Genomic DNA, 57671 nt, shown 5'->3' on the forward strand with positions numbered 1-57671 from the left:
CGCGACCGGAGATCGAGAACACGTCTTCCACCGGCATCAGGTACGCGCCGTCCACGGCACGCTCCGGCTCCGGAATCCAGGTGTCCATCGCCTCGACCAGCTTGTAGATCGCCGGGGCGCCTACTTCGCTCTCGTCACCTTCCAGCGCCTTCAGCGCGGAACCGGTGATGACCGGGGTGTCGTCACCCGGGAAATCGTACGAGGACAGCAGGTCGCGTACTTCCATCTCGACCAGCTCCAGCAGCTCCGGATCATCGACCATGTCGGCCTTGTTCAGGAACACCACGATGTACGGAACACCGACCTGACGCGCCAGCAGGATGTGCTCGCGGGTCTGCGGCATCGGGCCATCGGCCGCCGAAACCACCAGGATCGCGCCATCCATCTGCGCCGCACCCGTGATCATGTTCTTCACGTAGTCCGCGTGACCGGGGCAATCGACGTGCGCATAGTGACGAAGGTCGGATTCGTACTCGACGTGCGCGGTCGCAATCGTAATACCGCGCGCCTTCTCTTCCGGCGCGTTGTCGATCTGGTCAAATGCACGGGCTTCACTACCGTACTTCTTGCCCAGCACCGCCGTCATCGCCGCCGTCAGCGTCGTTTTCCCATGGTCCACATGACCAATCGTACCCACATTCACATGCGGCTTCTTACGCTCGAACTTTTCCTTGGACATCTCTCGCTTCCCCGGATCGTGACGCTAAAACTCAACAGCGACGCAGGTTGTACGCTGACATTAATATGGAGCTCATGACCGGATTCGAACCGGTGACCTCTTCCTTACCAAGGAAGTGCTCTACCGACTGAGCTACATGAGCCGAACTACCGCCAGGGCCTCGCCCGACATCGTGCGGGCCAAATCTGGAGCGGGTGATGGGGATCGAACCCACATCATCAGCTTGGAAGGCTGAGGTTCTACCATTGAACTACACCCGCAGAACCCTGGCTTGCCGCACCACCGTCCGCTTCTGGCCGCTGGCTTGAAAAACCCGATGGTGGAGGGAGGAGGATTCGAACCTCCGAAGGCTGAGCCAGCAGATTTACAGTCTGCCCCCGTTGACCGCTTGGGTATCCCTCCTCGATCAAGCCGCGTATTCTGAACCAGCGCGAAGCACAGCGTCAAGCACCCGCTGAATTACCCCTCAAGGGGGCGAACCACAGCCTTGTCATTTGCAGGGTTGATTCCTATGATCGGAGCTCAGCAAGGGGCTCTCGGCTGCCTGGCAGCGCGTTTCCCTTCCGCCGCGGACGCACGTAGAGTGTGGCCCATCACTAGGTTTGTATACGCAGAGGCCCATGGCGAATACCACTACGGCACCGCGGCTACCCGGGCTGGCGAAGCGCCTGGTCGAGGCCGGCCTGATCGCGGAGGACATCGCCTCCCAGCTGGTCGAGGAAGCCCAGTCCCAGCAGACGCCGCTGATGACCCTGCTTGCCAGCAAGGGCCAGGTGGCGGAAGTCCGCCTGGTCGAGGCCGCCGCCGAGGAGTTCGGGCTCCCGGTATTCGACCTGGGGAGCTTCGATGCGGAACTGCTGCCCAAGGATCACCTCAACGAGAAGCTGATCCAGAAGCACCATGCCCTGCCACTGATGGCACGCGGCAATCGCCTCTACATCGGCGTCTCCGACCCGACCAACCTCGGCGCCACCGACGAGTTCAAGTTCGCCACCGGCATGCCCGTCGAGGCCGTCCTAGTCGAGCCACACAAGCTCGACCGCCTGATCGACACGGCACTGAGTGCCGCCTCGTCGCTGATGGACGACCTTGGCGACGACGGCCTCGACGGGCTGGCCATCGAATCCGGCGGGGAGGATGACAAGGATTCCTCCGACACCGCCGAGGGCGCGGATGACGCCCCGGTGGTGCGTTTCGTCAACAAGGTCCTGATGGACGCCATCAATCGCAAGGCGTCGGATATCCACCTCGAGCCCTTCGAGAAGGACTTCCGCGTGCGCTTCCGCATTGACGGGGTGCTGCACGAGGTCGCTCACCCACCCAATGCCCTTGCGCCGCGCATCACTGCGCGCGTCAAGGTGATGTCGCGCATGGACATCGCCGAACGCCGCGTGCCGCAGGACGGGCGCATCAAGCTTAAACTGTCACGTACACGCGCGATCGATTTTCGTGTCTCGTCCCTGCCGACGCTTTACGGCGAGAAGATCGTGATGCGTATCCTCGATCCCAGCAGCGCGGCGATGGGCATCGACCAGCTGGGGTACGAGGAACATCAGAAGGAAGCCTACCTCAAGGCGCTCAGCCGCCCGTACGGCATGATCCTGGTCACCGGCCCCACCGGGTCGGGGAAGACCGTGTCGCTGTACACCGGGCTCGGCATCCTGAACACCGCCGACCGCAACATCTCCACTGCGGAAGACCCGTCGGAAATCAACATGCCCGGGGTCAACCAGGTCAACATCAACCCGAAGGTGGGTCTGACCTTTGCCAGCGCGCTGCGCGCGTTCCTGCGCCAGGACCCGGACGTGATCATGGTCGGGGAAATCCGCGACCTGGAAACCGCCGAGATCTCCATCAAGGCGGCCCAGACCGGTCACCTTGTGCTTTCCACGCTGCATACCAACGACGCCCCGCAGACGCTCACCCGTCTAGCCAACATGGGCGTCCCACCGTATAACATCGCCTCCTCGATCCTGCTGATCATTGCCCAGCGGCTGGCGCGGCGGTTGTGCCCGAACTGCAAGGAACCGGAAAAGCTCCCGGAAGAGGCGCTGCGCAAGGAAGGCTTTACCGACGCCGACATCCAGACCGGTGTGGTCTCCTATCGCGCGGTGGGCTGCGACCAATGCACCAACGGCTACAAGGGCCGGCTGGGGATCTACCAGGTCATGCCCATCAGCGACGACATGCAGCGCGGCATCCTGGAGGGCTACAACTCCATGCAGCTCGCAGAACAAGCAGAAAAGGAAGGCATCGAGGACCTGCGACGCGCCGGCCTCGTGAAAGTAATGGCGGGGCTGACCAGCCTCGAGGAAGTCAATCGCGTGACCAAGGACTAGTGCCGCAACCGGCACGGGTCACCAGCTACAGGGGGACAGGGGGATGGCCGACTCCGGGACGATCTACACCTGGGAAGGACTGAACAAGAACGGCGCCCGGATCAAGGGCGAGACTCCGGCCGACAACGAGGCCACGGCCCGTGCCGAGCTGCGCAAGAACGGCATCAACGTCATCAAGATCCGCAAGAAGCCAAAGTCGCTTCTCTCCGGTGGAAAAAAGAAGGTCGTCCCCGCGGACATCGCCTACTTCCTGCGCCAGATGACCACGATGCTGGAGTCCGGCGTGCCCCTGGTGCAGGCCTTCGAGATCGTCGGCCGCGGGAACGAGAAGCCCGCGATGCGCGATCTGGTCCTGAAACTGAAGGCAGACGTCGAGGGCGGCGAGACGTTTGCCCAGGCCCTGTCCAAGCACCCGAGACATTTCGACGACCTGGTCACTAATCTGGTCGAGGCCGGCGAGCAGGCGGGAACACTCGAGACCCTGCTGGACAAGGTCGCCACCTACAAGGAAAAGACCGAGGCCCTGAAGGGCAAGATCAAGAAGGCCCTGTTCTATCCGGCCGCAGTGGTTGTGGTCGCCATCGTGGTGACCGCGATCCTGCTGATCTACGTGGTCCCGCAGTTCGAGGCCCTGTTTACCGGGTTCGGTGCCGACCTCCCGGTATTCACCCGCATGGTGGTGGACCTCTCGGAGTTCACCCAGAGCTGGTGGTGGGCCATCCTCGGGGTCATGGTCGCCATCGGGTTCGTCTTCGTTCAGGCCCGGCGGCGGCTGCCACGCTTCGCCCGTTTCCTCGACATTATGGTCCTCAAGGCCCCGGCTTTCGGCCCGATCCTGCGCAAGGCCGCCATCGCCCGCTTTGCGCGAACGCTGTCGACCATGTTCTCCGCCGGGGTCCCGCTGGTGGATGCCCTGACCTCGGTCTCCGGCGCCACCGGCAACGCCGTCTACCGAGAAGCCACCCTGCGCATGCGCGACGAGACGGAGGCCGGCGGCCAATTGCAGTGGTCCATGCGCAATACCGCCGTGTTCCCCAACATGGTGGTGCAGATGGTCGCGATTGGCGAGGAATCCGGCTCACTGGATTCAATGCTGTCGAAAGTCGCGGATTTCTACGAGGAAGAGGTCGACAACGCCGTGGACAGCCTGTCCAGCCTGCTGGAACCGCTGATCATGGTGGTCCTCGGCGTGCTGGTCGGCGGCCTGGTCATCGCCATGTACCTGCCCATCTTCCAGATGGGTCAGGTGATCTAGGGGATGCTGGCAGAGATCGGAGCCCAACTGGGCGGCTGGGCACTGCCGATTGCCGGGGTGTTCGGGCTGCTGATCGGCAGCTTCCTGAACGTGGTGATCGCGCGCCTCCCGGTGATGCTGGAACGCGAGTGGGAGACCGAGGCGCGCGCGATCCTCGAGCACGCGCCGAACGACGAGCGCGAGCGCTTTGACCTGATCCGCCCGCGCTCGCGCTGCCCGCAATGCCAGCGCCCGATCCGGGCGCTGGAAAACGTGCCCATTCTCAGCTTCCTGTTCCTGCGCGGTCGCTGCCCCGGGTGTGGCACCCGCATCAGTTGGCAGTATCCCGCAGTGGAGGCACTCACCGCGCTGCTCTTCGTGGTAACGGTCTGGCACCTGGGGCCCGGTAGCGCCGGGCTACTGGCGCTGGTCTTCACGGCCGTACTGATCGCCGCCTCCGGGATCGATGCCCGGACGACGCTACTCCCCGATCAGCTCACCCTGCCGCTTTTGTGGCTCGGGCTGCTGGTCAACATCCCCGGTACCTTCACCGACCTGCAGTCCGCCGTGATCGGTGCTGCGGCCGGTTACCTGACCTTGTGGCTGATCTTCCACGGCTTCCGCCTGCTCACCGGCAAGGAGGGCATGGGCTTCGGTGACTTCAAACTGCTGGCGGCGCTGGGCGCGTGGCTCGGCTGGCAGGCGCTGCCGGTCATCCTGCTTCTGGCCTCACTGGTCGGCGCGGTGGTCGGGATCGCGCTGATCCTGCTGCGCGGGCGCGACCGCAACATCCCGATCCCGTTCGGACCCTATCTCGCCGCTGCCGGGTGGCTCGCCTTGATCTGGGGCGACGAACTGCTGGCCCTCTATTTCCCGCAAGGGTTTTAGGCGAACGTCATGCTGCGGGTCGGACTCACCGGGGGGATCGGCTGCGGCAAGAGTCGCGTTGCAGGGCTCTTCGCCAGCCTCGGGGCACCGGTACTGGATGCCGACACCCTGAACCGCGAACTCCAGACGCCGGGACACGATCTCTACGCGGCCATCGTGGACCGCTTTGGCCCCGGCATACTCGATGCCCGCGGCCACCTGGACCGCGGCGCCTTGCGCAGCCGGATCTTTGCCGACCCGGCCGAACGCCAGGCCCTGGAGGCACTGGTTCACCCGGCGGTGGAGGCCGCTATCGAACAACGCCTCGCCGCGCTACCAGAGACCACACCCTATGCCGTGATCGTGGTACCCCTGCTGTTCGAGGCCGGGTGGGAGGCGCGTTTCGATCACGTCGTCGTGGTCCATTGCGAGCCCGGCGAACAGATCGCACGCGTAGCCCAGCGGGATGGCCGCAGCAGCGCCGAGGTAGAGGCCATCCTCGAGGTCCAGATGAACCCCGCCGAGCGCCGCCGACGCGGGGACAGCGAGATCCTCAATACCGAACAGACGTCGGATGCCGAACTGGCGAACCAGGTAGCAGAACGCGACACTGCCCTGCGCGAGCTGGCCACCACCATCCGCTCGCGGGTGGAAAACCGCCCCCCGAATAGCTGATACTGCGGAAGTTCCTGGACCAGCATGCGCCTCCAGTCCTCCTGCCCAACGGGTCCGTCGTGAGCCAATCCCTGACCTTTGAACAACCGCTGCATGAACGTGTACGCCTCCTGCTGCGGCTGGAGGCCCTGAACGCACGCTTCGGGGATGCACTGGAGTCCGGGCGGGCCTTCGATCATCACGAGGCCCTGGTCTCGCTGGTGGACATCTATGCCTTGGTCACCCGGGTAGACATCAAGCGCGAGCTGATGGGCGAGATCGAGCGCCAGACGGTCAACCTGACCCGACTGGCCAACCAGCCGGGCATCGATGCCGATCGCTTTCGCGAGACCATGGATGCACAGAAGCGGTTGCACGACGCCCTGGAGGAACAGGCCGGCGCGCTCGATCACCGCGTGCGCGGCAGCGAGTTTTTCTCCAGCGTGCGCCAGCGCATGGCCCTGCCCGGCGGGGCCTTCGACTTCGACCTGCCGATCTACCACTACTGGCTGGCCCAGCCGAATCAGGCGCGTACCGAGCTTCTTCTGGAATGGTTCCAACCGCTGAACACCGTGGCCGAGGCAACCGCCCAGGTGCTGCGCTACATGCGCCACTCGGGCAACGCGGAGCCGGTGACGGCCGAGGACGGGTACTTCGAGCGCAATCTCGATACCGCCCACGCGTGGCAACTGATCCGGGTAACGGTAGACCCCGCGCTGGGGGTCTACCCGGAAATCAGCGGCGGGCGCCAGCGCTTTACTGTGCGCTTCTTCGCCCCCGGCGATTTCCGCGAACGCCCCGTACCGGCCCATGTCGACGTTCCGTTCCGGCTCTGCTGCTGCGCGATCTGAGGCAGGGCCCTGGGCGCCTGGAAGGCCCGGATTCAGTCCAGCAAGCCCCGAATGGCCGCAATACCCTGCGCACCGGCCGCCCGCGCCCGGGGCAGGCTGACGACAGACATCCCGCCGAGCGCATAGACCGGCAGCGCCGCACCCCGCACCCAGTCCGCGAAACGCCCCCAGCCCAGCGCCTCGGCACCGGGGTGCGTTGCGGTCGCCTGCACCGGCCCCAGCACCACGAAATCCAGCCCCAGGGCCGCCGCCCGCTCGAGACCGGCACGGTCGTGAACCGAGGCGGCCACCCAGCCACCGGACGCCGGACGCGCATCCAGCTCGCGCCAACGCCGCTCGGGCAGATGCAACCCCACCCGCGGAAAATCCGCCAGCCAATCCGGTGGCGCATTCGCCAGGACCGGGATGCCCAGGGCATCGGCGGGCCCTGTGATCGCCGCGAGAAAGTCGCAATAATCGACCCGGCCCAAGTCCTGCGCACGCACCTGAACCATGTCAGCCTGGCCCGCACGCAGGGCCTGGGTTACTTGGCCGGCGATGGCAGCGGCCTGCGCGGCGTCGTCCGGTGACGGTGTGATCAGATAACGCTCGGGCAGGCGCAAGACGTTGAGCATCGGGCGATTCGCCGCCGGGAAATCCGCGGGGTCCAGGTCCAGCGGGGCACGCCACTCCATAGGCTGGGCCTCGCGGCCACGGGGCGCACCCGACCAGGCCGTCACGCGGAACACATGCAGACGAACCGCGCACTCCCCATAGTCGTGTTCGACCGTCAGACACTGAACCGCCGAATCGACGGCGACGCCAAGCTCCTCGTCGAGTTCACGCTGCAGAGCCACCGTGGGGGATTCGCCGCTCTCGACCTTGCCCCCGGGAAACTCCCACAGCCCGGCCAGGTGTTGCGCGTCCCTGCGACGCGTAACCAGCACGCGACCCTGGTTGTCGCGGATCAGTCCGATCGCGACCTCGACCGGAGGGGAAGACGCCGGCTCAGGACCGGTATTCGGCATTGATGCGCACGTACTCGTGGGAGAAGTCGCAGGTGTACTTGCGCGTCCGCGCGTCACCCCGGCCCAGGTCGATCCTGATGTGGATCTCCTCGGCGTCGAAGGCACGCTGGCCGTCGGCCTCGGCGTATTCCGGGGCACGCCCGCCGTCGCGGACAATCTCGACGTCATTCACACGGATCGCCACGCGCTCGATCTCCAGATCCGGCACCCCGGCGCGCCCCACGGCCGCGAGGATGCGGCCCCAATTGGGATCGGAGGCGAACAGCGCAGTCTTGACCAGCGGGGACAGCGCGACGGTCTCGGCGACCTGCGCCGCCTCCTCACGCGACCGCGCACCCACCACCTCGACGGTCACGAACTTGGTGGCGCCCTCGCCATCCCGGACGATCGCCTGGGCCAGCTCCAGGCAGACCGCGTCCAGAGCCGCGGCAAAGGCGACCCGGTCCTCCGCTGTGACGAGCCCCGCCCCACTCGCGCCACTGGCCATCACCACCACGGCGTCGTTTGTGGAAGTATCCCCGTCCACGGTGATCGCGTTGAAGCTGTCGCGATTGGCCTCGCGCAGCAGACCGTCCAGCGCCTGCGCCTCGATGGCAAGGTCGGTCCCGATAAACGCCAGCATGGTCGCCATATCGGGGTGGATCATCCCCGAACCCTTGGCGATACCGGTCAGGGTCACCTCGCCCTGCGACAGTGCGACCCGACGGCTGACACCCTTGAGCACGGTGTCAGTGGTCATGATCGCGCGTCCCGCCTGCATCCAGGCATTGGGCGCCAGGCCCGCGTGCAGCACGGGCAGCGCCGCGATGATGCGTTCCACCGGCAGCGGCTCGCCAATCACCCCGGTGGAAAAGGGCAGGACTGCCTCCGCCGGGTCGCCCGTAACCGCGGCCAGGGCCTCGCAGCAGGTGCGCGCGGCGGCGAGCCCGGGCGCGCCGGTCCCGGCATTGGCATTACCGGCATTGATCAGCAGCCAGCGTGCCCCGCCCGCCGCCTGGTGCTCCGCGGCAACCACGACCGGCGCGGCGCGAAAGGCATTGTTGGTATAAAGCGCCGCAACGGTCGCGTCGGGGCCGGCATCGATCAACACCAGATCGTCGCGCCCGGGATAGCGAATCCCTGCCGCGACCGCGGCCACGCGAATCCCCGGTACCGGTTGCAGCGCCTCCGGGGCGTTCAATCCTACGGCCATGGGCTCAGTGTCTCCCTACAGCTTGCCGTGGCAATGCTTGAACTTCTTGCCCGAACCACACCAGCAGGGCTCGTTGCGGCCCAGCTTGGGCTCGTCGCGTCGGTAGGGGGCCTCGCCGCTCGCAACCGGTTCGCGCGGCTCGGCGTCACCTTCGGCTCCAGCCTTCAGGGGGCTGTCGGGGTTCTGGTGCTGGAACTGCAGATCATCCTCGGCGGGGGCCGCCTTCTTCGGCTGCAATGCCTCGACCTCCTCCGGTGAGCGCAATTGCATGCGCAGCAGGAACTTCACCACGTCGTGCTTGATGCGTTCCAGCAGGGACTGGAACATCGCGAAGGCTTCCTTCTTGTACTCCTGCTTCGGGTTGCGCTGGGCGTAGCCACGCAACCCAATACCCTGGCGCAGGTAGTCCATCGCCGCCAGGTGTTCCTTCCACTGGCTGTCCAGGACCTGCAGCATCACGTCGCGCTGCAGGCGGTTCATGGTCTCGTCACCCAGCTGCTCGCGCTTCCGGGTCAGCAGCGCGCGGGCATGCCCGATGATCCGCTCGCGCAACGGCTCCTCGTGCAGGTCGTCCTCGTCGTCCAGCCACTGCTGGACCGGAAGGTCGAGCCCGAACTCGCCGTTCAGGGCCTGCTGCAGGCCCTGGATGTCCCATTCGTCCTCGATCGATCCCGGCGGCATGTACGGGTTGATCAGGGCATTGACCACATCCTCCACCAAGGTGTCGATGGTTTCGCTGATGTCCTCGGTGGTCAGCAATTCGGCACGCTGGTCGTAGATCACCCGGCGCTGGTCATTGGCGACGTCGTCGTATTCCAGCAGCTGCTTGCGGATATCGAAGTTGTGCGCCTCGACCTTGCGCTGCGCGTTCTCGATGGCGCGCGAGACCCAGGCGTTCTCGATCGCCTCGCCCTCCTTCATGCCCAGGCGCTGCATCAGGCTGCGCACACGCTCGGATGCAAACACCCGCATCAGGTTGTCTTCCAGCGACAGGAAGAAGCGGCTGGAGCCTGCGTCACCCTGGCGGCCGGAGCGCCCGCGCAACTGGTTGTCGATCCGTCGCGACTCATGGCGTTCGGAGCCAATGATGTGCAGACCACCGGCCTCGATCACCGCGTCATGACGGGCCTGCCAGTCGGCCCGGATTGCCTCCTGCTGGGCGCTGTCGTCCGGGTCGACTTCGGCCAGTTCGGCATCCAGCGCCCCCCCCAGCACGATATCGGTACCACGGCCGGCCATGTTGGTTGCCAGCGTCACCGCCTTCGGGCGACCCGCCTGGGCGATGATCGCGGCCTCGCGCTCGTGCTGCTTGGCGTTCAGCACCTCGAACGAGATCCCGGTCTTCTTCAGCGCTTCAGCCAGCCGCTCGGAACTCTCCACCGAGGCCGTCCCCACCAGGACCGGTTGACCGCGATCCACGCACCACTGGATCTCCTTGATGATGGCGGTGTACTTCTCCTCCTGGGTCAGGAAGACCAGGTCCTGCATGTCGTCGCGCACCAGCGGCTTGTTGCCGGGGATCACGACCACTTCCAGACCATAGATGGTCTGGAACTCGTAGGCCTCGGTATCGGCCGTACCGGTCATGCCTGCGAGCTTCTCGTACAGGCGGAAATAGTTCTGGAAGGTGATCGACGCCAGCGTCTGGTTCTCGCGCTGGATCGGAACCCCTTCCTTGGCCTCGATCGCCTGGTGCAGTCCCTCCGACCAGCGCCGGCCACCCATGATGCGGCCGGTAAACTCGTCGATGATCTGGACCTTGTTGTCGCGCACCAGGTAGTCGACATCGCGGTGGAACAGCGCGTGGGCACGCAGGGCCGCATTCAGGTGATGCAGTACCGCGATGCTCGCAGAGTCGTACAGGGTCTGGTACTCCTCCAGCAAGCCGGCCTGGCGCAGGAGTTCCTCGGCCTTCTCGTGACCCTCCTCGCTGAGGAAGACCTGCTTGGCCTTCTCGTCGACGAAGTAGTCACCCTCGCTCTCTTCGTCTTCCTGACGGGTCAGCTGGGCCGGGATGGTGTTCAGCCGCTCGTAGAGCTCGGAGCTGTCGCCGCTGGGGCCGGAGATGATCAGCGGGGTCCGCGCCTCGTCGATGAGGATGGAGTCGACCTCGTCGACCACCGCAAAGTTGAGTGCGCGCTGCACGCGCTGATCGGCCGAGAAGGCCATGTTGTCGCGCAGATAGTCGAAGCCGAACTCGTTGTTCGTGCCATAGGTAATATCGGCGGCATAGGCCTCGCGCCGGGTCGCCGGACGCATCTGATCGAACCCGCCTTCTTCTGCGTGGTACTCCGGGTCAAAGAGATAGGAGGCGGAATCCACCCCCAGACCGCCGGAGCTATTCACCACGCCGACCGTCAGACCCAGTGCGTCGTACAGCCGCCCCATCCAGGCCGCATCGCGGCGGGCCAGGTAGTCGTTCACCGTCACCACATGCACGCCGTCGCCGGTCAATGCATTGAGATAGGCGGGCAGGGTCGCGACCAGGGTCTTGCCCTCACCCGTGCGCATCTCGGCGATGCGACCGTCGTTGAGAACCATACCGCCGATCAACTGGACGTCGAAGTGGCGCAGCCCCAGGACCTGGGCACTCATCGCGCGACAGACCGCGAAGGCCTCCGGCAGGAGCTTCTCCAGATTCTCGCCCTCGCCCAGGCGGCGCTGGAATTCCTGTGTCTTGTGACGCAGCTCGTCCTGCGACAACGCCTCGGTGGAGTCGGCCAGGGCATTGATGCGCTCGACCGCGCGGGTGTAGCGCTTGAGGATGCGATCGTTGCGACTACCGAAAATCTTCTGTACGAGCTGCTTGACCATGGGGATCCGAAAGGGTTGGCTGAAACCCGGCTAGGATAAACGATCCGTCAGGGAAACGCTGTGGCCAAGAGACGCGCAGCCGGTCATGCCCCTGCGGGGCCGAGAAGGACCGCGGAGGGTCAGTCCCGATCCTGGAGAAAATGATAGGGATTCAGGGCCTGGCCGGCGTCGACCACCTCGTAGTGCAGGTGGGTATCGGTCGCGCGACCGGTGCGCCCCATCTTCGCGATCACCTCGCCAGCCTCCACGCGCTGCCCGGGCTCGACTAGGATTTCCGCGTTGTGTGCGTAGCGCGTATTCAAGCCGCCGCCGTGCGCGATCTCGACGAGCTTGCCGTAGCTGCTCCGGCGGCCCGCGAATACGACCAGACCACCGCCCGCGGCGCGGATGTCCGAGCCTGGCCGCCCGGCAAAATCCATCCCCGAGTGGAAGCGGCGGTTCCCGGTGAACGGGTCTTCGCGATAACCAAACGCCGAGCTAATCCAGGCGTCATCCTCCACCGGGCGAAACTGCGGGGACAGCGCCTCGCGAGCCGCCTCCTGGCGTAGCTCGGAACCTACCGTCTCTACGGCGGCGCTGCGACGACCCAGAAGGTGTTCCAGCGCCAGCAAGCGGTCATGGATCTCCAGCGGAGAACCCGGTCCGTCCAGCAGCGGGCCGCCCTGGCCGCCAACTTCCGGCTCCAGTGCGGCCACGTCCAGCCCTAGGGAGTCGCCAACCGAGCGGAGGCGCAGATCCACCCGCGTCAGCTGGCGTTCCAGCGCGACCACACGGTCAACCAGGTAGTTCAAACCTTCACGTGCTGCCTCGCGTTCGGCCGTCTCCACCACGATCGGATCCAGCGTGTTTGCGACCGGGATCCTGACCACCTCGCGCTGGCTTTGCCCCGCCAGGTAGGCGGTCACAACCGCCGCCACCACCAGCAGCGCGAGCAGGGTGCCCGCCAGCGCCACGCCCCACAACGGAAGACGTGCACAAAGACCATCCGGACGTAGTACGATCAGCTGCATGCGATTCCTCTCACTCCTTCCGCCGCGGACTGCCGGAGTCCCTCGATGACGCCGCAGCGGATTACCCGCTTCATCGCCCGCGACTTTTCCGCGCACTCCAGCCGCGACCGCGGCGTGGAACGCGCCCTCGAGGGACTGGTCGGCAACGCCCTTCAGGCTGGCCGACTGGCGTTCACCCTGCGCGAGGACACCCTGGTCGCAATCTGCGCGAACCGCGGGCTGGCCACCGAACTGCGCTTCCAGCAGCGCGAACTGCTCAAGACCTTGCGTGCCGCGGGCTTCGAGGGTATCGAACAGATACGTATCCGGCTGACCAACACCCCACGCCCCCCCCAGCCCACCACGCGACTGGAGCGCCGCGAGATCCCGGATGCGGCCCGCCGCATCCTGGCCGATACCGCCAGCAGCATCCAGGACCCCGGGCTGGCCGGCGCCCTCGAACGCCTCGCCCGGGCGGCCAGGCCGTCACCGAAGCCCGACTGACCTACCCTCACCCTGGAACATGTGTTCCAGGGTGAGGTCAGCCCGCTGGAGTCGGTGCCAGCTGACCGAAGGAGATCGGCAGGCGTTCGCTCGGGTCCTCGAAGGTCACCTTCTCCCAGGCGGTCTCGTCGGCCAGGAGCTGACGGATCAGCTGGTTGTTCAGCGCATGCCCGGACTTGTGGCCAGTGAACGCACCGATCAGGCTGTGACCGAGCAGGTACAGGTCCCCGACGACGTCGAGGATCTTGTGCTTGACCAGTTCGTTGTCGTAACGCAGCCCGTTTTCGTTGAGGATCTTGTAGTCATCGAGGACCACGGCGTTGTCCAGGCTGCCGCCCAGCGCCAGCTGATTCGCCCGCAGGGCCTCGATGTCGCGCATGAACCCGAAGGTCCGGGCACGCGAGACCTCCTTCACAAAGGAGGTGGACGAGAAGTCCAGCTCTGCGCGCTGGCTTCCGTCGGTAAACATCGGGTGTTCGAAATCGATACAGAAACCGACCTTGAACCCCTCGTAAGGATCAAAGCGCACCCACTTGTCGTCCTCGCGGACTTCCACGCTGCGCTTGACCCGAATGAATTCCTTGGGCGCGTCCTGCTCCTTCAGCCCGGCGGACTGCAGCAGAAACACGAAGGGACCGGCACTGCCGTCCATGATGGGCACCTCGGCGGCGCTCACATCGACATGCAGGTTGTCGATTCCCAATCCGGCAATGGCCGAGAGCAAATGCTCCACGGTCGAAACCCGGACGTCTCCATTGACCAGCGTGGTGGACAGCCGCGTGTCGCCGACATTGTCGGCACAGGCGCGAATCTCCACGGACGGATCAAGATCGCAGCGATGGAACACAATCCCGGTATTCACCGGAGCCGGACGCAGGGTCAGCACCACCTTTTCTCCGGTATGCAGTCCCACTCCGGTCGCCCGAATGCTGTTCTTGAGCGTTCTTTGCCTGATCAACGAATTGAGCCTCTCTCTTCCAGGAGAGCGCATAAGGGGAGCCCGGGCCCTCCCGGGCTCCTCATGCACACAACGATTACCGCATTATTGCAGGATTCCGCTCGCCCTGCATGTACAGCCGTTCTCAGTCGGCTTGTTTACGCAGGAAGGCCGGAATATCCAGCACATCAATGCCTTGCTGCTGATTGTAGTCGACCGCAAGGTTGTCACCGCCGCGCCGCTTGACGGTCGGCTGGTCGAGGTCGACTTCGACATCGGAGCCGACGGCCCTCTTCGGCTGGGCATCGACCACTCGCACCTGCGGCCGTTCGGACTGCGTCGCTGGCGCGCCAAGCCCCGTGGCCACCAGGGTCACCCGCAGCTCGTCGGTCATCTCGGGGTCGATGACCGTCCCGACCACGACATTGGCATCTTCCGAGGCCAGGGCCTTCACCGCCTCGCCGACTTCCTCGAACTCGCCGATCCCGACATCCATGCCACCGGTCACGTTCACCAGGATGCCGCGGGCACCGGAGATATCGATGTCCTCCAGCAAGGGGCTGGCGATCGCCGCTTCGGCGGCCTCGCGCGCACGATCCTCGCCGGTGCCGGTGCCGGTGCCCATCATCGCCATGCCCATCTCGCGCATCACGTTGCGCACGTCGGCAAAGTCGACGTTGATCAGACCCGGACGGGTGATCAGCTCGGCGATGCCCTGCACCGCGCCGAACAGCACGTCGTTGGCAGCCTTGAAGGCATCCAGCAACGTGGTGTTCTTGCCCAGCACCGTCAGCAGCTTCTCGTTGGGGATGGTAATCAGGGAATCGACCTGTTCGGTCAGCGCCTTGATCCCGGACATCGCGACCTGCATGCGGCGCTTGCCCTCGAACGGGAACGGCTTGGTGACCACTGCGACCGTCAGGATGTTCATCTCCTTGGCGATCTGCGCCACCACCGGGGCGGCACCGGTACCCGTACCACCGCCCATGCCGGCGGTGATGAAGACCATGTCGGCGCCCTGCAACAGATCCTGGATGCGTTCACGGTCCTCCAGTGCAGCCTCGCGACCGACCGACGGATCCGCCCCGGCCCCCAGGCCCTTGGTGATGTCGCCGCCCAGTTGCAGCAGCGTCTTGGAATCCAGGCTCTTCAGAGCCTGGGCATCGGTGTTGGCACAGATGAAATCGACGCCTTCCAGCTGCGAGTTGACCATGTGCTGCACGGCGTTGCCGCCGCCGCCCCCAACGCCGACGACCTTGATCGTCGCGTTCTGGCTATAGGTGTCCATCAGTTCGAACGTCATGATTGCGTCCTCTCGTTGCGTGTGTAGTACATAAACTTCTGTTTACCTGCGTCATGGCCGGAGAGCGGTCCGGCCTCCTAAAATTCCGGGGCCCCGATCATCAGAACTGTCCGGAAAACCAGCGCTTCATGCGCGCCCATACGCCCTGGAACCCGCTGCTCACGGGCCGGGCCTCCTGCTCCGCGCGCGACTCGCGGGCGTAGAGCAACAGCCCCACCCCCGTCGCGTGGATCGGATTCTTCACAACATCCAGGAGCCCGGTGACGCGTTGCGGCACCCCCAGGCGTACGGGCATGTGAAAGACCTCTTCGGCGAGGTCCACCACACCTTCCATTCGGGACGAGCCACCGGTGAGCACCACTCCGGCGGCAATCATTTCTTCGGTGCCGCTGCGGCGCAGTTCCGCTTGCACCAGCTGCAACAATTCCTCGTAGCGAGGCTCGACCACGGAGGCGAGCGTCTGGCGCGACAACCTGCGTGCGGCACGATCGCCGACACCGGGCACCTCGATGCTCTCGCTCGGATCGGCCAGCGAGCGCAGCGCGCAGGCGTACTTGATCTTGAGTTCTTCGGCGTACTGGGTCGGGGTGCGTAGCGCGACCGCGATGTCGTTGGTGACCTGATCGCCGGCGATCGGGATGACTGCGGTGTGCATGATCGCGCCGTGGGCAAACACCGCGATGTCCGTGGTGCCACCGCCGACGTCCACCAGACACACGCCCAGGTCCTTCTCGTCCTCGCTCAGGACCGAGTAACTGGAGGCGAGCTGCTCGAGGATGATGTCGTCCACCCGCAGTCCGCAGCGCTCCACGCACTTGACGATGTTCTGCGCGGCGGAGACCGCCCCGGTCACCAGGTGCACCTTGGCCTCCAGCCGCACCCCGGACATCCCGATCGGCTCGCGGATGCCCTCCTGCTCGTCGATGATGTATTCCTGCGGCAGCACGTGGAGGATGCGCTGGTCGGCCGGGATGGCGATGGCGCGCGCGGCGTCGATCACCCGGTCCACGTCGCCAGCGACCACCTCGCCGTCCTTGATCGCGACCACCCCGGTGGAGTTGTAGCTCTTGATGTGCGAGCCGGCGATCCCGGTATACACCGAGTGGATCTCGCAACCGGCCATCAGCTCGGCCTCCTCCACCGCGCGCTGGATCGACTGGACGGTGGACTCGATGTTCACGACCACGCCCTTCTTCAACCCGCGCGAGGGCGAGGAACCGATGCCGATGATCTCGATCTCGCCTTCCTCGGTCAGCTCCCCGACCACCGCCTCGATCTTCGAGGTGCCGACGTCCAGGCCGACGATCAGACCGGGTTCCGACTTCTTTGCCATCATCTTTCTGCGTCCTGTCGTTCGTGTCATCGGGCGTTCCCCGCACCGTCTTCCGCCGCATCCGCCCAGGCCACGGCCAGCCCGTGGGGGTAACGCAGGTCGATCCGTTCCACCGGGGCCTCGCGATAGTCGCGAATCGCCGGGGCCGCGCGGACCAGTTGCCCCAGTCGTGCCAGATCGGCATCGCGCCCCATCAGCACGCGTACGCCGTCCGCCAGGTGGATGGTCCAGTCGTGGCGTTCGCCCTCTTCGAGACCGGCGACCTCCAGCCCGGCATCGGCCAGGCGTGCGGAGACCTCCAGGTAGCGATGCATCAGCACCACCTGCCGCCCGTCGGTCCCGGCGAGTGCCGGCAGGCCCTCCCAGTCATCCAGCGCCACCGGGCCAAACAGGCGCCCGTGGCGATCGACCAGATGGTCCTCGCCCCACTGCGCCACCGGCACCGGCTCGTGAATCTCCACCACCAGGGTGTCCGGCCACTGACGCCGCAGGCGCACCGCGTCCACCCACGGCTGGCCCTCAAGCGCAACGCGCAGGCGCTCGAGCTCGACACCGATGAAGCCCGGCGCATGGGTCCGGACCATCTCGTGCACCGCGGCGACATCCGCATGCTGCGGATTGCCGGTCACCTCGACATGCTCGATCGGCAACCAGGCATCCGGGTCGAACTGCAACCAGGCCAGCGCGCCCAGCACCAGCACCGCGGCCAGCCCCATGCCCGACATCAGGCGCAGCCCCGGGCCGGCCATCCGGCGCAACGGCGACGGTCCCCGCGCCTGCGGGCGGCGCGCGGGTCGCGTTGTGCGGCGTGCGTTCAACGCAGTCCTCCACACTCAAAACTGGAATCGAGGATGCGCAGGCACAGCTCGTCGAAGTCGATGCCCGCCTGCGCGGCAGCCTTGGGCACCAGCGAGTGGTCGGTCATGCCCGGGATCGTGTTCACCTCGATCAGGAAGTTCTCGCCATGTTCGTCCTGCAGGATGTCCACTCGTCCCCAGCCGCAACCCTCCAGCGTCGCGAAGGCGGCGATGGCCATGGACTGCAACTCCAGCAACGCGCTGGAATCCAGCGGCGGCGGGCAGATGTAGCCGGTATCGTCGGCCTCGTACTTGGCGTGGTAATCGTAGAAACCGCCCGGGGTGCGGATCTCCACCACCGGCAACGGCTCGTTGCCGAGGATCGCGACGGTGTACTCGCGTCCGCTGATCCACTGCTCCGCGAACACCTGCCCCGGCTGCAGCCGCGCGGCCTCGAAGGCGGCCGGCAGATCGGCCACCCGATCCACCCGTGTGATCCCCAGGCTGGAGCCGCCGCGCGCGGGCTTCACGATCAATGGCAGGCCCAGTGCATCGGCCACCGCGTCGGGGTCGAACCCCGGCGTGAGCAGACGATAGGGGGCGCTCGGCAGATTGCTCCCCGCCCACAGCCGCTTGCAGGCCAGCTTGTCCATGCCCAATGCGGAACCGAGCACGCCGGTCCCGGTGTAAGGCATGCCCGCCATGTCCAGACAGCCCTGCAGGGTCCCGTCCTCGCCGCACTCCCCGTGGAGCACGATGAAGACCCGGTCGAAGTTCTCCAGGGCCAGGCAGCGCGCCGTCTCGCGGGTCAGGTCCAGGGGATGGGCATCGACACCCTGGCGCTGCAGTGCCGCCAGCACCGCCTGACCACTGTGCAGCGAGACTTCGCGCTCGCCAGACCAGCCACCCATCAGGACCGCGACACGGCCATAATCTTGTGCACTTCGCTTGCTCATGCCGTTCCCTCGCTTGCCTCGTGCGTAGCCCCTGGCCGACCCAGGACCCGGACCTCGGGCTCCAGGTGCACCCCGAACTGCCGCTGCACCTCGTCCTGGGCATGACGCAGCAACCATTCGATATCGGCGGCGCGCGCGCTGCCGTCGTGGGTGATGAAATTCGCGTGCTTGGGGGAGATCTCCGCCGCCCCGTGGCGCAGTCCCTTCAGACCGGCGGCCTCGACCAGGCGCGCGGCGTGATCGCCCTCCGGGTTGCGGAACACCGACCCGCAGGATGGCAACCCCAACGGCTGCTTCGCGGATCGTTCGCGCAGCAACTCGCGGATGCGCCGGGTCCCGACGTCAGGGTCACCCGCGGCCAGCTGCAACACGCAGCCGGTGAACCACTCCGCCTCGGGGCCGTGGACACTGCGGTAGCCGATCGTGTAGTCCGCGGGGGTGCGGGTATGCAGTTCGCCGCGCGCATCCACCGTGGAGACCGCCTCCACCAGGGGCCAGATCTCGCCACCCCAGGCGCCGGCGTTCATCCGCAGCGCGCCGCCCACAGTCCCGGGGATGCCGGCCAGGAACTCGGCCCCGACCAGCCCCTCGCGGGCCCCGAAACGCGCGGCCTGGGCGCAGGCCAGCCCGGCCCCAAGCAGCAGGCGATCGCCGTCCAGGCGCCGGCGTTCGTTCAGCACTCCGGAAAGATGCACGACCAGGCCGTCCAGCCCGCCGTCACGAATCAGGACGTTGCTGCCCAGGCCGAGGAAGGTCACGGGCATCTGCGGCGCGTGGGTCGCGTGATCGCGCAGGGCAGCGACCAGGTCGTCAAGGTCCGCCGGCTGGAACAGCCAGTCGGCCGGGCCGCCTGCGCGCCAGGAGGTCAGCCCGGCCAGCGGAACCTGCGCCTGCAACCGGCCACGCGTGGCCTGCGCGAACGGAGTCATCGACGAGTCCACAGCGCGGGCGGCCATCATGATTCCTCCTCGCCGGCGGTCCCCAGCTGCTGCGGGAGCAGCCCGGCCAGACGGCCAATATCGCCGGCACCCTGGGCGAGCACGACATCGTCCGGCCGCAGCATCCCCGCGAGCACACCGATCACATCCTCTGCGCGCTCGACAAACACCGGCTCCACCCGCCCGCGCAGACGAATGGCGCGCGCCAGGCTGCGGCCATCGGCGCTGGGGATCGGGTCCTCCCCGGCGGCATACACCTCGAGCAGGATCAGGACGTCGGTCTCGGACAGGGCCTCGGCGAAGTCCTCGAACAGATCACGCGTGCGGGTATAACGATGCGGCTGGAAGATGGTGATCCGGCGGCGGCCCGGCCAGGCATCGCGCGCGGCCGCCTGAGTGGCAGCAATCTCGCGCGGGTGATGGCCATAGTCGTCGACCAGGGTCAGGGCCCCCTGTGCGGTCCGCAGCTCCTGCACCTGGAAGCGCCGCCCAATACCCTGGAAGCGCGCCAGCGCGGCCTGGATCGCCTCGGGGGCGACCTCCAGCTCGTGCGCGACAGCCGCCGCCGCCAGGGCATTGAGCACGTTGTGGCGCCCGGGCAGGTTCAGCGTCACCGGGAACGCAGCCTGACCGGGCAACGCGAGGTCGAAGTACATGCGCACGCCTTCCTGGCGCACATTCAGGGCGCGCACGTCGGCGTCCTGTTCGATGCCGTAGGTCAGGCGCGGGCGCTCCAGTTCCGGGTACAGATCACGCACCTGCGGGTCGTCGGCGCACAGCACGGCAATGCCGTAGAACGGCAGGTGGTGGAGGAATTCCAGGAAGGTCGCCCGCAGCTGGCCAAAGTCGTTGCCATAGGTCCCCAGGTGATCGGCATCGATATTGGTCACGATGCTGATCATCGGCTGCAGATGCAGGAAGGACGCGTCACTCTCGTCGGCCTCGGCCACCAGATAGTCCCCGGCGCCGAGATTCGAGTGGCTCGCCGTGCTGTTCAGGCGTCCGCCAATCACAAACGTCGGGTCCATCCCGGCCTCCGCCAGCACACTGGCGACCAGGCTGGTGGTCGTGGTCTTGCCATGGGTCCCGGCGACCGCGATGCCATAGCGAAAGCGCATCAGTTCGGCCAGCATCTCGGCGCGGCGCACGATCGGGATGCCGCGCCGACGCGCCTCCTGGACCTCGGGGTTGCTCGGATTGATCGCACTGGAAACCACCAGCACGTCGGCATCGGCCACGTTCGATTCGGTATGGGCCGCCACCACCGGGATACCCATGCCCTTCAGGCGTTCGACCATCGCCGACTGCCCGAGATCGGATCCGGAGACCTGATATCCCAGTTGATGCAGGACCTCGGCGATCCCGCTCATGCCGGACCCCCCGATCCCCACACAATGGATCCGGCGGATACGACGCATCGCATGGCGTGGCAGGCGCGGGGCATTCATGACGATCCCTCCCGGCGGGCGCCCGCCATTTCCATGCAGGCATCGGCCAGGCGCCGTGCGGTGTCGGGGCGGGCCTGTGCGCGGGCCAGCAAGGCACGCGCACGCAGGGCCTCGCGGTCCAGCGGGGCGACCAGCTCGTAGACCCGCTGAGCGTCCAGCTCGGCATCCGCGACCCGCCAGGCGGCACCGGATTGCACCAGGGCCTCGGCATTCGCGGTCTGATGATCGTCCACCGCATGTGGATAGGGCACGAAGATCGCCGGCACGCCGGCCGCGGCCACCTCGGCCACGGTGAGCGCCCCGGCGCGGCAGATCACCAGGTCCGCCCAGGCATAGGCCGCGGCCATGTCTTCGATAAAGGCGCTGATCTCCGCCTCCAGACCTGCCTCCGCATAGGCGGCCTGGGCCTCGTCGAGGGTGCGCTCGCCCGCCTGGTGACGGATGTTCAGCGGCTGCTCCACGGCCACGCGCGCCAGTCCCGCGGGCAGCGTGCGATTGAGCGAACGGGCGCCCAGGCTGCCGCCCAGGACGAGGAGGTTCAGGGCGCCCTCGCGCTCGTCGAAACGCGCCTCCGGCGCCGGAAGTTCCGCAATCGCGGCGCGCACCGGGTTGCCCACCACCGTGACCGCCACCCGCTCGGGGAAGCTGTGCTCGAAGCCGGCGTAGACCCGGTCCGCCACCTTCGCCAGCCAGCGATTGGTGAGACCGGCCACGGCGTTCTGTTCGTGGATTGCCAGCGGCCGGCCCATGGCGGCCGCCATTAGTCCCCCGGGGCCGGCGGCAAACCCACCAAAGCCAATCACGGCGTCCGGGCGCAGACGCGTCATCAGACCCAGGGCGGCCCACAGCGAAATGCCGAGCCGCCAGGGTGCGAGTGCCAGCCCGACCAGGCCCTTGCCGCGGATGCCGGCGATTGGAAGCGTATGCAGTTCGATCCCGGCCGCCGGCACCAGCCGCGATTCCACGCCGCGGGCCGTGCCCAGCCAGCGCACCTCGGCACCGCGTTCCCGCAGCAGGGTGGCCACTGCCAGGCCCGGGAACACATGGCCCCCGGTGCCGCCGGCCATAATCAGGATGCGCGGGGCCCTCATGCGGCACCCCCACGCCGGCGGCGCGCCGGGGGTGCGGCGCGCGGGGCCGGCACCTGGGCCTCGCGGTACACGCGCATCACCAGGCCGATAGCCGCCAGCGAGACGATCAGCGAACTGCCGCCGTAACTGAGAAACGGCAGGGTCAGGCCCTTGGTCGGAAGCAGCCCCATGTTCACCGCGAGGTTCAGGAACGCCTGCAGGCCCATCCAGATGGCCACGCCAAAGGCCAGATGCGAGCCGAAGGCATGCCCTGCGCGCTCGGCGTACAAACCGATCTGGATGCAGCGCCAGACCAGGACTCCGAACAGCGCGATGAGGGCCACCACACCGACGAAGCCGAACTCCTCGGCAAACACCGCGAACAGGAAGTCGTTGTGCGCCTCGGGCAGGTAAAAGAGCTTCTGCACACTGTTGCCGAGCCCGGCCCCGAACCAGCCGCCGGAGCCGATCGCGATCAGCGACTGGGTCAGCTGGAAACCGGTGGCAAACGGATCCTGCCAGGGATCGAGGAACGCCGTCAGGCGCGCCACGCGGTATGGCGCCGCGACCGCGACGACCGCCATCCCCGCCGCGATGGTGCCCGCCAGCGCGGCGAACTGCCAAAGCTTCGCACCGGCCAGGAACAGCATGCCCATGCCAATCGCCAGCATGATCGCGGCGCCGCCGAAGTCCGGCTGCAGCAACAGCAGGATGGTGCCCACCCCAAGCACGATCAGCGGGCGGATAAAACCGAGGAAGTGCAGGCGGAGCGTCGAATAGTGACGCACGATGTAACCGGCGAGGTACATCACCACCAGCAGCTTCACCAGCTCGGCGACCTGCAGGTTGAACATCCCCAGCGGGATCCAGCGGGTCGCGCCGTTGACCGTGCGCCCGACACCCGGGATCAGCACTGCGATCAGCAACGCCATCACCAGGATCAGCAGCCACGGCCCGGAACGTTCCCAGCGCGCCAGCGGGACCACCCAGAGGAAGGTCGCCACCGCAAGCCCGATGGCGGCGAAAATGACCTGGCGCTGGAAAAAGTGCCAGGTGTTGCCGAAATAACGTTCGCCCAGCCCCATGGAGGCGGACGCGACCATCACCAGGCCGATCCCCAGCAGGATCGCCGCGACGGCGAGCAGGGGCAGGTCCACATGGTCGCGCAGGCCGGCGACGAGGCCGCGATCCGGGAGTCCGAGGCGGGTGCTGGAGATACTCATGCTGCCAGCTCCCGCACCGCGTGCGCGAAGTCGTCGCCGCGCGCCTGATAATTCGGGTACATGTCCAGGCTGGCGCAACCGGGCGACAGCAGGACGGTATCCCCGGGTTCCGCCCAGGCAGCGGCCTGCGCAACCGCGGCGGCCATATCGTCCACGCGCTGGACCGGGACCACGGAGGCCAGGGCCCGGGCGATCGTTGGCGCGTCCTCGCCGAGCAGCACCACACCACGGACCTTGCCCGGGACGTAATCGGCCAGCGGCGTAAAGTCCTGACCCTTGCCCTGCCCGCCCGCGATCAGCACCAGCGGCCCGGGCGTACCGCGCAGGGCCGCCAGGGTCGCGCCGACATTGGTGCCCTTGGAGTCATTGATGTAGGCGACACCGCCCACTTCGGCAATCCACTGCGAGCGATGCGGCAGACCGGCGAACTCGGCCAGGGCCGCCATGGCGCGTGCGCGCGGCTCGCCCGCCTCCAGCCACGGCCAGACCAGGGCAAGCGCGGCCAGGGCGTTGGCCCAGTTGTGCTGTCCACGCAGACGCAGATGGCCGGTCGAGAGAAGGACCTGGTCACCGCGCACCAGGTCCGGAGCATCCGCGCTGGACGGGCGCACCCCGAAATCGTCCGGGCCGGCCGGCGCATCGAGACCGAAGGAGATCACCTTCAGACCCGGCGGCAGGGTGATCTCGCGCAGCCAGGCGTCCTCGCGGTTCAACACACCGCGCTCGGCGCGATCCAGGATGCGGGCCTTGGCACGCACATACGCATCCAGATCGGCGTAGCGATCCAGGTGATCAGGCGAGATATTCAGGATGGCGGCGGCCGCTGGCGCCAACATGTCGCTGCGCTCCAGCTGGAAACTGGACAGCTCCAGCACGTACAGGTCCGGGGCCTGCTCCAGCAGGTCCAGCGCCGGGGTGCCGTAGTTACCACCCACCGCCACCCGCAGGCCGGCGGCGCGCAGCAACTCGCCGACCAGCGCGGTCACCGTGCTCTTTCCGTTGGAGCCGGTAATCGCGATGACTGGGGCGCCCGCCTGCTCGGCGAACAGGTCGATGTCTCCGGTCAGGCGGGCACCGGCGGCACGCGCCCGTTGCAGGACCGGGTGCTCCAGTGCGACCCCGGGCGAGACGATGATGCGGGCAAAGCCCGCGACGTCCAGTCGATCCAGCGGCCCGACCCAGGCATCGGCCAGCCAGGCCTTGGCACCCTCGGTCTCCAGCGCGGCCGGCGCCACGCGGGTATCGGTGATCGCGAACGGCTCTCCCTGCGCACGCAGGAAGCGGGCAACCGACACGCCGGTCGCCCCGAGGCCCACGATCAGGTTGTTGTCGCCGGTTCGCGTCATGGGATCAGCGCACCTTCAGGGTCGCAAGACCGACAAGGACGAACACCACGGTCAGGATCCAGAAACGCACGATCACGCGCGGCTCCGGCCAGCCCTTGAGTTCGAAGTGATGGTGCAGCGGCGCCATGCGGAAGATTCGCCGCCCAGTGAGCTTGAAAGAGGCGACCTGGAGCATCACCGAAAGCGTCTCCAATACGAAAATGCCCCCCATGATCAGCAACACGATCTCCTGACGGGTGATGATCGCCAGCATGCCCAGGGCCGCGCCCAGCGCGAGCGCCCCGACGTCGCCCATGAAGACCTGCGCCGGGTAGGTGTTGAACCACAGGAATCCCAGCCCGGCGCCGACCAGGGCGGAGGTAAAGATCACCACCTCGCCCACGCCGGGTACCGCCGGAATACCGAGATAGTCGGCGAATACCGCATGGCCCGCCGCGTAGGCGAACACGCCCAGGGCGCCGGCCACCAGCACCGCCGGCATGATCGCCAGGCCATCCAGCCCATCGGTCAGGTTCACGGCATTGGAGGACCCCACGACCACCAGCCAGACCAGCGGGATGAACAGCCAGCCCAGGCTGAACTGGATGTCCTTGAACACCGGCAGGTAGAAGGTCGTCTCCACCGGCCCCTGCGCGGTGTACATAATCACCCCCGCGGCGACCAGGGCGAACAGCGTCTGCCACAGGAGCTTGGCGCGCGCCGAGAGGCCCTTGCTGTTGCCGTAGCGCAGCTTCAGGTAGTCATCCCAGCCACCCACGGCGCCGAACGCCAGGGTGGTCAGCAGCACGAGCCAGACGAAGCGGTTGGTCAGATCGCTCCACAGCAGGGTCGCCGCCGCCACTGCCACCAGAATCAGGGCACCACCCATGGTCGGCGTGCCGGCCTTGGTCAGGTGCGACTCGGGACCGTCATCGCGGATCTGCTGGCCGACATTGCCGACCGTCAGGCGGCGGATCATCGCCGGCCCGATCAACAGCGCGATCGCCAATGCGGTAACCACCCCGAGGATGGCGCGAACGGTCAGGTACTGAAAGACCGTGAAGCCGGAATAGAACTGGCTCAGGTATTCAGTCAGCGCGAACAGCATTCGCCACCTCCGGCGCTGACGAGGCCAGGTCCAGCCCCTCGATGATCTGTTCCATGTGCTGGCTGCGCGAGCCCTTTACCAGGACCGTGGTGCCCTCCCCCAGGAGGTCCTCCAGGCGCGAGCGCAGCGCGGCGTGGTCGGCAAACCACTCGCCGCCGTCGCCAAAGCCCTCGGCGCTGTCGCGCGCGGCATCGCCCAGCGCCAGGCAGTGTTCGATACCCACCGCGCGGGCCAGGTGCCCGGTTTCCCGGTGCAACGCCGGCGTGGCGGCGCCCAGTTCACCCATGGCACCCAGCACCAGGATGCGCCGACCGGGCATCGCCGCCAGCACCTCGAGCCCGGCCCGCAGCGAGTCCGGATTGGCGTTGTAGCTGTCGTCCCAAATCCGCGCGCCGCTGACGTGCCACAGCTCCTGCAGACGGCCGCGCACCGGCTTCCAGCGGGTGAGCCCGTCGACGATTCGGTCAATCCCGATACCGACCGCGTTCGCCGCGGCCGCGGCCGCCACGGCATTGGCTGCGACGTGGCGACCGGGGCCGGCCAGGCGCAGATCGCGGACGGCGCCGAGGATGGACAGACGCAGCCGGTCCGGGGCCTGCCACATGCCTTCCACCTCGCCGCCACCCTCCAGCGAGAAGCGCTGGCAGTGGTGATGCTCGTTCAGCGACAGCCAGTAGTCGGCAAACGGATCATCCAGATTGATGACCGCGGTGCCGCCCTGGGCCGGGAGACCGGAGTAGATCTCGGCCTTGGCATGGGCGACGCCCTCCAGGCTGCCGAAGCCCTCGAGATGGGCCCGACCGGCATTGGTGATCATGGCGACCTGCGGTTCGACCCAGCGCGCCATGCGCCCGATCTCACCGGCATGATTGGCGCCCAGTTCGATGACCGCGTAGTCGACTTCACAGGGCATCGCCAGCAATGTCAGCGGCGCGCCGATCTCGTTATTCAGGTTGCCCGCGGTGGCATGCACCGACCCAACCCCCTCAAGGATGCAGCGGAGCATCTCCTTGGTCGTGGTCTTGCCATTGGAGCCGGTCAGGGCAATCACCCGCGCGCGGCTCTGGCGCCGCCAATGGCGGCCCAGGCGGCCCAAGGCCTCGCGGGTATCGGCCACGATGATCTGCGGCTGTGGCACATCGAGCGCCCGCTCCACCAGCAGCACGGCCGCCGGCAGGTCGGCACCGACCTGTGCGTGGGCATCGAAATTCGGCCCCTTCAACGCGATGAACAGCGCTCCCGGGCACGGCTCGCGAGTGTCCGTAAACACGCCCTCGAAGGCCGTGTCGGGGGCCCCTTGCAGGCGCCCATGGACCGCCTCGGCCAGTTCCTGGCTGGTCATTCGAATCATTGTCCCTCCCCCCTGATCGCGCGGTCCTGGCCACGCCTGTCCTGCGGGTGCCGGCACGCCCGGGCCTGCACCTGTTCGCGGTCGCTGAACGGATAGCGCTGACCGCGGATCTCCTGGGTCGTCTCGTGACCCTTACCGGCCACCAGCACCACATCCCCGGCAACGGCCTCGGCCAGCGCACTGGCAATCGCTGTTGCGCGATCGCCAATCTCGTGGCATTCGGCGGAATCGGCGCAGCCGGCAAGGATCTCGGCGCGGATCTCGGCCGGGTCTTCTCCGCGCGGGTTGTCATCAGTCACGAAGATCACGTCGGCCTCCCGGCAGGCCACCTGGCCCATTGCCGGGCGCTTGCCGCGATCGCGGTCGCCGCCGCAGCCGAACACCACGCTCAGGCGCCCGCGTACATGGGGTCGAAGCGCCTGCAATGCAGCCTCCAGGGCCTGGGTGGTATGTGCGTAATCGACCACCGCCAAGGCCCCGTTAGCGAGCGGGAAGCGCTCCATGCGGCCGGGCACGCCGGGGAGTTCGGCGACTGCCGCGATCGCCTCCTCGCGCTCTACCCCGAGGCCCTGCAGGGTGGCGAGGGTCGCCAGCAGATTGCCGACCTGAAACAGGCCGAACAGGGTGGAACGAACCGGATAGGCCCGGCCATCGGCCTCGAGGGTGAAACGCAGCCCTTCGGCAGTGGCCTCCACGTCTCGGGCGCGCAGATCGGCGGGTGCGCCCAGGGCACTGTAGGTCAGGGCCTGAACGCCCGCCGGCAGATGCTCCACAACCTGGCGTCCAAAGGCATCATCGATATTCAGGACCGCCGTTTGCAGGCCAGGCCAGACAAACAGCCGCGCCTTGGCTGCCGCATACGCCTCCTGACTACCGTGGAAATCGAGGTGATCGGAGCTCAGTCGGGTGAGCACCCCGACGCTGATCGGGGCTCCGGCGAGGCGCCCTTGTGCCAAACCGTGCGAGGAGGCCTCCAGCGCCACGGCACCACAACCGGCCGCGGCCAGCTCGGCCAGGTGGCGATGCAGGTCCAGTACGCCCGGGGTCGTGTGTCCGGTATCCACCAAGTGGCCCGGTCGCCCGACGCCGAGCGTGCCGATCAGACCGGTGGGCCGACCCAGGGTCTCCAGGGCCAACGCGATCAGGTGCGTGACCGAGGTCTTGCCGTCAGTACCGGTCACCGCCACCAGCGGGGCCGCCTCCGGCCAGCTACCGAACAATCCGCGCGCCATCTGCGGCAGCCGTTCCCGCAGGCCCGGCACATGGAGCATCGGCACAGCAGGGAATGTTTCCGGGGTTCCGGCCTCGTCCCACAGGATCACGCCGGCACCCCGTGCCACGGCATCGGCAGCATACGCCAGCCCATGGCCGTGCGTGCCGGCCAGGGCCACAAAGGCGGTGCCGGGCGCGACCCGGCGGCTATCCTGAACCAGGTCGGCGACCGGCAAGTCCGCCAGGTCGGGGCGCCGGAGATCGGCCGGCAACAAATCGCCCAGCACCGGTCCGGCCCCGCCTCGGGTATCACGGGCGGCCATCATGGCGTCCCCTCGTGATCCGCGGCCAGGCGCATGGGGACCTCCGGCATCGCGTCCGGGCGCACGTTGAACATGCGCAGGGCCGAACCGACGACATTACGGAACACCGGCGCCGCGACCGCCCCACCGTAGTAGACGCCGGCATCCGGCTCGTCGATCACCACGGCCATGACAAAACGCGGATCGGAGGCCGGGGCCAGGCCGACGAAACTCGAAAAATAGCGGTCCTCGGTATAACCGCCCGGACCGCTCTTGCGGCTGGTACCAGTCTTGCCGGCCACGCGATAACCGTCGATCGCCGCCTGGCGCGCGGTGCCCTCGGTACCGATCACATGTTCCATCATTGCCAGCACCTGGCGGGCAGTACGCGGAGTCATCACCTGCGCCGACTCGCGCAGATCGTCGGCGGTGCGCACCAGACGCACCGGCACCCGCTCGCCGTCATTGGCAAAGGCGGTGTAGGAGGCCGCCATCTGCAACGGCGACAGCGACAGCCCGTAGCCATAACCGAGCGTGGCCTGTTCGACCTCGCGCCAGGTGGTGAAATCGCGCAGACGCCCCGTGGCCTCGCCCGGGAAATGGGTACCCAGCGCCTGCCCGAAGCCCGCCTGATGCAGGGTCTTCCAGAAACGATCCGCGGGGGTATCCAAAGCCAGCTGTGTGGCCCCGACATTGCTCGAACGGGCGATCAGGGTGGTGAGGTCGATCGTCCCGTAGTCGCGCAGGTCGCGCACGGTCAGGCGCCCCACCCGCATGGTGCCCGGGCCGGTCTCCAGGGTGGCGTTGACGTCCACCACCCCGGCATCCAGGGCGGCCGCCACGGTGAACGGCTTCATCACCGAACCGGGCTCCAGGGTATCGGTGATGGCCCGGTTGCGGGCGCGATCGGAACGGATAGCACCGCGATTGTTCGGGTTGAATCCGGGCTGATTGACCAGCGCCAGGATCTCGCCGCTGCGGGCGTCCAGAAGGACAGCGGAGCCGCCACGGGCATTGTGTTCGGCGACCGCGGTCTTCAGTTCGCGGTACGCCAGATATTGCAGGCGCTGATCCAAGGTCAGGGCCAGGGTGTTGCCGTCACGCGCGGGGCGGATACTGGCGACATCACGGATGCTGCGGCCATAACGGTCGCGCAGCACCCGCTTGGCGCCCGGATGACCGGACAACCACTGGTCAAAGGCCAGTTCCACGCCCTCCTGGCCCTGATCGTCGATATTGGTATAGCCCAGCACATGCGAGGTGGCCTCGCCATGCGGGTAATAACGCCGGAATTCGCGGGTCAGGCCGACGCCCTGGATGCGCAGGGCCGCTACGCGCTCGGCCTGATCCGGCAACATTTGGCGGCGCAGGTAGATGAATTCGCGCGAGGCACGCGCCTCGATACGCTCCGCCAGCCAGTCCGGCTCCACCTCCAACGCCGCGGCCAAATCCGGCCAGCGCTCGCGCTGGCCCATCAAGTCCTGCGGGTTGGCCCAGGCGGTCTGCACCGGGGCCGAAATGGCCAGGGGTTCGCCGTGACGGTCGGTAATCATGCCGCGGTTCGCGGACTCGGTCAGGGTGCGCACCTGGCGCTGCTCGCCCTGCTTGGTCAGGAAGTCGCGCTCCAGGACCTGCAGATCGACGGCGCGCAACAGCAACGCGGCGCTCGCGACGGCGAACACGGCGATCACGACCTTCAGACGGCCACCACTGATCTGCCGCTTCAGCGCGCCCACGAGCTACCCCCGATCACCACGATGCGATCCGAATCGGGCTGAATCATGTCGAGACGCTCGCGCGCCTGCTCCTCGACCCGGCCCTGGGTCGCCCAGGTCGATTGCTCGATCTGCAACTGCGTCCACTCGAGATTCAGGACATCGCGCTGGCTCAATGCCTGCTGCTGGTCGATAAAGGCCTGGCGCGACTCATGCTTGGCCGCCACCACCCCAACCGCCGAGGCAAACACCCCGGTTGCCAGCGCCACCGCCAGGAGCCCGCGCGCAACCATCAGAGTCGCTCCCCGACACGCAGCACGGCCGAGCGCGAACGCGGATTGATGCGCTGCTCCTCGCGATCGGCATGGATCGGCTTGCCGACCGGGCGCAGCTTGCGCTCCGGCTCCTCCGGCATCACCGGAAGGCCGCGCGGCAGGCGCACGCTGGACACCGGCTTGCGCAGGGCCTGCTTTACCAGTCGGTCTTCCAGTGAATGGAAGCTGATCACCACCAGCCGCGCACCAGGCGGGAGCACATCGGGGATCGTCGCCAGCCACTGCTCCAGCTCGGACAGCTCCGCGTTCACGAAGATGCGCAGCGCCTGGAAGGTTCGAGTGGCCGGGTGCTTTCCGGGCTCGCGTTTCGGGACCGCCCGGCGAACGATTTCGGCCAGTTCGCCGGTGCGGCTAAGGGGTGCCTCGGTGCGTGCAGCCACAATGGCCCGGGCAATGCGCCGCGAGTGGCGCTCCTCGCCGTATTGATAGATCACATTCGCGATCTCGGTCTCGTCGGCCCGCGCCAGCCACTCCGCCGCGCTCTCGCCGCTGTTCGGATCCATGCGCATGTCCAGCGGGCCGTCGTGCTGAAAACTGAATCCGCGCTCGGGCGTATCCAGCTGGGGCGAGGACACGCCCAGGTCCAGAAAGACGCCGTCCGGACCCCGGTCCGGCGAACGCCGTTCCAGCGTGGCGGCCATGGTCGAGAACGGCGCGGCCTCGAAGGCAAAACGCGGATCATCGGCAAACGAGGCGGCCGCCGTGGCGGCCTCCGGATCGCGATCCATGGCCAGCAGCCGGCCGTCCGGGCCCAGGCGATCCAGGATCGCCCGGCTGTGTCCACCGCGGCCGAAGGTGCCATCGACGTAAAAGCCGTCAGCGCGCACGGCCAGGCCCTCCAGCACCGCGTCGCGCAGCACCGGGATGTGGGAGACGGCTTCCATGTCCGTCACAACGCGATGGACTCGAGCGCTTCATCATCCACGTCACCCCCCAGCACCTGGGCGCAGGTCTCCTCCCAGGCGGCCTCGCCCCAGATCTCGAACTTCTTGCCCTGGCCCAGCAGCACCACCCGCTTTTCCAGGCCGGCGTACTGACGCAGGGGCGGGGGCAGCAACAGGCGGCCGCTGCCGTCCAGCTCGCACTCGGTGGCATGGCCCACCAGCAGGCGCTGCAGATTGCGCACCTTGGGATTCATGTTGGGGCGGGACATCAGGTTCTGCTCAATGCGCTCCCACTCGGGGAACGGGTACAAGAGCAGGCAGCGGGAGGGATCAACCGTGATCACCAGCTGACTGTTGCAGCTCGCAGCGAGGTCGTCGCGATACCGCGCCGGCATGGCCAGGCGGCCCTTCGCATCCAGATTGAGCTGGCTAACGCCTCGAAACATCGCTGATAACGGTGGTTACCCACCTTTCCCCACTTTGACCCACTTTCCGACACTATAGGTACGGGCATCCTCCAGAGTCAAGAAAATCGACCCCGAAAAACGAAAAATAAGCGTTGAATCACAGAGACTTAGCGCACCCACCCCGAGGCGGACGAAAGAGCGGGGAGAAGGGTATTAAAAGCCTCGCGTTGAGGCTCAAACTTAATGCATCACCTTACAAGTTTGCCGCACACACAGCCGTGCACGCGCAGACCGGGGCGGCCGCGGGGGCTTGATCGTGGGAAAAAGTGGGAGCCGGCCGTAAGCCGGGTTCTGTCGAGGACAGTCATTCATCTGGGACGTCCGTCACCGGACGCCTCGAGCAGCCTACCCGGGTGCGATGCGGGCCACACCATGCACCCCTATTTGGCCTTGCTCCGGACGGGGTTTACCCTGCCACGAACTGTTACCAGTCGCGCGGTGCGCTCTTACCGCACCATTTCACCCTTACCTGTACCCGGCGAACCGGACCATCGGCGGTATATTTTCTGCGGCACTTTCCGTCGGCTCGCGCCGCCCAGGCGTTACCTGGCGTCCTGCCCTATGGAGCCCGGACTTTCCTCCACATCCGAGGATGCAGCGACTGCCTGGCCGACTCCCGCGCTCCTTGTACGCCGCCGCGTGCGCGAACGCAAGCCTTTTCAACGGCCTGCCCCAAGGGCCTCCGTCCACAACGAAGCACACCAAGACACGAAGGACGTCAAGAGCAGCCCACAGGAAGAGGGGACGATCGGAAGGCAATCAATTCAACGAACGACAGGGTTATCGCCACGATGCCGGAACGCAGCCAGCCATCCCCGCCAACAATGATTATTTCCGTTCTTCCAAACCTTCCTGCCGATGGCTTCTGACCTTGACCCGCTGCGTGTCTGCGCACGCTTCATTGCGGACCCAAACCAGTCCTATTCTCCGGCGTCCTTGAGGGCGAGGGCGCGGGCGTAGACGCGGTTGCGCGGCAGGTCGGTGGCATCGGAGAGCAGGCGGGCCGCACGCTTGAGAGGGAGTTCATGCAGCAGTGCCGCGAGCAGGCGCTCGTGCTCGTCGGACAGGGGCATGTCGGCCTCGCCCCCCGTGTCGGGCGCGGGCGCCGGGCCCAGGATCAGCACGAACTCACCGCGGGTGCGGTTGCTGTCGGCATCCAGCCAGGCCGGCAGTTCGCCGGCGGGGCCGCGATAGTGTTCCTCGAACTGCTTGGTCAACTCCCGCGCCAGGAAGACCTCCCGCCCCGGTGCCAGCTGCGCCAGGTTGGCGGCGGCCGCGCGAACACGATGCGACGATTCGAACAGGATGGTAGTGACCGGCTGGACCAGCAATGCCTCCAGCCGCCGCTGGCGCGCCCCGGCGGCATGCGGCAGGAAGCCCTCGAAGCAGAAGCGGTCGGACGGCAGCCCGGCAACCGCCAGCGCCGCCAGAGGCGCACTGGGACCCGGTACGGCGCGCACATCCAACCCGGCCTCGCGCGCCGCCCTCACCAGCCGAAACCCCGGGTCCGACACCAGCGGCGTGCCGGCATCGGAAATCAGCGCGACGGAGTCCCCCGCCCTCAGCGCCTCCAGCAGCGAGGGAATACGCTCCGCCTCGTTATGCTCGTGCAGGCTGACCAGCGGCGTGTGCACGCCCAGATGGGCCAGCAGTCCGGCGCTGTGTCGCGTATCCTCCGCCGCAATGCGCTGCACCCGACCGAGGAGCTCGCCCGCCCGCGGGCTCATATCTCCAAGATTACCAATCGGGGTAGCCACCACCCACAACGTGCCCCAGTTCGTTGACACGGCCTGATGCGCTTTCAATACTGACTCCTCATTCGCTGACGAACCGCTATCGTGACCCGAATCCCCGAACGCGCCGGGCATACCCGGCCCCTGTCCCGTCTTGCCCTGTTGCTGCTGGCCACGGCCATCGTGGCGGGCTGTGCCACGCCGCGCCCGGATCCGGAGCCGACCCCGGACGCCGAGGTGCGGCCGGACCTGGCCGAACTGCCTCCCGAGGTGCGCGCCAGCCTGCTGCTGAGCGAGGCCCGCTCGCGGCCGGAGCCCGACCTGGTGCGCCGCGCCATCGAGGCCGTGCTAGCGCTCGATCCCGCGACGCCGGACCAGCTGGACCGGGCCGAAGCCCTGTGGGCCGAGCTTCCCGACGCCGCGCGTGACACCCAGGAAGCCCGCCTTCTAGGGGCGCGACTCGCAGCAGCGCAACGGGATTGGGAGCTCGCCCGCGAACGACTGGGTGCAGACGACCCGGACGACCCCACGCGATCCCCGGAGGTCTATCGCCAGGGGCTTGCCCTGCACGCCCGGATGCTGGAACAGGAGAGCCAATGGTATCAGGCCCTGGACACCCGGCTGCGCCTGGACCGCCTGCTGATCATGGAGCCCGACACACACGCCGAGAATCAGCAGCGCATATGGGGGCTGCTCGCAGCCCTGCGCCCGGCCCAGCGCGACCGGATCGTGGGCAACCACCCGCCGGATGGGGATGCCTGGGTCAGCCTGTTCCGACTGCTGCGCGCCGCCGATACCGAGGAACAGGCGCACCTGGCCGCCGGATTGTGGCGCGAGCGCCATCCCGCGCATCCGGCCAACAGCCTGCTACCGGAACTCGTCGCCAGCCACCCGCTGGTCGCGGACGCGCCTGGGGACACCCTGGTGCTGCTGCCACTGTCGGGCGACCTGGCCGCACTGGGCAACGCCATACTCGACGGAATCACCCGCGCCTACTACGCGGAGGGTGGCGGCAACGGCCGGCTGATCGTGCGCGACACGCGCGGCGAGCCGGACGGCGCGGCCGCCCTGTACCGGCGTGGCGTGGACTCCGGCGTCGCGCGCATCATCGGTCCGCTGCGGCGTGAGTCGGTAAGCCAGGTGGCCGCTAGCGATCAGACCCTCCCGACCATCCTGCTGAACCGCACGGAAGTCTCGACCCCCAGCGAACTCACAACGCTGGCCTTGAATCCGGAAGAGGATGCCCGTGCGGTGGCCGACCGGGCGGCCCGCGCCGGCTGGCATCACCCGCTGGTGCTCCTGCCGGAAGGGGCCTTCGGCGATCGCGTGGCAAGTGCCTTCCGGGCGGCATTGGCCGACGAAGACCGGCGCCCGCGAGACGTCATTCGCATCCAGCCCAGCGCCGGGGAGCTGAACGCCACCATTGGCAATGCACTCGGCATCCAGCAGAGCGAGGCGCGCATTCGCGATGTGGCACGCCGGACCGGGCTGGAACTGGAAGGCGACCCTCAGGTGCGCGCGGATGTGGACCACATCTTCATTGCCGGCACGGCGCCGCAAGTTCGGCGCATCGTGCCGCATCTCCATTTCCACCGGGCCAGCCAGCTCCCGATGATGGCCACGCCCCATGTCTATTCCGGACGCCCGGATGCCAATCGCGACGCCGATCTCAACGGGATCGTGTTCCCCGATACCCCCCGGCTGTTCGACCGGGTGAGCCCACTGGCGGACGACGAACAAGCACGCGACGAGGCACTCCCCCGGTTTGTCGCCCTGGGCATGGACGCGATGCGCCTGAGCCTGCGCCAGGACGGGATTCGCAACGCCCCCCATCATCAGCTAACCGGCGGCGCTGGCACCTGGAGCCTAAACCCCTTCAACCACGAGTGGGTGAGAGAACCGGCCTGGGCGCGCTTCGAGGGCGGCGAGCCCCGACGCATCGACGTACACCCCGGAGAATCCTGAGTGTTTCGCCCGGGTGCCTCGGGGCAGGCCGCCGAGAAGCGAGCCGCGGACTACCTGGAGGCACACGGGCTGCAGATCCGTGCGCGTAACGTCCGCCGCCCTTACGGCGAGCTCGACCTGGTCGCACTCGAGGACGATACCCTGGTGCTGGTGGAAGTACGCAAGCGCAGCCATCCGGGCTTTGGGGGCGGCGCAGAGAGCATCGACCGGCGCAAGCGTGAACGCCTGTTGCGGGTGGCCGAGGCGTATCTGCAGGAAAGCGCCTGGAACGGCCCGGTCCGCTTTGATGTGATGACCCTGGATGGCCAGGACCGGATCGAATGGCTGCAAGACGCCATCCAGGCATCCACCCCGTGAGCGCCCACCGATGACCCCTCTGGCTCGCGAACTGGAACAGCTCCTGGCGCCCGGCGATCGTCTGCTCGATCCCGCGGACTGCTGGACCTACGGTGCCGACAACTCGAAGCTGCATGCGGTGCCCGACGCCGTCGCCTTCCCACGGGACGCCGATATGGTGCGCGAGCTGGTGCGCCTTTGCCGGCGCCTGGGCGTGGCCCTGACCAGCCGCGGACGCGGCACCGGCACCACCGGTGCCGCGGTCCCGGACCATGGCGGGCTGGTGGTGTCATTCGAGCACATGAACCGCATCCTGGAGGTTGATCCGGACAATCGCTGGCTGATCGCGGAGCCGGGCGCCACCAACGGCGAGATCCAGCAGGCGGCAGGCGCCACGGGCTTCTTCTGGCCGCCGGACCCCACCAGTAGCGCCTATTGCACGCTCGGTGGCAATCTCGCCTATAACTCCGCCGGCCCGCACGCGGTCAAATACGGCACCCCGCGTGACAACACCCTGGGCCTGTCCGGCGTGGCCGGAACCGGCGAGGCATTCCGCACCGGCGTCCATACCACCAAGGGGGTGGTGGGCTACGACCTCACCCGTCTGCTGATCGGATCCGAAGGGACCCTGGCCGTGCTCACCGAGGCCACGTTGCGCCTGACACCCAAGCCGGAAGCGACCCGCCTGATCCAGGCGGTCTACCGCGATGTCGACGCCGCGGCCCGGGCCGTATCCCGGCTGATGGCGCGCGCCGAGGTCCCGTCGGCGCTGGAGTTCATGGACCATTCCGCGATCACGATGATCCGCGCCTACGCGCCGGATTGCCCCCTGCCCGCCGCTGCCGGCGCGATCCTGATGATCGAGACCGATGGCACCGAAGCCGGCATCGAGGCCACCACCGCCGGCATCCGGCGCGCGGCCGAGGGCGAAGGCTGCGTGCAGACCCTCAGCGCCGACACCCCGGAAGAGGCCCAGGCGCTCTGGGCCGTGCGCAAGGCCCTGTCACCCGCGTTACGCACGGTGGCGCCGAAAAAGATCAACGAAGACGTGGTCGTGCCGGTCTCGCGCATTCCCGACCTGATTGCCGGGCTCGACCGGCTGGCCGCGGAACACGCCATCAAGATCGTGAACTTCGGCCATGCCGGCAACGGCAACATTCATGTAAACCTGCTGGTGAACCCGGATGACCCGGCGGAACTCGCGGCGGCGGAGCGTTGCCTGGACGGCGTCTTCACCCTGGTGTTGTCGCTGGGCGGGACGCTCTCGGGCGAACACGGCATCGGGCTGGTGAAGCGACCGTATATCAGCCGGGAACTGGACCCGGTGGCACTGGGACTGATGGCCGGCATCAAGCGAACGTTCGACCCGGACAACATCCTGAACCCGGGCAAGGCGCCCGGCGGACCCGCCTAGCCAGGTACCGGGCAAGGGAATCCCCTCCCCAGCAGGGCCCGGAAAAGAAAAGGGCCCCGGAAGGGGCCCTACTTCACGACCTTCAGTGCCGGACCCTTGCGCTTCGGGGCCGGCGAATCCTCCCCGCCCCCGTCATCACCAGAGCCGTCCGGAGGCGTGCCCGGACCGTCGTCGTCGGGGCCGGGCCCCGGCTCGCTGCCGAACATCATCCCCTGACCGTTCTCGCGCGCGTAGACCGCGAGCACGGCTTGCATCGGCACAAAGACATCCATCGGGCTGCCCGCGAACCGGGCCGAGAAGGCCACCGCCTCGTCACCGATGTTCAGGGCCTGCACTGCGGTCGGACCGACGTTGAGCGTGATCTTGCCCTGGTCGACGAACGCCTCCGGAACGATCACCCCTTCGACTGTGGCGTCGACCAGGAGATGCGGCGTGAAGCCGTTATCCGTAACCCACTCCCACAGAGCCCGGAGCAGATAGGGGCGCGACGAAGTCACAGGCGAAGCTCGCGCTCGGCCTCGGTCAGACTCACCTGGAACGATTCACGCTTGCAGACGCGATCGGCATATTCCTGAATCGCCTGCGGCAACGCCGTCAGATCGATGCCCACGGCGGGAAGCCGCCACATCACCGGGGCGATGGCACAGTCCACGATCGAGAACTCGTCGCTCAGGAAATACGGCTTGAGCTCGAAGATCTCGGCCGAGCTGACCAGGCTTTCGCGCAGGATCTTGCGCGCCTTGGTCAAGCCGGAGCCGGAGGCCTGGTTGACGGCATCGAGACCCTCGTACCAGTCACGCTCCACGCGATAAAGCGCCAGCCGCGCCGCCGCCCGCGAGACCGGATCCACCGGCATCAGCGGCGGATGCGGAAAGCGTTCATCCAGGTACTCGGTGATGACGTGCGTGCCGTACAGGGCCAGGTCGCGATCCACCAGGGTCGGGACCTCGTTGTACGGGTTCAGGTCGGAGAGATCCTCGGGCAGTTCATCGGGCCCGAGATTGACGACATCCACGGCGATGTCCTTCTCCGCAAGGATGATGCGCACCCGGTGGCAACGCACGCAGTCGTGAGCAGAAAACAGGGTCATAACGGAACGACGGTTGGCGACCAGCGCCATGGCTTTCTCCCTAGCCCGGCCGAACGGTTTCCGGTGCCGGGCAGACGGTCAATAACACCGGCGCGCGATCGTCCCTGATCGGCGCGCCGGTTACGGTTCATGCCGCCTAGTGTACGTCTTTCCAGTACTCCTTTTTCAAGAAGTAGGCGAGAATCGTGAAGATCCCGAGGAAAATCAGTACGTACAGGCCAATTCGCTGACGGTCCAACTGCATCGGCTCGCCCATGTACGAGAGATAGGTCACGATGTCGCGCACGGCACGATCGTACTCGCTGGGCGTCATCTGGCCGGAGCGCACCAGTTCGAGACGCTCGTTACCATCCTCGTCGACGACCTTTTCCTGCCAGCCCTGCAGTTCCCACAGCACGTGGGGCATGCCGACGTTGGAGAACACCTCGTTGTTCGCGCCCAGCGGGCGCGACTCGTCGATGTAGAAGCTCTTCAGGAAGGTATAGACCCAGTCCTCGCCATTGATGCGCGTGGTCATGGTCAGGTCGGGCGGGACCACACCAAAGGCCTCTTCGCCATAGTCTTCGCTCATGGCGTTGGTCATCAGCGAACCGACGCCAACGGGATCACCGGCCTCGTCGGTGATGAAGATGAAGTTCTCCTCCACCTGCTGCTCGGTCAGGCCGATATCGCGACCCACGCGGTTGTAGCGCATGTACTCGGTCGAGTGACAGGCCATGCAGTAGTTCATGAACAGGTTGGCACCGCGCTGCAACGAGGCCTCGTTGGTCACGTCGATGTTGGCCTTTTCCAGGTCACCGTCGTACCCGGCCGCCGAGGCGGCCGGGACGGTGAACAAAGCCGCAGCGGCCAGGAATGTAGTTGCAATCAGCGTTTTCATTACGAAGTCACCCTTTCCGGAACGGCACGGTCACGGCCCAGGCCACGTGCGAAGGCAGGGACCACCATGGTCACGAACAGATACACGGTCGGAATCAGCCAGGACCACATCAGCAGGCCCGCGCTATCGGGGTCGAAGCGCAGGATGTCGTAGAAGGAGTAGATACCCACCACCACGGCAAACGCGATCAGGCTGAAGACCATGGACCGTTCCTTGCTGAGGAACCACAGCACGAAGAAGAACGCGAAGTAGACCGTGGAGAAGCGCAGGCTCATCTCGCTGACCTCGCTGGTGGCCTGCTGCAGGCCCAGCCATCCGAGGATCACGAAGGCCACCACGAACACCGCCAGGTTGAACTTGGCCGCGAACGAGCGATAGCGCATCGACAGGACCGGGTTGCGATCCAGCCAGGGGATGAAGAACAGCATCACCACCGCGGCGCCCATCGCCATCACACCCAGGAACGGATCCGGCACCGAACGCAGGACCGAGTACATCGAGGTGAAGTACCAGACCGGCGGAATCAGGTCCGGGGTCACCAGCGGATCGGCCGGGATCATGTTGTCGGCCTTCAGGAACAGGCCACCACCGGTCGGGAAGAAGAACATGATCACGGCGAAGACCATCAGGAACACGCCGACGCCCACCAGATCCTTCACGGAATAGTAGGGGTGGAACGGGATGCCATCCTTCGGGATGCCATTCTCGTCCTTGTGGTCCTTGATGTTGATGCCGTCCGGGTTGTTGGAACCCACTTCGTGCAGCGCGATGATGTGCGCGGCCACCAGCATGATCAGCACCAGCGGCAGGGCAATCACGTGCAGTGCGAAAAAGCGGTTCAGCGTGGCGTCGGACAGCAGGAAGTCACCGCGAATCCAGGTCACCAGGTCCGGCCCGATGTACGGGATCGTCTGGAACAGGTTCACGATGACCTGCGCGCCCCAGTAGGACATCTGACCCCACGGCAGCAGGTAGCCGGCGAAGGCCTCGGCCATCAGTACCAGGTAGATCAGCACACCGAAGATCCAGATCAGCTCGCGCGGCTTCTTGTAGGAGCCGTAGAGCAATGCCCGGAACATGTGCAGATAGACGACCACGAAGAACATCGAGGCGCCAGTGGAGTGCATATAGCGGATCAGCCAGCCCCACTCCACATCGCGCATGATGTACTCGACCGACGCAAACGCGAGTTCGGCGTCGGGCTTGTAGAACATGGTCAGGAAGATGCCGGAGACCACCTGGATGACCAGCACCAGCAGGGCCAGGGAACCAAAGAAGTACCAGAAGTTGAAGTTCTTCGGTGCGTAGTACTGCGCCAGATGCTCGTTCCACATCTGGGAGAGCGGGAAGCGGGCGTCCACCCAGCCCAGCACACCGCCCTGGATCTTGGTATCAGGATTGCTGGCCATCAGATCGCCTCCCCGTCTTCATCTTCACCAATGACTAGCAAGGTATCGTTCCGATACATGTGCCGCGGGATCACCAGATTGGTCGCCGCGGGCATGTTGCGGTACACGCGACCGGCCAGGTCGAAGCGCGAACCGTGGCAACCGCACAGCCAGCCGCCCTGCCAGTCGGAACCCATCTCGGGATCGCCGATCTCCGGGCGGTAGCTCGGCGAGCAGCCCAGATGGGTGCAGATACCGATGACGACCAGGATCTCCGGCTTGCGCGAGCGATACTCGTTCTGCGCATATTCCGGCTGCTGGCTTTCCACTTCGGAGTCGGGATCGCGCAGGCGATCGGCCACCTCGGCCAAACCGGCAACCATCTCGTCGGTGCGCCGCACTACCCAGATCGGCTGGCCACGCCACTCGACGCTGACACGCTGACCCGGCTCGACAGCGGCCACGTCGAACTCGACAGGGGCCCCGGCTGCCTGAGCGCGCGCGCTGGGCTGCAAGGACGCCAGGAACGGGGCCGCGACTGCGGCGACCCCGGCTCCGCCTACGACGGATGTCGCGGCGACGAGGAACCGGCGACGGCCTCGGTTTACGCCTTGGTTTGCCATGTTTGTCTCTCCAAACAACGTGTTGAAATCGTGTTCCCGCGGCCGCAAAGAAGGGCGCGGCTGGCACGCGAAGGGGCTTGCCGCACGCGCGAATACCCATCTGGGCGGGCTGTAAAATGCGATAGAATTCCCGAACACGCTAATAAGGTCAAGTAGATTGCCGCCTTAAGACCGAGCATTGCACTCGGTCTCACGCCCCCGAAAACCTTATAAGCAGTTGATTATAAATTTGCTTGTTCCGGGCGCTGCCAACGCCCCGAAACCGCACATTCTGCACCACAATCTCGCAGCGCGCGGCCCGTGAGGGCGACATCGCTCAGGCGGGATTGTCGATCTCGATGAACTCGTGTTCGAGGCCGAAACGCTCCCCGCACCACTGCCCCAGGGCCTGGGCCCCGTAACGTTCGGTCGCATGGTGCCCGGCGGCGAAGTAATGCACCCCAAGCTCGCGCGCCTCGTGGGTGGTCTGTTCCGAGATCTCGCCACTGACATAGGCATCCACCCCCAGGGCCGCCGCCTCGGTCAGTAGCGACTGCGCCCCGCCGGTACACCAGGCGATGCGCCGGATCGGGTGATCGCCGGCCTCCACGCACAGGGCCTCGCGCCCCAGCACATTGCTGATGTGCGCCTGCATGTCCGGCGCCGACAGCGGTCGGGCGGGGGTTCCGATCTGGCCGACACCGTCCTCGCGCAATACGCCGTCGATCGCGAACCCCAGGCGTCCCGCCAGCTGGGTATTGTTGCCGAGTGCCGGATGGGCATCCAGCGGCAGATGGTAGGCCACCAGATTGATGTCATGCGCAAGCAACTGCCGCAGGCGCTCCCGCTTCATGCCGGTCACCTCCTGCGGCTCGCCCTTCCAGAAGTAGCCATGGTGTACCAGGATCAGGTCGGCCCCGGTCTCCACGGCCGCCTCCACCAGCGCCAGCGAGGCGGTCACCCCGCTGACGATCCGGTGGATCTCGCGCCGTCCCTCGACCTGCAGCCCGTTTGGACAGTAGTCGCGGAAGCGCTCCGGTTCGAGTTCCGCATTGAGTGCCTGCATCAGTTCGTCGCGATCGACCACGGCGGGATCCCCTGTTGAGCGATGATTCGGTATATTCGGCATATGGTGAATTTCTCCCGCTTCCTGCTGCAAGCTGCGCTGACCGGTATCGCCCTGGCGGTGGTGATCGCAGTGTTCTTCCCCGAGATCCTCGGCCGCGGCGACCCAGGTGCCGAGCTGCGGGTCGCCGAGCCGGTGGCTGCGCCTGCCGCAACCGGCGCGCCGGCCAGCTATGCCGACGGCGTGCGCCGCGCCGCACCCGCGGTGGTCAACATCATGACCTCGCGCACCATCGATCGCCCGTCCGGCTTCGGCCTGCACGAGTTCTTTGGCCAGCAACTGCCACCGGGCGAACAGGAACAGTCCAGCCTCGGCTCCGGGGTCATCATGACCGATCAGGGGCACGTGCTCACCAATCACCACGTGATCGAGGAGGCCGATGCCATCGCCATCGTGCTGCCCGGCGGCGAGGCCCATCCCGCGGAGATCATCGGCATCGACGCGGACACCGACCTCGCCGTGCTGCGCGTGCGGGTGCCGGATCTGGCCGTGGCCACGGTGGGTCACTCCAGCGACCTGCAGGTGGGTGACGTGGTCCTGGCCATTGGCAATCCGTTCGGGGTCGGCCAGACCGTGACCCAGGGCATTGTCTCCGCCACCGGACGCAACCAGCTTGGCATCAACACCTTCGAGGACTTCATTCAGACCGACGCGGCCATCAACCCGGGCAATTCAGGCGGCGCGCTGATCAATGCCCGCGGCGAGGTCATCGGCATTAACACGGCGATCTTCTCGCGCTCCGGCGGCTCCCACGGCATCGGCTTCGCGATCCCCGTGGACCTGGCGCGCAGCGTGATGACCGACATCATCGAACAGGGCTTTGTCGCCCGCGGCTGGCTGGGGATCGAGGTCCAGGCGATGAACCGCGAACTGGCCGAATCCTTCGGCCTGGATGCCCCGCGCGGCGTACTGGTGGCGGGCATCCTGCGCGAAGGCCCTGCCGAAGACGCCGGCATCCGCCCGGGGGACGTCATCACCCACCTCGACGACAGCAGCGTGAACACCCCGCGCGAGGCCCTCAACGCGATCGCCCGCACCGCGCCGGGCGCAACCCTGGACATCCACATCCAGCGTGAGGGCGAGGACATCGAACTCTCGGCGACTGTCGTCCAGCGCCCGATCTAGGCAACACCCACCCGGGGTCTTTCTCAGCCGTTGGCCGGCGAGCTGACCGTGGTCAGTACCGCGGTCAGCAGCAGGATCAACGCCACCAGGGCACCCTCCAGCGCAATGCTGCGCCGCAGACGCCGCGGTGCTCCCGCTTCGCCGCGCTCGAAGGCCGGTACCAGCCGCCACTTGTTCGCGGCCGCCAGCAGCAGGAGCAGTGCGACGATCAGCACCTTGCCGATCAGGAACTGGCCATAGCCGGTGGTCAGCAACGGCGTGATGCCACCCAGCAACCACCAGGCGAGAACCACCCCCGCCAACACCAGCAATCCGACCCCAACCATCGCGACCTGCCCGAAACGGGCCAGGATGCGCGCGGCATCCGCACCCTCGGGAGGATGCCCGGCCAGCCGGTACAGTGGCGCCAGCGACGCAACCCAGAAGGCGGCTGCCAGCAGATGCACGATCAGCAAACCGGCCAACAGAACACGAGGCTCATCCACGGTATGGCCCACCTGCACGAAGGCGAACATCACCAACAGCACCCCGGCCAGGCTCAGGCCATAGCCCACCCCTGGCAGACGCCGGGCATCCAGCAGGATCGCCTGAACCAGTAACAACCCGGTTACCGCGAGGATCAGCCGAGTCCCCTGCGCGCCCTCGAACACCATGCGGAGCAGCATCGGATCCATCGCGGAGGCGACGTTGCCACCCCCGAGGTACCCGGCCTGCAACGGCCACTGCAACATGGCCAGGGCGATTGCCACCCAGGCCGCGACCGCCCCCGTCCGGGCGAGCACCCGGCGATCCGGATCGGGCAGATCCGGAAACGCCAAGCGAAAAAGCACCGCCCCGGTCGCCAGCAGGGCCCCAAGGTAGAGCCCGGCCGTCACGAGGATCATCGCGACGGTCCAGGCCTCCACCCCGGCGAGTGCCGACATCCAGGCCATGAATCAGTCCTCCACCGTGAAGCGGAAGCCATCGGACATCATGTGCCCGTCGCGCGCCAGACCGCGCCAGCGCACCTGATAGCTACCGGCCGGAAGCGGCTCCGCAGGCTCCACGAAGTAGCGCTCGGTCGGCTCGTTGCCCGGCCGATTCGCCATCCTCACACGGCCGTTGGGGCCGGTCACGTCGAACTGAGTAATGCGCATCGCGCCATCGAACTCGATGCCGATCGCCTCCGGCGAGCCCTGCACGGTGGCGCCGTCCTCCGGCGTGCTGCCCAAATCGCCCTCATGGGCCAGCAGCGGCATGGCCAGGGCCAGCAGCAGGGCCGCCAGGGCGGCTCGGGTGGTGTTGTGAATCGTATTCTTGGTCTGCATGTCGTGTCCTCTTGCTGTTTAGCCGTGTGGCAAACGTTGTTTGAAACAGGTGTGGGTAACACGGAGGGTCCGACTGGACCCTCCGGCCGGTTTTCCATACCGGAGACTAGTGGTCGTGACCTCCATGCCCCCCGTGACCACCATGGCCATTTGCGTCGCGGCTGGGGGTCGGCAGCGCATCCGAGCCCTCGCCGGCCAGCTTGCCGCGGCGGACCGGATTGCCGAAGTCCGGGTCATCGCTGACCATCCAGGCGACCTCGCCCTCCGGATGCCAGTACCAGCCCGGGTCACGGAAGTCGCCCGGCTCCAGGTCGTCACGGACCTTGATCAGGGTGAACATCCCGCCCATGCCGATGCTGCCGAAGGGCCCCTGTCCCATGGCCATCGCCAGGGTGTTCTCCGGGCCGGTCATGTGACCGCTGTCGGTATGTTCCTGGTGATCGGCCATGCCGTGCTCGCCCATCGCCATGTAACCGGGGAGGATCGAGCGGATCTCCTCCTCGATACCGGACTGATCCACGCCTAGCGGGTTGGCAATGCCGTGGCCCATCGGGTTCATGGTGTGATGCGACATGTGGCAGTGGAACGCCCAGTCGCCCGGCGGTGCGACGAACTCGATATCGCGGGTCTGGCCGACCGCCACGATCTCGGTGGTCTCCTTGCGCCACTGGCTGCGTGGCCAGCGCCCGCCATCGGAGCCGGTCACCTCGAACGACACCCCGTGCACGTGCATCGGGTGGTTCCACATCGACAGGTTGCCCATGCGGATACGCACCCGCTCGCCGGTCTTCGCCACCAGCGAGTCGATGGCCGGGAACACCTTGGAGTTCATCGACCACAGGTCGAAGTCCACCATGATCGACGGATCCGGGGTGCGCGTACCGGGATGCAGTCCCCAGTTGTGCAACAGGATCGCGTAGTCGCGGTCCACCGGCTCGATCTCGCCATCCTTCGGATGGATGATGAACATGCCCATCATCCCCATCGCCATCTGCACCATCTCGTCGGCATGCGGGTGGTACATGTGCGTGCCGTGCTGGTTCAGCTCGAACTCGTAGACGAAGGTCTCGCCCGGGTGGATCGGCGGCTGGGTCACGCCCTTCACCCCGTCCATGCCCGAGGGCAGGTGGATGCCGTGCCAGTGCACCGAGGTGTACTCGGGCAGCCGGTTGGTCACGTAGATGCGGACACGATCGCCCTCCACCGCCTCGATCGTCGGCCCGGGGGTGGTGCCGTTGTAGCCCCAGCACTTGGCCACCGAACCGGGCGCGAACTCGTGCTCGATCTCCTCGGCCACCAGGTGAAACTCCTTCACCCCGTCGTTCATCTGGTACGGCAGCGTCCAGCCATTGGGCGTGTGCACCGGCATGTAGCCCTGCTCGGTGCGTTCGCCCGGCGTGTGATCGCCCTCGTTGTGGTGCTCGTGGCCGGTTTCGGCCATCACCCGTGTCAGGGTGGTCGCCGGCAGCAGGGCGCTGGCGGCAATCAGAAAGTTACGGCGTTTCATCAGTGATGCCCTCCATGCCCGTGGTTGGAATGATCGCGGTGGTCCTGGTCCTGCTGACCGTGGTCATCGTGATCCATGCCGGAATGGCCCTCGTGACCTTCATGGCCTTCGTGGCCTTGGCCGTGATCCATATCGTCATGGGCCCCGTGATCCCCGTGGTCCATACCGGAATGCCCGTCATCGCCGTCGCCATGATCCATGCCGGAATGGCCCTCGTGACCTTCGTGACCTTCGTGGCCTTGGCCATGATCCATATCGTCATGGGCCCCGTGATCCCCGTGGTCCATACCGGAATGCCCTTCATCGCCGTCGCCATGATCCATGCCTCCATGGCCTCCGTGATCCATGGCACCGTGATCGCCATGCCCCATGGACCCGTGATCCATGGCCGTCGGCTCGTGCTCCAGCTGGGCGGTCGCGAAGGTTCCGGCGCTACCCGGCTCGCCGCCCGGCAACTCGCCGGCCACGGCATGCGCCAGCGCGGCGCGGGCCTGCCAGTAGTCACCCAGGGCCGCGACGGTCTTCTGCCAGGCGGCCAGCTCTTCCTGCTTGATCGCGAGCAGGTCGAACACGTCGTCGAACATGAAGTTCACGCGCTCCTGGAGCCGCTCGGTCGCCAGCTCGCGAGCCGGCAGCAGGTCGTCCTGCAGCACGCCGAAACGGTTGCGGTGGTGGGCCAGACGCTCGAAGTGCTGGTGCACATCATTGGTGACCGCCTGCACGAGCGACTCGCGCCGCGCCTCGCCGTCCGCCAGCCGGGCCTCGGCGCGGCCAATACCGGCCTGGTTCTGGTTGAAGATCGGCAGCGTGAACGAGATGCCCCCACCCCACAGGCGGGTCCCGTCACCCTCACGCTCGAACTCCAGCCCCGGTTCGATATCCCCCATCCAGCGGTAACGCCGCACTAGGGCCACGCCCTCGGTCAGCCCATCCAGGGCATGATCCAGGGCGCGCAGATCCAGGCGCTGTTCCAGCGCCTGGTCCACCAGGGCCTGACGCTCCTCGACCTCTGCCAGCGGCAGCGGCAGCTCTTTCGGAAGCTCCCAGTCATCGACCTCGCCAGGCAGCCCCATCAAATGCGCGAGACGCAGCCGCGCCTCGCGCTCGCGCTGGCGGGCATCCTCGAGCTTAAGCCGTGACTCGGCCGCCCGGATGCGCAGGTGGGCGCGCTGCAGGTCCGAGATATTGCCGGCGTCATAGAAGCGCTCGCCCAAACGTGCGCCCAGATCCGCGGCCCGGCTCTCCAGGCGTTGCACCTCGGCACGCTGGCGCGCGGCCACCGCGTCATACCAGGCGCGTTCGGTGTCACTGGCCAACGCGACCATCCCCTCGGCCAGTTGCAGACGGGTGGATTCCCAGTGAGACCGCGCCATCTCCTGGCGCGAGCCGCGCATCAGCAGCCCGGAGATCCCCCAGGCCAGGCCAACGCCGTACTCGTTGCCACCGCCACCCTCGGGGCGCATGACCGACAGCGACAGCGATGGATTGGAAAACTGGGAGGCCTCGACCACGTCGGCCGCAGTCAGATCCAGCTTGGCATAAGCCTGCTGCATGCGCGGGTTGCGCCAGATGGCCTGGTGAATGGCCTCGTCGAGCGTCAGCTCGCCGGAGGGTCGGGGCATCTCCGACTCGGGCAGGTCGATCCCCTGCACCGAGAGGTCCTCCATCAGATCGGACCGGTCCAGCTCGGGCGCGGTAACCGCACAACCGGCGAGAAACAGTACCGACACCACGGGGAGCAGCAATCGGGTTGCTCGCATCGTGAAAATCTCCTTGATTCCGTACTCGATTCCGAACCGCGCGCAAGCGCACGACACGGCCATACTGCCCGCTGCCGGGGGGCACCCAGGCAGCACACGGGCAGGAACCGGCCAAACGGCCGGCATTACGGGATCAGGAGAGGATTGGAGGGCGGTGCAACGCGGCCGTGGAAGGACCGCTCTGGAAGGAATGCAGGCTTGCGCCCGGCGCTTCGGTCGCCACGACACTCATGCCGGTGATGGACGGCATGCCCTGACAGTGGCTACAGGCGGCACATGCAGCCAGACAAGCCGCATCCACGCAATCGGCATGTGCAAGCAGCTCGCTGGCCTGGGAATGTCCCGACGAAGACGCATGGTCCGAACCATGATGAGGCGACGCGGCGTGGCCCGCCCGGTCGCCATGCGCATGGTGAACATGGGCAGCGTCGTGCCCGTGATCGTGGGCCCCGTGCTCGGCGTCGCCCTTGGACTGGGCACTATGCATCGTGTGCCCGGCGTGACCGTCTTCCATACCCACGGCCGCGGCCAGCGCCGGCAGGCCGGCAATCGCCAGCACCAGCATCCAGCACAGCAGTCGGTAGAAGACTCGCTTCACGTCGGTCCGAACCTCGTCTCGAGGGGCGTCGCGCCCCCTATAACCTGACATCAACCTACCACAACCCACAGCCACCTGCGGACGCAACCCCGACGTTCGAACGGACCCGCACCGGGACCGCCCACGGAGATCGCCGCGTCGCCTTCGGCTCCTCGCGATGACGAGCTTCCAGCCCCGTCGTTGCGAGGAGCCGAAGGCGACGCGGCAACCCCCGGACCAAGCCCCGGCGCCGGATCGGCGAGGGGGCTGGCCTCCTACGCCAGCGCGCGTTCGATTACGTCGCGTAGGTCGCGCGAGACTTCGAGCGCGGCGAGGCGCTCGAGTTCCGCGCGCATCTGCTCGCCACGGGCGGTGTCGACCTTGCGCCAGCGGGTCAGCGGCTGGGCCAGGCGTGCGGCGGTCTGCGGGTTCATCGCGTCCAGCTTCTCGACGAAGCCGCCCATACGGCGGTAGCCCTCGCCGTCGTCCTGGTGGAAGTGGCGTTCGTTGCGCGCCATGAACGGCCCCAGCACCGCGCGCACGCGGTTCGGGTTGGTCCAGCGAAAGCCGGGGTGCTCAAGCAGCGCGTCCAGGCGCTCGAAACCGCCGGCGACCTGGCTGCCCGCCTGCAGCCCAAAGTACTTGTCCAGCACCAGCGGGTCGTCGCGGTAGCGCTTTTCGAAGTCCGCCAGCAGCACCTGGCGCGCCTCGTGGCCCAGCTCGTTGACCGCATTCAGTGCGCCCATGCGCATGGTCTGGCTGCGGGCCTTCTGGTACTGCGCCAGGGCCTCGGGCACCGCGGCCTGGTCGCGCGCGGCGACGCGCAGCGCCAGCAGCCGGTTGCGCAGCTGGCGCCGGCCCATGGCCTCGGCGGTGAATGCACCGTTGTCGACGTCATCCAGCTTCGGCTGAATCTGCTGCATCGCCTCGGTCAGCGGCATGTACAGGCGCTTCTCCAGGTCGTCGCGCTCGTTGCGCAGACGCACCGGGTCCACGCGCTCGAACAGTTCGGCCAGCTCGCGGGTCGGCGGCAGCTGCAGGATGGTCGCCAGCAGCACCGGCTCGATCGCCTCGTCGCGCAACAGCGCTGCCAGGGCATGCTCGATCGCCGCCTCCAGCGCGGTGTCGGCGGCATCGTGCTCGATGCGTGACCGGATCGCGCGGCGGAACAGCGTCTGCGCCGCCTCCCAGCGGGCAAAGGCGTCGTCGTCATAGGCCAGCAGGTGGGCCAGCTCGTCCACGCCCTGGTTGGCGTTCAGGATCACCGGGGCGGAGAAGCCGCGCAGCCAGGAGATCGCGGCTGGCGAGTCGGACAACTCTTCGAAACGGAAGGTCTGCTCGCCTTCGCTGAGCTCCAGCACCCACTCGTCCTGCACCTCGCCACCCTTCTGGTGAGCCGTGATGCGCCGTCCTTCGGCATCCAGAAAGGCCACCCGCATCGGGATCACCACAGGCTCCTTGTGCTCCTGCCCCGGAGTTGGCGGCGTCTCCTGCGTGAGCGTGATGCGCGCCTGGCCACCGGGGCCGTCAAACGACGTCGCGGCCGTGACCCGCGGGGTGCCGGCCTGGGTGTACCAGCGCTTGAATGGCGTCAGGTTGCGACCACTGACCTCGGCCATCACCGCCACGAAGTCGTCAGTGGTCACCGCCTGACCGTCGAAGCGCTCGAAGTAGACGTCCAGTCCGCGGCGGAAGGTCTCGCGGCCGATCAGGGTGCGCAGCATGCGGATCAGCTCCGCGCCCTTTTCGTACACGGTCAGGGTGTAGAAATTGTTGATCTCGGCGTAGTGGTCCGGACGCACCGGGTGCGCCAGCGGGCCGGCGTCCTCCGGGAACTGGAAGGCGCGCAGCATGGCCACGTCGTCGATCCGCTTCACGCCGAACAGGGTGCAGTCGGTGGTGAACTCCTGGTCACGGAAGACCGTGAGCCCCTCCTTCAGCGACAGTTGGAACCAGTCGCGACAGGTCACGCGGTTGCCCGACCAGTTGTGGAAATACTCATGGGCAATCACCGACTCGATGGCGACGAAGTCGTCATCCGTGGCGGTGTCGGGACTGGCCAGCACGTACTTGGCGTTGAACAGGTTCAACCCCTTGTTCTCCATCGCCCCCATGTTGAAGTCGTCCACCGCAACGATCATGTACACATCCAGATCGTATTCGCGTCCGAAGGCCTCCTCATCAAAGCGCATCGCGCGCTTCAACGAGGCCAGCGCGTGGTCGCAGCGATCGGCGTTGTGTGCCTCCACGTACAGCTCGAGCTGAACCTCACGCCCGGACATCGTGGTGAAGGTGTCGCGCTGGCAGGCCAAATCCCCCGCGACCAGCGCGAACAGGTACGACGGCTTGAGAAAGGGATCCTCCCACACGGCGTAATGCCGGCCACCGTCCAGTTCGCCGGCCTCGACGCGGTTGCCGTTGGCCAGCAGCACCGGGTACTGCGCCCGATCCGCCTCCAGGCGCACGCGGTAGGTGGTCAGCACATCCGGGCGATCGGGGAAAAACGTGATGCGGCGAAAGCCCTCCGGCTCGCACTGGGTGCAGAGATTCCCGCTGGAGGCGTACAGCCCCTCAAGCTGAGTGTTCTGCTCCGGGTGGCAGCGGCTGACGATCTCCAGCCGCGCGGCCTCCGGCAGGCCATGGAGCAGCAAGCCCTCGGCATCCTGTTCCAGCAAACCCTCGGCCGGCTTGGTGCCGTCCACGGTGAACGAGACCAGCTCCACACCATCGCCATACAACCGTAGCGGTGCATCCGGCTCCACCGCCTCCGGGTTGCGCCGCACCGCCATGCGCGTCGTCACCTCGGTGGCTGCCGCCGCCAGATCAAAGTCCAGCTCCAGGCTCTCCACCACAAACGCCGGCGGCTGATAGTCGTTCAGATAAACCGCCAGGGGGCTCGCATCACGCATTCCAAACTCCAAATCATCAATAACCGTTCAACACGTATCACGCCCACGCGGTCCATACCCCAAACCCGGACAAGGACCCCGCCATTGCGAGGCCCCGCAGGGGCCGTGGCAACCTCCATCCGCAACCCCCACGTTTCTCCGTCCCGGCCGGGGCCACCCCCACAGATCGCCACGTCGCTACGCTCCTCGCGATGACGCTGCTTGTTCGCCCGTCATTGCGAGGCGCCGAAGGCGCCGCGGCAATCTCCCCAAGCTGGCAGAGCGATCGGCCCGCCCTTCGGGCCGGCCTGCGGCCGTTCAACGCGCTTCGCGCTTTTGTGCCACGGCGCCGGCGGCCCCTCGCAATGGCAGGCCCGGGAACTGGCACCACGCGTCCAATCCGTTAGCATACCGCGCATGGAATGGATCGATATCTGCTTTAACCTCACCCACGAATCGTTCAACAAGGAACGCGACGAGGTCCTCGAACGCGCCCGCGAGGCCGGTGTCTCCTGGATGCTGATCACCGGCGCCGACGCCCACCAGAGCGAAAAGTGCCTGGAGATCGCCGACCGCTACCCGGACTGCTGCCGCGCCACCCTGGGCGTGCATCCACATCTCGCCAAACAGTGGACCGACGCGATCGCCGCCCGGTTCAGTGACCTCGCCCGTGCGGACGCCAACGTGGTCGCCATGGGCGAGATGGGTCTGGACTACAACCGGGACCACTCGCCGCGCCCGCAGCAGCGCAGCGCCTTCGAGGCCCAGCTGGAGCTGGCCGCCGACCTCGGCCTGCCGGTGTTCCTGCACGAACGCGACGCCCACCACGACTTCGCCCAGATCCTGCGCCGCTGGCGCGACAAGGTGCCGGCGGCCGTGGTGCACTGCTTCACCGGCGAGGCCGACGCCCTGGCCGAATACCTCGACCTCGACTGCCACATCGGCATCACCGGCTGGGTCTGCGACGAACGCCGCGGCCACCACCTGCACCCGCTGGTCCCGCGCATCCCGCGCGGCCGCCTGATGATCGAGACCGACGCCCCCTACCTCCTGCCGCGCAGCCTGCCCAAGGGCACCGGCAAGAAGATCGGCAACGGCCGGCGCAACGAGCCCGCCTTCCTCCCCCACATCGGCGAATACGTGGCCAAGCTGCGCGACGAGCCAAGCGAAGACCTCGCCGTCCACACCACCGCCACCGCCCGCGCCTTCTATAACCTCCCCGAAACCGCCGGTGTCTGAAACACCGGACAACGACCCGACGCCACGGGTGGCGCTGGTCACCGGCGCCGCGCGCGGGATCGGCCTCGGCATCGCCGGGCGCCTGGTGCAGTATGGCTGGCAGGTGGTACTGACCGACCTCGACGGCGCCGAATGCGAACAGGCCGCCGCGCGCATCGGCCCCGCGGCCCGGGCGATGACGCTGGATGTCCGCGACGAGCAACAGGTCCGCGAAGCCATTCGGCGCACGGAGGAATGGCACGGCGGACTCGATGCGCTGGTCAACAATGCCGGCATCAGCGACCCGCACTCCGGGCCACTGGAAGAACTGGAACTCGCCGACTGGCAGCGCTGGCTGGACACCAACCTCACCGGTGCCTTCCTGCTTGGCAAGCATGCCCTGCCGCTGCTGCGCCGCCGCCATGGGGCCATCGTGAACATCAGCTCGACTCGCGCCCTGCAGTCGGAGCCACACACCGAGGCCTACGCCGCCAGCAAGGGCGGCCTCGACGCCTTCACCCACGCCCTGGCCATCAGCGCCGGGCCGGATGTCCGCGTGAACACCATCCGCCCCGGCTGGATCGACGCCCGCAGCCCCGACCAGCAACAGGCCGAGCCCCTGTCCGCACAGGACCACGCCCAGCACCCGGCCGGGCGCGTCGGCCAGCCCGCCGACATCGCCGCCCTAACCGCCTTCCTGCTCGGGCCGGACGCCGGCTTCGTCACCGGCCAGACCTGGACCGTCGACGGCGGGATGACCCGCCGGATGATCTACACCGACTGACCCCCGCCCAAAAGCGGAAACGAAAACGCCCCGGAACGACCCGCGTTCCAGGGCGTTGACGGCCTCCCAGTGAATCAGCCGGGAGGCGATCGCGTCAGTCGAAGGTGCGCGAGCGGAGGATCTCCGGGCGCAGGAAGTCCTTCTCGCCGGTGTTGTCGTGATCGCCCAGCAAGTGCCCGTCCACCTCGCGCACGGTCCCGTAGAGGGTGCGCCCGTGGAAATTGGCGTGCTTTTCACGGGTCTCGTGAACATCACCGGTGTAGCGCGGGTCCTGCGGGCGTTCGTGACTGTTCATGTAGAACGCCACATCCCAGGCCTCCTGGTCGCTGAGCGAGTTCGGCTGGCCCAACGGCATGTTGTGCTTGATGAAGGCCGCCGAGGTATTGATCCGCGACATCCCGGCACCCCAGTTGTAGGAACCATCTCCCCACAACGGCGGGAAGACCACCTGGCCGTCCTGCTTCAACCCCTGACCGTCCTCTGCATGGCAGATCGCGCAGCTCTGGGCATAGACCGCCTTGCCGCGCTCGTAGTTAGGCTCCTGTTCCGGCTCGGCCACCGATCCATAGCCACGCCCGTAGATCTCCTGGTCCGGGTAGACCGGTGCACCCTTGGCCAGCCACTGCATGTAGGTAGTGATGGCCAGCATCGTGTCGCTGCCGTACTCCGGCGGATTGCCATTCATCGAGTAGGTGAAGCAGCCGACCACGCGTTCCTCGAGGCTGTTCACCTGCCAGTTCTTGCCGCGGTAATCCGGCAGCGTGATCGCGGCCGGCCACAAAGCGGCACTGAACGGCTGGCGCCCGGCATCCATGTGGCAGCTGGCACAATTCATGTCGTTGAACACATGCTGGCCGCGCAGTTGCTGGGTATCAACGAACAGGTCATGACCGCGCCGGACCACGTCCTTGAGTTCGGGACTCATGGCGGCATCCTCGAGATCCTGAAGCGTCGGCGGGATATGGACGAGCTGGCCCTCCTCCGGCTCGGCATAACCGAGGGCGAACAGGGGCTTGTATTCGTCCCAGGCAGCGCTCGCGGCACCGGCCAGCAGGACGGCCGCGCCCGTCGTCAGCGTGAGCTTGCGAATCTTCATTCCGTATCCCCTTGTGCCGACGTGACACGTTGACGGGCCAGCCAGGCCGAGACGGCCCGGATGTCCTCATCGCTCATGCGCTTGGCGATCGCAGCCATCAGGCCCTGCGGATCGTTGTCGCGCTCGCCCTCCTGCCACTGTCGCAGTTGACCGGCGATATAGCCGGCATGCTGACTCGCGATGCCCGGGAACACATCACCGGCCCCGGCATTGCCCGGGCCGTGGCAGCTCTGGCAGCTGACGATGTACTGGTTCCAGTCCCCACGCCGCGCCAGCTCCTCGCCGCGCGCCAGGGTGGCGTCATCCACGTCGTCGCCCCCCTCGGCCTGGGTAACCGGAAGCTGGGCGTAGTACGCAGCGACATCGGCTACAGCCTGATCATCCAGCATATTGGCGAACGCGGCCATGGTGCTGTTCCGGCGGCGGCCTTCCTGGTAATCCTTCAGTTGCCGCGCGATATAGCCTTCGGACAGACCGGCCAGGCGCGGCCAGGATTCGCCTCCCGGAACGTTCTGCCCGGAGCCATCGGCCTGATGGCAGGAAACGCAGGTCTGCGTCAGACCCTCCCCGCGCTGCGGATCACCTTCAAGGCCATCGACGGCCAGTGCCGGCGTCCCCGCGAGGCCGAGACCGAGGAGGAGGGCCAACCCTCCGGCAAGCTGTTTCTTTTTCATATGTGCTGTCCTTGGTCATGAGCCGCTATGCGCCGAAAGAGGAGTCACCGAACAGTCACCACGATCATCGGGCGAACCCAGAAATAACAACTAAAGAATATTCTCAATTCAGCATAAAGGATACGTCCTGCGGTTAGAGACAGCCGGGTTCTTGATGCAGATCAAACCTCTCCCACACAGGGGCCTACGCCAAGGCGTAGATGGGGCAGCACATCCCTGGCTACTGGCCTGACTACTGGCTGAACTAGCGCCGAATCGCGCCAGTGCCGGCAAGGGCTCCAAAGTGGCGCGGTACCTGCGAACCGGAACCATGCCGTAGCATGACCCGTCTGATCGCAACGGGAACAGGGAGACAGAGCATGAAGACTTCGGTGATTCTGACGGTGATCGGGCCGGACCGGCCGGGGCTGGTCAGCGCGGTGGCGGCGCGGGCGCGGGCGGCGGGCGGCAACTGGCTGGAGAGCCGCATGGCGCAGCTGGCCGGTCAGTTCGCCGGGGTCGTGCTGCTGGAGGCCGAGGCGGATGCCGCGGACCAGCTGGAGGCCGCACTGCGCGAGCTGGAGGGGGACGGTCTACAGGTCCAGATCCAGCGCGGGAGTGAGCTTCCGGCACCGCCCTGGCACCGGGTGGTGCTCGATCTGGTCGGACACGACCGGCCGGGGATCGTGCAGGACATCACCGCCATCCTCTCGCGCCACGGCGTCAGCGTGGAAACCCTGGATACGGCCTGCAAGCCGGGCTCAATGACCGGCGAACCAATGTTCCACGCGCAGGCGCAGCTCGGCGTCCCCGAGGACCTGGATCTGGACACCCTGCAGGACGCCCTCGAGGCACTGGCCAACGAACTGATGGTCGACCTCGAACTCCACGACCCGCAACACGAGCCGCCCGAGGCAGCCTGACCTGGAATCCGAGCAAGCTCGATACCCCTCGCCCGTAACGAGCGCGCCGGAAAGCCGCATCAGGGTGCGGCGCGGTGGCGGCGGGCGGCGTCGAGGCGGCGGACGAAGTCCTGCATCAGGGTGGTATAGAGCGTCTCGCCGAGGACCTTGTCCTCGATGCCGGCGTCAAGGTTGGGGTTGTCGTTGACCTCGATCACCATCACGCCGCGCGGGGTCTGCTTGAGGTCGACGCCGTAGAGGCCGTCGCCGATCAGGTTGGCGGCCTTGACGGCGGTCTTGACCACCGCCGCGGGCACGTCGGCCAGGGCCTGGGTGCGAAAGCCGCCCTCGCGCGCGCCGCCCTTGGCGTCGTGGTTGACGATCTGCCAGTGTTTGCGCGACATCAGGTATTGCGAGGCGTACAGCGGCTGGCGGTTGAGCACACCGATGCGCCAGTCGAATTCGGTGTAGACGAACTCCTGGGCGAGGATCAGATCGCTCTCCTTGAGCAGGCGCCGGGCGATGGATTCCAGCTCGCCGCGGTCGTTCGCCTTGAATACGCCGCGCGAGAAGCTGCCGTCCGGGATCTTCAGCACCACGGGATAGCCGATCGATTCCTCCGCGCGCAGGATGGTCTCGCGGTTGAGAATCACCGTCTTCGGTGTGGGCACGCGATGGGCGGCCAGGCGTTCGGCCAGGTAGACCTTGTTGGTACAGCGCAGGATGGAGTCGGCATCGTCGATCACCACCATGCCCTCGGCCTCGGCCTTGCGCGCGAAGCGGTAGGTGTAGTGGTCGATCGCGGTGGTCTCGCGGATGAACAGGGCATCGAACTCCGCCAGCCGCGGCAGGTCGCGCGCCTGGATCAGCTCGACATCCATCCCCTGCTCCTGTCCAGCGCGGACGAAGCGCTTGAGCGTCGCCGGCGTGGACGGGGCCAGGGCCTCGTCCGGGTTGTGCAGGATGGCCAGCTCGTAGCGGGCGCTGCGGGCCTCGCGCCGGCGGCGCCAGGGCTTGGAGAGGTAGCGCTCCAGGGCGGCAAAGAAGGCCGGCTCCTGCTCGGGCTCGAGCGCGTTGAGCGCGAACGGGCGCAGGGCATGGATCTGCCACTGGCCCTGCAGCCGGAACTCCACCCGGAACATCGGCGCGGGGAACAGGGCGAACAGCTGCCCGGCGATCTCCTGCAGCGCCGGCTCGGCGCACTGGCCGAACAGCACGGTCAGTTCCAGCCGTTCCGGATGCGTGCCCTGGCGGCTGCGCCCCAGTACGCGCGCCACACGTTCATCCAGTTCTTCGGTGTCCAGGCTGTAGATCGACTTGCGCGACAGGTCCTGCAGAGTGCGCACGCTGGGGATCACCCGATGCCCGCGCGCCTCCGCCAGCAACGAGCCGTAGTAGCCCGCCGACAGGTAGCGCTGGCTACGGCACAGGTTGATCACCCGCAGGTTGGCCGGGTCGTCGACGGCCGGGCCGCGCAGGTAGTCGT

Annotated in this window: 52 protein-coding genes, 3 tRNA genes and 1 other RNA gene (1 of these 56 running past the window's edge); 14 read left to right on the plus strand and 42 right to left on the minus strand. The window is 66.9% G+C overall.

The features are described 5' to 3' along the window. The 4 genes from F618_RS0106935 to F618_RS0106950 form a co-directional block, all read right to left on the minus strand. On the minus strand, positions 1-679 hold a 679-nt coding region (locus F618_RS0106935), incomplete at its 3' end, for a GTP-binding protein (RefSeq protein WP_019568150.1). 66 nt (positions 680-745) lie between these two features. Next, a tRNA-Thr gene (locus F618_RS0106940) sits at positions 746-821 on the minus strand. A gap of 44 nt (positions 822-865) precedes the next feature. After that, positions 866-939: transfer RNA gene (locus F618_RS0106945), tRNA-Gly, on the minus strand. A 57-nt stretch (positions 940-996) separates the two neighbouring features. Further along, positions 997-1081 (minus strand) — tRNA-Tyr (locus F618_RS0106950). A gap of 218 nt (positions 1082-1299) precedes the next feature. Between F618_RS0106950 and pilB the strand changes: the two genes are divergently transcribed. From pilB to zapD, 5 genes are read left to right on the plus strand one after another with little or no spacing between them, the layout of a single operon-like run. Beyond that, a complete protein-coding gene (pilB, locus tag F618_RS0106955; RefSeq protein ID WP_019568151.1) occupies positions 1300-3018 on the plus strand; it encodes a type IV-A pilus assembly ATPase PilB in 1719 nt (572 codons plus the stop codon). A 43-nt stretch (positions 3019-3061) separates the two neighbouring features. Continuing rightward, entirely contained in the window at positions 3062-4273 is a 1212-nt protein-coding gene (locus F618_RS0106960) for a type II secretion system F family protein (protein ID WP_018144450.1), read from the plus strand. Positions 4274-4276: 3 nt separating this feature from the next. Continuing rightward, the gene (locus F618_RS0106965; RefSeq protein ID WP_019563202.1) at positions 4277-5140 is read left to right on the plus strand and encodes an A24 family peptidase; all 864 of its coding nucleotides are present in this window, start codon (positions 4277-4279) and stop codon (positions 5138-5140) included. Between the two features lie 9 nt (positions 5141-5149). Further along, positions 5150-5794: a dephospho-CoA kinase gene (coaE, locus tag F618_RS0106970; protein ID WP_019568152.1), complete on the plus strand. Its 645-nt coding sequence runs from the start codon at positions 5150-5152 to the stop codon at positions 5792-5794. A 59-nt stretch (positions 5795-5853) separates the two neighbouring features. Then, positions 5854-6624, plus strand: a complete 771-nt coding sequence (zapD, locus tag F618_RS0106975; protein WP_018939032.1) for a cell division protein ZapD — start codon at positions 5854-5856, stop codon at positions 6622-6624. A gap of 32 nt (positions 6625-6656) precedes the next feature. Here the strand turns inward: zapD and F618_RS0106980 are convergent, their stop codons facing one another. The 4 genes from F618_RS0106980 to F618_RS0106995 form a co-directional block, all read right to left on the minus strand. Then, a complete protein-coding gene (locus F618_RS0106980; RefSeq protein WP_019568153.1) occupies positions 6657-7631 on the minus strand; it encodes a Nudix family hydrolase in 975 nt (324 codons plus the stop codon). Further along, positions 7612-8823, minus strand: coding sequence for a bifunctional glutamate N-acetyltransferase/amino-acid acetyltransferase ArgJ (argJ, locus tag F618_RS0106985; protein WP_019568154.1), 1212 nt, complete (start codon positions 8821-8823; stop codon positions 7612-7614). The genes F618_RS0106980 and argJ overlap by 20 nt, the downstream gene beginning before the upstream one ends. A gap of 15 nt (positions 8824-8838) precedes the next feature. Beyond that, the gene (gene secA / locus F618_RS0106990; protein ID WP_019568155.1) at positions 8839-11637 is read right to left on the minus strand and encodes a preprotein translocase subunit SecA; all 2799 of its coding nucleotides are present in this window, start codon (positions 11635-11637) and stop codon (positions 8839-8841) included. A gap of 119 nt (positions 11638-11756) precedes the next feature. Beyond that, entirely contained in the window at positions 11757-12647 is an 891-nt protein-coding gene (locus F618_RS0106995) for a M23 family metallopeptidase (RefSeq protein ID WP_018168221.1), read from the minus strand. A gap of 45 nt (positions 12648-12692) precedes the next feature. Between F618_RS0106995 and F618_RS0107000 the strand changes: the two genes are divergently transcribed. Then, positions 12693-13130, plus strand: coding sequence for a DciA family protein (locus tag F618_RS0107000; RefSeq protein WP_018939028.1), 438 nt, complete (start codon positions 12693-12695; stop codon positions 13128-13130). 37 nt (positions 13131-13167) lie between these two features. On the opposite strand, the gene lpxC is transcribed toward F618_RS0107000, so the two are convergent. From lpxC to rsmI, 19 genes are all read right to left on the minus strand, one after another. Continuing rightward, positions 13168-14088 carry a UDP-3-O-acyl-N-acetylglucosamine deacetylase gene (gene lpxC, locus F618_RS0107005; protein ID WP_231362625.1) on the minus strand — a complete coding sequence of 307 codons (921 nt, stop codon included), beginning with the start codon at positions 14086-14088 and terminating at the stop codon, positions 13168-13170. A gap of 124 nt (positions 14089-14212) precedes the next feature. Further along, a complete protein-coding gene (gene ftsZ / locus F618_RS0107010) occupies positions 14213-15370 on the minus strand; it encodes a cell division protein FtsZ (RefSeq protein WP_018144460.1) in 1158 nt (385 codons plus the stop codon). Between the two features lie 100 nt (positions 15371-15470). Next, complete coding sequence (ftsA, locus tag F618_RS0107015; protein ID WP_018168223.1) at positions 15471-16706, minus strand: cell division protein FtsA; 1236 nt, start codon at positions 16704-16706, stop codon at positions 15471-15473. Between the two features lie 23 nt (positions 16707-16729). Beyond that, a complete protein-coding gene (locus F618_RS0107020; protein WP_018168224.1) occupies positions 16730-17452 on the minus strand; it encodes a cell division protein FtsQ/DivIB in 723 nt (240 codons plus the stop codon). Positions 17453-17517: 65 nt separating this feature from the next. After that, positions 17518-18456, minus strand: coding sequence for a D-alanine--D-alanine ligase (locus F618_RS0107025; RefSeq protein ID WP_018168225.1), 939 nt, complete (start codon positions 18454-18456; stop codon positions 17518-17520). Continuing rightward, the gene (gene murB, locus F618_RS0107030) at positions 18453-19415 is read right to left on the minus strand and encodes a UDP-N-acetylmuramate dehydrogenase (RefSeq protein ID WP_018952157.1); all 963 of its coding nucleotides are present in this window, start codon (positions 19413-19415) and stop codon (positions 18453-18455) included. The genes F618_RS0107025 and murB overlap by 4 nt, the downstream gene beginning before the upstream one ends. Next, positions 19412-20842 (minus strand): UDP-N-acetylmuramate--L-alanine ligase, encoded by a 1431-nt coding sequence (gene murC, locus F618_RS0107035; RefSeq protein WP_018168227.1) that lies wholly within the window; start codon positions 20840-20842, stop codon positions 19412-19414. The genes murB and murC overlap by 4 nt, the downstream gene beginning before the upstream one ends. Beyond that, positions 20839-21933 carry an undecaprenyldiphospho-muramoylpentapeptide beta-N-acetylglucosaminyltransferase gene (gene murG, locus F618_RS0107040; protein ID WP_026330486.1) on the minus strand — a complete coding sequence of 365 codons (1095 nt, stop codon included), beginning with the start codon at positions 21931-21933 and terminating at the stop codon, positions 20839-20841. Before murG ends, murC begins: the two co-directional genes overlap by 4 nt. Beyond that, on the minus strand, positions 21930-23135 hold the full coding sequence (ftsW, locus tag F618_RS0107045) for a putative lipid II flippase FtsW (protein WP_019568157.1): 1206 nt from the start codon (positions 23133-23135) through the stop codon (positions 21930-21932). Before ftsW ends, murG begins: the two co-directional genes overlap by 4 nt. Beyond that, the gene (gene murD, locus F618_RS0107050) at positions 23132-24481 is read right to left on the minus strand and encodes a UDP-N-acetylmuramoyl-L-alanine--D-glutamate ligase (protein WP_019568158.1); all 1350 of its coding nucleotides are present in this window, start codon (positions 24479-24481) and stop codon (positions 23132-23134) included. Before murD ends, ftsW begins: the two co-directional genes overlap by 4 nt. 4 nt (positions 24482-24485) lie before the next feature. Beyond that, positions 24486-25568: a phospho-N-acetylmuramoyl-pentapeptide-transferase gene (mraY, locus tag F618_RS0107055; RefSeq protein ID WP_018176146.1), complete on the minus strand. Its 1083-nt coding sequence runs from the start codon at positions 25566-25568 to the stop codon at positions 24486-24488. Then, positions 25549-26919 carry a UDP-N-acetylmuramoyl-tripeptide--D-alanyl-D-alanine ligase gene (murF, locus tag F618_RS0107060; RefSeq protein WP_026331182.1) on the minus strand — a complete coding sequence of 457 codons (1371 nt, stop codon included), beginning with the start codon at positions 26917-26919 and terminating at the stop codon, positions 25549-25551. Before murF ends, mraY begins: the two co-directional genes overlap by 20 nt. Beyond that, positions 26916-28457: a UDP-N-acetylmuramoyl-L-alanyl-D-glutamate--2,6-diaminopimelate ligase gene (locus F618_RS0107065; RefSeq protein ID WP_019568160.1), complete on the minus strand. Its 1542-nt coding sequence runs from the start codon at positions 28455-28457 to the stop codon at positions 26916-26918. Before F618_RS0107065 ends, murF begins: the two co-directional genes overlap by 4 nt. Beyond that, entirely contained in the window at positions 28454-30169 is a 1716-nt protein-coding gene (locus F618_RS0107070; protein WP_018939016.1) for a penicillin-binding protein 2, read from the minus strand. Before F618_RS0107070 ends, F618_RS0107065 begins: the two co-directional genes overlap by 4 nt. Continuing rightward, positions 30157-30441: a cell division protein FtsL gene (gene ftsL, locus F618_RS0107075; protein WP_018168234.1), complete on the minus strand. Its 285-nt coding sequence runs from the start codon at positions 30439-30441 to the stop codon at positions 30157-30159. Before ftsL ends, F618_RS0107070 begins: the two co-directional genes overlap by 13 nt. Next, a complete protein-coding gene (gene rsmH / locus F618_RS0107080; protein ID WP_018168235.1) occupies positions 30441-31367 on the minus strand; it encodes a 16S rRNA (cytosine(1402)-N(4))-methyltransferase RsmH in 927 nt (308 codons plus the stop codon). Before rsmH ends, ftsL begins: the two co-directional genes overlap by 1 nt. A 5-nt stretch (positions 31368-31372) precedes the next feature. Beyond that, on the minus strand, positions 31373-31813 hold the full coding sequence (gene mraZ / locus F618_RS0107085) for a division/cell wall cluster transcriptional repressor MraZ (RefSeq protein WP_018144475.1): 441 nt from the start codon (positions 31811-31813) through the stop codon (positions 31373-31375). A gap of 286 nt (positions 31814-32099) precedes the next feature. Next, positions 32100-32451: RNase P RNA component class A (rnpB, locus tag F618_RS15175), an RNA gene on the minus strand. A gap of 303 nt (positions 32452-32754) precedes the next feature. Further along, positions 32755-33594 carry a 16S rRNA (cytidine(1402)-2'-O)-methyltransferase gene (rsmI, locus tag F618_RS0107090; protein WP_196800400.1) on the minus strand — a complete coding sequence of 280 codons (840 nt, stop codon included), beginning with the start codon at positions 33592-33594 and terminating at the stop codon, positions 32755-32757. Between the two features lie 78 nt (positions 33595-33672). On the opposite strand from rsmI, the gene F618_RS0107095 reads away from it, so the two are divergent. Genes F618_RS0107095 through F618_RS0107105 form a run of 3 tightly spaced genes read left to right on the plus strand, consistent with a single transcriptional unit; the run spans position 33673 to position 37282 of the window. Beyond that, positions 33673-35532 (plus strand): penicillin-binding protein activator, encoded by a 1860-nt coding sequence (locus tag F618_RS0107095; protein WP_019568162.1) that lies wholly within the window; start codon positions 33673-33675, stop codon positions 35530-35532. Then, positions 35533-35889 (plus strand): YraN family protein, encoded by a 357-nt coding sequence (locus F618_RS0107100; RefSeq protein ID WP_018144478.1) that lies wholly within the window; start codon positions 35533-35535, stop codon positions 35887-35889. A 10-nt stretch (positions 35890-35899) separates the two neighbouring features. After that, entirely contained in the window at positions 35900-37282 is a 1383-nt protein-coding gene (locus tag F618_RS0107105) for an FAD-binding oxidoreductase (protein ID WP_019568163.1), read from the plus strand. Between the two features lie 68 nt (positions 37283-37350). On the opposite strand, the gene F618_RS0107110 is transcribed toward F618_RS0107105, so the two are convergent. From F618_RS0107110 to F618_RS0107135, 6 genes are all read right to left on the minus strand, one after another. Next, complete coding sequence (locus tag F618_RS0107110; protein WP_018144480.1) at positions 37351-37779, minus strand: ClpXP protease specificity-enhancing factor; 429 nt, start codon at positions 37777-37779, stop codon at positions 37351-37353. Beyond that, positions 37776-38402 (minus strand): glutathione S-transferase N-terminal domain-containing protein, encoded by a 627-nt coding sequence (locus tag F618_RS0107115; protein WP_018144481.1) that lies wholly within the window; start codon positions 38400-38402, stop codon positions 37776-37778. Before F618_RS0107115 ends, F618_RS0107110 begins: the two co-directional genes overlap by 4 nt. 106 nt (positions 38403-38508) lie before the next feature. Further along, positions 38509-39252, minus strand: coding sequence for a cytochrome c1 (locus F618_RS0107120; RefSeq protein ID WP_018168240.1), 744 nt, complete (start codon positions 39250-39252; stop codon positions 38509-38511). Then, positions 39252-40661, minus strand: coding sequence for a cytochrome b N-terminal domain-containing protein (locus F618_RS0107125; RefSeq protein ID WP_018168241.1), 1410 nt, complete (start codon positions 40659-40661; stop codon positions 39252-39254). Before F618_RS0107125 ends, F618_RS0107120 begins: the two co-directional genes overlap by 1 nt. Continuing rightward, positions 40661-41263: a ubiquinol-cytochrome c reductase iron-sulfur subunit gene (gene petA / locus F618_RS0107130; protein WP_026287943.1), complete on the minus strand. Its 603-nt coding sequence runs from the start codon at positions 41261-41263 to the stop codon at positions 40661-40663. Before petA ends, F618_RS0107125 begins: the two co-directional genes overlap by 1 nt. A gap of 316 nt (positions 41264-41579) precedes the next feature. Continuing rightward, positions 41580-42329, minus strand: a complete 750-nt coding sequence (locus F618_RS0107135; RefSeq protein WP_019568164.1) for a Nif3-like dinuclear metal center hexameric protein — start codon at positions 42327-42329, stop codon at positions 41580-41582. Positions 42330-42371: 42 nt separating this feature from the next. Between F618_RS0107135 and F618_RS0107140 the strand changes: the two genes are divergently transcribed. Next, the gene (locus F618_RS0107140; RefSeq protein WP_019568165.1) at positions 42372-43493 is read left to right on the plus strand and encodes a S1C family serine protease; all 1122 of its coding nucleotides are present in this window, start codon (positions 42372-42374) and stop codon (positions 43491-43493) included. A gap of 23 nt (positions 43494-43516) precedes the next feature. On the opposite strand, the gene F618_RS0107145 is transcribed toward F618_RS0107140, so the two are convergent. The 5 genes from F618_RS0107145 to F618_RS16155 form a co-directional block, all read right to left on the minus strand. Further along, entirely contained in the window at positions 43517-44425 is a 909-nt protein-coding gene (locus F618_RS0107145; protein ID WP_019568166.1) for a CopD family protein, read from the minus strand. Between the two features lie 3 nt (positions 44426-44428). Continuing rightward, positions 44429-44800, minus strand: a complete 372-nt coding sequence (locus tag F618_RS0107150; protein ID WP_018952170.1) for a copper resistance CopC family protein — start codon at positions 44798-44800, stop codon at positions 44429-44431. Between the two features lie 106 nt (positions 44801-44906). Next, a complete protein-coding gene (locus tag F618_RS0107155) occupies positions 44907-46307 on the minus strand; it encodes a multicopper oxidase family protein (RefSeq protein WP_019563218.1) in 1401 nt (466 codons plus the stop codon). Next, positions 46307-48052: a TolC family protein gene (locus tag F618_RS0107160; RefSeq protein ID WP_019568167.1), complete on the minus strand. Its 1746-nt coding sequence runs from the start codon at positions 48050-48052 to the stop codon at positions 46307-46309. The genes F618_RS0107155 and F618_RS0107160 overlap by 1 nt, the downstream gene beginning before the upstream one ends. A gap of 148 nt (positions 48053-48200) precedes the next feature. Continuing rightward, complete coding sequence (locus F618_RS16155) at positions 48201-48581, minus strand: hypothetical protein (RefSeq protein ID WP_369772992.1); 381 nt, start codon at positions 48579-48581, stop codon at positions 48201-48203. Here F618_RS16155 and F618_RS16580 point away from each other — a divergent pair. Continuing rightward, positions 48471-48713, plus strand: coding sequence for a hypothetical protein (locus tag F618_RS16580; RefSeq protein WP_338065499.1), 243 nt, complete (start codon positions 48471-48473; stop codon positions 48711-48713). The two genes, F618_RS16155 and F618_RS16580, sit on opposite strands and share 111 nt — an antisense overlap. 206 nt (positions 48714-48919) lie before the next feature. Here the strand turns inward: F618_RS16580 and pepN are convergent, their stop codons facing one another. After that, on the minus strand, positions 48920-51553 hold the full coding sequence (gene pepN / locus F618_RS0107170; RefSeq protein ID WP_019568168.1) for an aminopeptidase N: 2634 nt from the start codon (positions 51551-51553) through the stop codon (positions 48920-48922). Between the two features lie 396 nt (positions 51554-51949). Between pepN and F618_RS0107175 the strand changes: the two genes are divergently transcribed. Both F618_RS0107175 and F618_RS0107180 read left to right on the plus strand, forming a co-directional pair. Beyond that, positions 51950-52771, plus strand: coding sequence for a TatD family hydrolase (locus F618_RS0107175; protein WP_018168250.1), 822 nt, complete (start codon positions 51950-51952; stop codon positions 52769-52771). Further along, positions 52764-53534 carry an SDR family oxidoreductase gene (locus F618_RS0107180; RefSeq protein ID WP_026330488.1) on the plus strand — a complete coding sequence of 257 codons (771 nt, stop codon included), beginning with the start codon at positions 52764-52766 and terminating at the stop codon, positions 53532-53534. Before F618_RS0107175 ends, F618_RS0107180 begins: the two co-directional genes overlap by 8 nt. Before the next feature lie 94 nt (positions 53535-53628). On the opposite strand, the gene F618_RS0107185 is transcribed toward F618_RS0107180, so the two are convergent. Both F618_RS0107185 and F618_RS0107190 read right to left on the minus strand, forming a co-directional pair. Further along, positions 53629-54630 carry a c-type cytochrome gene (locus F618_RS0107185; protein WP_019563222.1) on the minus strand — a complete coding sequence of 334 codons (1002 nt, stop codon included), beginning with the start codon at positions 54628-54630 and terminating at the stop codon, positions 53629-53631. Then, on the minus strand, positions 54627-55304 hold the full coding sequence (locus F618_RS0107190; RefSeq protein ID WP_019563223.1) for a c-type cytochrome: 678 nt from the start codon (positions 55302-55304) through the stop codon (positions 54627-54629). The genes F618_RS0107185 and F618_RS0107190 overlap by 4 nt, the downstream gene beginning before the upstream one ends. A gap of 359 nt (positions 55305-55663) precedes the next feature. Here F618_RS0107190 and F618_RS0107195 point away from each other — a divergent pair, with 359 nt between their 5' ends. After that, positions 55664-56206 carry a glycine cleavage system protein R gene (locus F618_RS0107195; protein WP_019568169.1) on the plus strand — a complete coding sequence of 181 codons (543 nt, stop codon included), beginning with the start codon at positions 55664-55666 and terminating at the stop codon, positions 56204-56206. Positions 56207-56265: 59 nt separating this feature from the next. Here F618_RS0107195 and F618_RS0107200 read toward each other — a convergent pair whose 3' ends face one another. Next, positions 56266-57671 carry the 3' portion of a RimK family protein gene (locus tag F618_RS0107200; RefSeq protein WP_019568170.1) on the minus strand. 79 nt of this gene lie beyond the right edge of the window, so the window shows 1406 of its 1485 coding nt (coding positions 80-1485); its start codon lies beyond the right edge, outside the window; its stop codon occupies positions 56266-56268.

The sequence above is a fragment of the Thioalkalivibrio sp. ALMg13-2 genome, assembly GCF_000381185.1.
Taxonomy (GTDB): Bacteria; Pseudomonadota; Gammaproteobacteria; order Ectothiorhodospirales; family Ectothiorhodospiraceae; genus Thioalkalivibrio; species Thioalkalivibrio versutus.

Bases quoted from the DNA above. Each gene is read 5' to 3' on its own strand.
- murC (WP_018168227.1), bottom strand. From the start codon at position 20,842: ATGAATGCCCCGCGCCTGCCACGCCATGCGATGCGTCGTATCCGCCGG.
- murD (WP_019568158.1), bottom strand. From the start codon at position 24,481: ATGACGCGAACCGGCGACAACAACCTGATCGTGGGCCTCGGGGCGACC.
- ftsW (WP_019568157.1), bottom strand. From the start codon at position 23,135: ATGAGTATCTCCAGCACCCGCCTCGGACTCCCGGATCGCGGCCTCGTC.
- coaE (WP_019568152.1), top strand. From the start codon at position 5,150: ATGCTGCGGGTCGGACTCACCGGGGGGATCGGCTGCGGCAAGAGTCGC.
- F618_RS0107125 (WP_018168241.1), bottom strand. From the start codon at position 40,661: ATGGCCAGCAATCCTGATACCAAGATCCAGGGCGGTGTGCTGGGCTGG.
- F618_RS0106995 (WP_018168221.1), bottom strand. From the start codon at position 12,647: ATGCAGCTGATCGTACTACGTCCGGATGGTCTTTGTGCACGTCTTCCG.
- F618_RS0106965 (WP_019563202.1), top strand. From the start codon at position 4,277: ATGCTGGCAGAGATCGGAGCCCAACTGGGCGGCTGGGCACTGCCGATT.
- F618_RS0107105 (WP_019568163.1), top strand. From the start codon at position 35,900: ATGACCCCTCTGGCTCGCGAACTGGAACAGCTCCTGGCGCCCGGCGAT.
- ftsZ (WP_018144460.1), bottom strand. From the start codon at position 15,370: ATGACGTTCGAACTGATGGACACCTATAGCCAGAACGCGACGATCAAG.
- F618_RS16155 (WP_369772992.1), bottom strand. From the start codon at position 48,581: ATGGAAGACGGTCACGCCGGGCACACGATGCATAGTGCCCAGTCCAAG.
- secA (WP_019568155.1), bottom strand. From the start codon at position 11,637: ATGGTCAAGCAGCTCGTACAGAAGATTTTCGGTAGTCGCAACGATCGC.
- F618_RS0107140 (WP_019568165.1), top strand. From the start codon at position 42,372: ATGGTGAATTTCTCCCGCTTCCTGCTGCAAGCTGCGCTGACCGGTATC.
- mraZ (WP_018144475.1), bottom strand. From the start codon at position 31,813: ATGTTTCGAGGCGTTAGCCAGCTCAATCTGGATGCGAAGGGCCGCCTG.
- ftsL (WP_018168234.1), bottom strand. From the start codon at position 30,441: ATGGTTGCGCGCGGGCTCCTGGCGGTGGCGCTGGCAACCGGGGTGTTT.
- F618_RS0107150 (WP_018952170.1), bottom strand. From the start codon at position 44,800: ATGCAGACCAAGAATACGATTCACAACACCACCCGAGCCGCCCTGGCG.
- F618_RS0107115 (WP_018144481.1), bottom strand. From the start codon at position 38,402: ATGGCGCTGGTCGCCAACCGTCGTTCCGTTATGACCCTGTTTTCTGCT.
- mraY (WP_018176146.1), bottom strand. From the start codon at position 25,568: ATGCTGTTCGCGCTGACTGAATACCTGAGCCAGTTCTATTCCGGCTTC.
- pilB (WP_019568151.1), top strand. From the start codon at position 1,300: ATGGCGAATACCACTACGGCACCGCGGCTACCCGGGCTGGCGAAGCGC.
- murB (WP_018952157.1), bottom strand. From the start codon at position 19,415: ATGATGGCCGCCCGCGCTGTGGACTCGTCGATGACTCCGTTCGCGCAG.
- murG (WP_026330486.1), bottom strand. From the start codon at position 21,933: ATGAGGGCCCCGCGCATCCTGATTATGGCCGGCGGCACCGGGGGCCAT.
- F618_RS0107000 (WP_018939028.1), top strand. From the start codon at position 12,693: ATGACGCCGCAGCGGATTACCCGCTTCATCGCCCGCGACTTTTCCGCG.
- F618_RS0107065 (WP_019568160.1), bottom strand. From the start codon at position 28,457: ATGATGGCCGCCCGTGATACCCGAGGCGGGGCCGGACCGGTGCTGGGC.
- rsmH (WP_018168235.1), bottom strand. From the start codon at position 31,367: ATGGAAGCCGTCTCCCACATCCCGGTGCTGCGCGACGCGGTGCTGGAG.
- F618_RS0106960 (WP_018144450.1), top strand. From the start codon at position 3,062: ATGGCCGACTCCGGGACGATCTACACCTGGGAAGGACTGAACAAGAAC.
- argJ (WP_019568154.1), bottom strand. From the start codon at position 8,823: ATGGCCGTAGGATTGAACGCCCCGGAGGCGCTGCAACCGGTACCGGGG.
- F618_RS0107175 (WP_018168250.1), top strand. From the start codon at position 51,950: ATGGAATGGATCGATATCTGCTTTAACCTCACCCACGAATCGTTCAAC.
- F618_RS0107120 (WP_018168240.1), bottom strand. From the start codon at position 39,252: ATGAAAACGCTGATTGCAACTACATTCCTGGCCGCTGCGGCTTTGTTC.
- F618_RS0107190 (WP_019563223.1), bottom strand. From the start codon at position 55,304: ATGAAAAAGAAACAGCTTGCCGGAGGGTTGGCCCTCCTCCTCGGTCTC.
- F618_RS0107195 (WP_019568169.1), top strand. From the start codon at position 55,664: ATGAAGACTTCGGTGATTCTGACGGTGATCGGGCCGGACCGGCCGGGG.
- F618_RS0107020 (WP_018168224.1), bottom strand. From the start codon at position 17,452: ATGGCCGGCCCGGGGCTGCGCCTGATGTCGGGCATGGGGCTGGCCGCG.
- F618_RS0107185 (WP_019563222.1), bottom strand. From the start codon at position 54,630: ATGAAGATTCGCAAGCTCACGCTGACGACGGGCGCGGCCGTCCTGCTG.
- pepN (WP_019568168.1), bottom strand. From the start codon at position 51,553: ATGCGTGATGCGAGCCCCCTGGCGGTTTATCTGAACGACTATCAGCCG.
- ftsA (WP_018168223.1), bottom strand. From the start codon at position 16,706: ATGATGGCAAAGAAGTCGGAACCCGGTCTGATCGTCGGCCTGGACGTC.
- F618_RS0106980 (WP_019568153.1), bottom strand. From the start codon at position 7,631: ATGCCGAATACCGGTCCTGAGCCGGCGTCTTCCCCTCCGGTCGAGGTC.
- F618_RS16580 (WP_338065499.1), top strand. From the start codon at position 48,471: ATGCGCATGGTGAACATGGGCAGCGTCGTGCCCGTGATCGTGGGCCCC.
- murF (WP_026331182.1), bottom strand. From the start codon at position 26,919: ATGATTCGAATGACCAGCCAGGAACTGGCCGAGGCGGTCCATGGGCGC.
- F618_RS0107155 (WP_019563218.1), bottom strand. From the start codon at position 46,307: ATGAAACGCCGTAACTTTCTGATTGCCGCCAGCGCCCTGCTGCCGGCG.
- F618_RS0107025 (WP_018168225.1), bottom strand. From the start codon at position 18,456: ATGAGCAAGCGAAGTGCACAAGATTATGGCCGTGTCGCGGTCCTGATG.
- petA (WP_026287943.1), bottom strand. From the start codon at position 41,263: ATGGCAAACCAAGGCGTAAACCGAGGCCGTCGCCGGTTCCTCGTCGCC.
- F618_RS0107145 (WP_019568166.1), bottom strand. From the start codon at position 44,425: ATGGCCTGGATGTCGGCACTCGCCGGGGTGGAGGCCTGGACCGTCGCG.